General features: G+C 71.8%; 48 protein-coding genes (2 of these 48 only partly in view). 25 read left to right on the top strand and 23 right to left on the bottom strand.

What is annotated here, in order from left to right:
- The 5 genes from OV090_RS24535 to OV090_RS24515 form a co-directional block, all read right to left on the bottom strand.
- Positions 1-242: the 5' end (the start) of a hypothetical protein gene (locus tag OV090_RS24535; RefSeq protein WP_267706811.1), read on the bottom strand. It extends 466 nt beyond the left edge of the window; the window shows 242 of its 708 coding nt (coding positions 1-242); its start codon is at positions 240-242; its stop codon lies beyond the left edge, outside the window.
- 7 nt (positions 243-249) lie between these two features.
- Entirely contained in the window at positions 250-1,125 is an 876-nt protein-coding gene (locus OV090_RS24530) for a ChaN family lipoprotein (protein WP_267706810.1), read from the bottom strand.
- A 367-nt stretch (positions 1,126-1,492) separates the two neighbouring features.
- Positions 1,493-3,568, bottom strand: a complete 2,076-nt coding sequence (locus tag OV090_RS24525; protein ID WP_267706809.1) for a RecQ family ATP-dependent DNA helicase — start codon at positions 3,566-3,568, stop codon at positions 1,493-1,495.
- A 282-nt stretch (positions 3,569-3,850) separates the two neighbouring features.
- A complete protein-coding gene (locus OV090_RS24520) occupies positions 3,851-4,561 on the bottom strand; it encodes an NmrA family NAD(P)-binding protein (protein ID WP_267706807.1) in 711 nt (236 codons plus the stop codon).
- Positions 4,562-4,586: 25 nt separating this feature from the next.
- Complete coding sequence (locus tag OV090_RS24515; protein ID WP_267706805.1) at positions 4,587-5,471, bottom strand: oxidoreductase; 885 nt, start codon at positions 5,469-5,471, stop codon at positions 4,587-4,589.
- A gap of 97 nt (positions 5,472-5,568) precedes the next feature.
- Here OV090_RS24515 and OV090_RS24510 point away from each other — a divergent pair, with 97 nt between their 5' ends.
- Positions 5,569-6,171: a TetR/AcrR family transcriptional regulator gene (locus OV090_RS24510; RefSeq protein ID WP_267706803.1), complete on the top strand. Its 603-nt coding sequence runs from the start codon at positions 5,569-5,571 to the stop codon at positions 6,169-6,171.
- Between the two features lie 413 nt (positions 6,172-6,584).
- Complete coding sequence (locus tag OV090_RS24505) at positions 6,585-6,767, top strand: hypothetical protein (RefSeq protein WP_267706801.1); 183 nt, start codon at positions 6,585-6,587, stop codon at positions 6,765-6,767.
- Between the two features lie 174 nt (positions 6,768-6,941).
- Here OV090_RS24505 and OV090_RS24500 read toward each other — a convergent pair whose 3' ends face one another.
- Both OV090_RS24500 and OV090_RS24495 read right to left on the bottom strand, forming a co-directional pair.
- Positions 6,942-7,859 carry an ATP-binding protein gene (locus OV090_RS24500; RefSeq protein ID WP_267706799.1) on the bottom strand — a complete coding sequence of 306 codons (918 nt, stop codon included), beginning with the start codon at positions 7,857-7,859 and terminating at the stop codon, positions 6,942-6,944.
- Positions 7,856-8,410, bottom strand: coding sequence for a heme NO-binding domain-containing protein (locus OV090_RS24495; protein WP_267706797.1), 555 nt, complete (start codon positions 8,408-8,410; stop codon positions 7,856-7,858). The genes OV090_RS24500 and OV090_RS24495 overlap by 4 nt, the downstream gene beginning before the upstream one ends.
- A 131-nt stretch (positions 8,411-8,541) precedes the next feature.
- On the opposite strand from OV090_RS24495, the gene OV090_RS24490 reads away from it, so the two are divergent.
- The 8 genes from OV090_RS24490 to OV090_RS24455 all read left to right on the top strand — a co-directional run bounded on the left by OV090_RS24490 (position 8,542) and on the right by OV090_RS24455 (position 22,663).
- Positions 8,542-11,664, top strand: coding sequence for a VCBS repeat-containing protein (locus OV090_RS24490; protein WP_267706795.1), 3,123 nt, complete (start codon positions 8,542-8,544; stop codon positions 11,662-11,664).
- On the top strand, positions 11,661-12,749 hold the full coding sequence (locus tag OV090_RS24485; RefSeq protein ID WP_267706793.1) for a hypothetical protein: 1,089 nt from the start codon (positions 11,661-11,663) through the stop codon (positions 12,747-12,749). Before OV090_RS24490 ends, OV090_RS24485 begins: the two co-directional genes overlap by 4 nt.
- A gap of 176 nt (positions 12,750-12,925) precedes the next feature.
- Positions 12,926-14,095 (top strand): HlyD family efflux transporter periplasmic adaptor subunit, encoded by a 1,170-nt coding sequence (locus OV090_RS50875; RefSeq protein ID WP_267706791.1) that lies wholly within the window; start codon positions 12,926-12,928, stop codon positions 14,093-14,095.
- Positions 14,092-16,776, top strand: a complete 2,685-nt coding sequence (locus OV090_RS24475) for an ATP-binding cassette domain-containing protein (protein ID WP_267706789.1) — start codon at positions 14,092-14,094, stop codon at positions 16,774-16,776. The genes OV090_RS50875 and OV090_RS24475 overlap by 4 nt, the downstream gene beginning before the upstream one ends.
- 169 nt (positions 16,777-16,945) lie before the next feature.
- The gene (locus OV090_RS50870) at positions 16,946-19,066 is read left to right on the top strand and encodes an ABC transporter ATP-binding protein (RefSeq protein WP_267706787.1); all 2,121 of its coding nucleotides are present in this window, start codon (positions 16,946-16,948) and stop codon (positions 19,064-19,066) included.
- Positions 19,067-19,455: 389 nt separating this feature from the next.
- Positions 19,456-19,815 (top strand): PAS domain-containing protein, encoded by a 360-nt coding sequence (locus OV090_RS24465; protein ID WP_267706785.1) that lies wholly within the window; start codon positions 19,456-19,458, stop codon positions 19,813-19,815.
- Positions 19,816-19,823: 8 nt separating this feature from the next.
- Positions 19,824-21,071, top strand: coding sequence for an ATP-binding protein (locus OV090_RS24460; protein WP_267706783.1), 1,248 nt, complete (start codon positions 19,824-19,826; stop codon positions 21,069-21,071).
- Positions 21,068-22,663: a hybrid sensor histidine kinase/response regulator gene (locus OV090_RS24455; protein ID WP_267706782.1), complete on the top strand. Its 1,596-nt coding sequence runs from the start codon at positions 21,068-21,070 to the stop codon at positions 22,661-22,663. Before OV090_RS24460 ends, OV090_RS24455 begins: the two co-directional genes overlap by 4 nt.
- Positions 22,664-23,053: 390 nt before the next feature.
- Here OV090_RS24455 and OV090_RS24450 read toward each other — a convergent pair whose 3' ends face one another.
- From OV090_RS24450 to OV090_RS24440, 3 genes are all read right to left on the bottom strand, one after another.
- Positions 23,054-24,289, bottom strand: a complete 1,236-nt coding sequence (locus OV090_RS24450) for a S41 family peptidase (RefSeq protein ID WP_267706780.1) — start codon at positions 24,287-24,289, stop codon at positions 23,054-23,056.
- A 238-nt stretch (positions 24,290-24,527) separates the two neighbouring features.
- A complete protein-coding gene (locus OV090_RS24445) occupies positions 24,528-26,012 on the bottom strand; it encodes an FAD-dependent monooxygenase (RefSeq protein ID WP_267706778.1) in 1,485 nt (494 codons plus the stop codon).
- Between the two features lie 30 nt (positions 26,013-26,042).
- Positions 26,043-27,869, bottom strand: coding sequence for a prenyltransferase/squalene oxidase repeat-containing protein (locus OV090_RS24440; protein WP_267706776.1), 1,827 nt, complete (start codon positions 27,867-27,869; stop codon positions 26,043-26,045).
- Positions 27,870-28,150: 281 nt separating this feature from the next.
- On the opposite strand from OV090_RS24440, the gene OV090_RS24435 reads away from it, so the two are divergent.
- From OV090_RS24435 to OV090_RS24420, 4 genes are all read left to right on the top strand, one after another.
- Positions 28,151-28,783, top strand: coding sequence for a hypothetical protein (locus OV090_RS24435; protein WP_267706774.1), 633 nt, complete (start codon positions 28,151-28,153; stop codon positions 28,781-28,783).
- Positions 28,784-28,792: 9 nt separating this feature from the next.
- On the top strand, positions 28,793-29,665 hold the full coding sequence (locus OV090_RS24430; protein ID WP_267706771.1) for a hypothetical protein: 873 nt from the start codon (positions 28,793-28,795) through the stop codon (positions 29,663-29,665).
- A gap of 595 nt (positions 29,666-30,260) precedes the next feature.
- Positions 30,261-31,238, top strand: coding sequence for a hypothetical protein (locus OV090_RS24425; protein WP_267706770.1), 978 nt, complete (start codon positions 30,261-30,263; stop codon positions 31,236-31,238).
- Between the two features lie 46 nt (positions 31,239-31,284).
- A complete protein-coding gene (locus OV090_RS24420) occupies positions 31,285-31,812 on the top strand; it encodes a hypothetical protein (protein WP_267706768.1) in 528 nt (175 codons plus the stop codon).
- A 121-nt stretch (positions 31,813-31,933) separates the two neighbouring features.
- Here the strand turns inward: OV090_RS24420 and OV090_RS24415 are convergent, their stop codons facing one another.
- Positions 31,934-32,914, bottom strand: a complete 981-nt coding sequence (locus OV090_RS24415) for an RluA family pseudouridine synthase (RefSeq protein ID WP_267706765.1) — start codon at positions 32,912-32,914, stop codon at positions 31,934-31,936.
- Between the two features lie 26 nt (positions 32,915-32,940).
- On the opposite strand from OV090_RS24415, the gene OV090_RS24410 reads away from it, so the two are divergent.
- Positions 32,941-33,564, top strand: a complete 624-nt coding sequence (locus OV090_RS24410; protein ID WP_267706763.1) for a hypothetical protein — start codon at positions 32,941-32,943, stop codon at positions 33,562-33,564.
- 93 nt (positions 33,565-33,657) lie between these two features.
- On the opposite strand, the gene OV090_RS24405 is transcribed toward OV090_RS24410, so the two are convergent.
- Genes OV090_RS24405 through OV090_RS24395 form a run of 3 tightly spaced genes read right to left on the bottom strand, consistent with a single transcriptional unit; the run spans position 33,658 to position 36,431 of the window.
- The gene (locus OV090_RS24405) at positions 33,658-34,314 is read right to left on the bottom strand and encodes a ferrochelatase (RefSeq protein WP_267706760.1); all 657 of its coding nucleotides are present in this window, start codon (positions 34,312-34,314) and stop codon (positions 33,658-33,660) included.
- Entirely contained in the window at positions 34,311-35,264 is a 954-nt protein-coding gene (locus OV090_RS24400; protein ID WP_267706759.1) for a prenyltransferase, read from the bottom strand. Before OV090_RS24400 ends, OV090_RS24405 begins: the two co-directional genes overlap by 4 nt.
- Before the next feature lie 3 nt (positions 35,265-35,267).
- Complete coding sequence (locus OV090_RS24395) at positions 35,268-36,431, bottom strand: thioredoxin domain-containing protein (RefSeq protein WP_267706758.1); 1,164 nt, start codon at positions 36,429-36,431, stop codon at positions 35,268-35,270.
- A gap of 123 nt (positions 36,432-36,554) precedes the next feature.
- Between OV090_RS24395 and OV090_RS24390 the strand changes: the two genes are divergently transcribed.
- From OV090_RS24390 to OV090_RS24375, 4 genes are all read left to right on the top strand, one after another.
- Entirely contained in the window at positions 36,555-38,069 is a 1,515-nt protein-coding gene (locus OV090_RS24390) for an amidohydrolase family protein (RefSeq protein ID WP_267706757.1), read from the top strand.
- 17 nt (positions 38,070-38,086) lie between these two features.
- The gene (locus tag OV090_RS24385) at positions 38,087-39,493 is read left to right on the top strand and encodes an amidohydrolase family protein (RefSeq protein WP_267706756.1); all 1,407 of its coding nucleotides are present in this window, start codon (positions 38,087-38,089) and stop codon (positions 39,491-39,493) included.
- 38 nt (positions 39,494-39,531) lie between these two features.
- The gene (locus tag OV090_RS24380; RefSeq protein WP_267706755.1) at positions 39,532-39,912 is read left to right on the top strand and encodes a RidA family protein; all 381 of its coding nucleotides are present in this window, start codon (positions 39,532-39,534) and stop codon (positions 39,910-39,912) included.
- Positions 39,913-40,553: 641 nt separating this feature from the next.
- Positions 40,554-41,453: a hypothetical protein gene (locus OV090_RS24375; RefSeq protein WP_267706752.1), complete on the top strand. Its 900-nt coding sequence runs from the start codon at positions 40,554-40,556 to the stop codon at positions 41,451-41,453.
- A gap of 149 nt (positions 41,454-41,602) precedes the next feature.
- On the opposite strand, the gene OV090_RS24370 is transcribed toward OV090_RS24375, so the two are convergent.
- The 3 genes from OV090_RS24370 to OV090_RS24360 are packed head-to-tail and all read right to left on the bottom strand — an operon-like array spanning position 41,603 to position 43,520.
- Entirely contained in the window at positions 41,603-42,511 is a 909-nt protein-coding gene (locus OV090_RS24370; protein ID WP_267706750.1) for a pirin family protein, read from the bottom strand.
- A gap of 56 nt (positions 42,512-42,567) precedes the next feature.
- Positions 42,568-42,966, bottom strand: coding sequence for an OsmC family protein (locus OV090_RS24365; protein WP_267706748.1), 399 nt, complete (start codon positions 42,964-42,966; stop codon positions 42,568-42,570).
- Positions 42,967-42,971: 5 nt separating this feature from the next.
- Positions 42,972-43,520, bottom strand: coding sequence for a YceI family protein (locus tag OV090_RS24360; RefSeq protein WP_267706746.1), 549 nt, complete (start codon positions 43,518-43,520; stop codon positions 42,972-42,974).
- 316 nt (positions 43,521-43,836) lie between these two features.
- Between OV090_RS24360 and OV090_RS24355 the strand changes: the two genes are divergently transcribed.
- Positions 43,837-44,397: an RICIN domain-containing protein gene (locus OV090_RS24355; RefSeq protein ID WP_267706744.1), complete on the top strand. Its 561-nt coding sequence runs from the start codon at positions 43,837-43,839 to the stop codon at positions 44,395-44,397.
- A gap of 266 nt (positions 44,398-44,663) precedes the next feature.
- Positions 44,664-46,064, top strand: coding sequence for a serpin family protein (locus OV090_RS24350; protein ID WP_267706742.1), 1,401 nt, complete (start codon positions 44,664-44,666; stop codon positions 46,062-46,064).
- A 63-nt stretch (positions 46,065-46,127) separates the two neighbouring features.
- On the opposite strand, the gene OV090_RS24345 is transcribed toward OV090_RS24350, so the two are convergent.
- Together OV090_RS24345 and speA are read right to left on the bottom strand one after the other, a co-directional pair.
- The gene (locus OV090_RS24345) at positions 46,128-46,436 is read right to left on the bottom strand and encodes a hypothetical protein (RefSeq protein WP_267706740.1); all 309 of its coding nucleotides are present in this window, start codon (positions 46,434-46,436) and stop codon (positions 46,128-46,130) included.
- Positions 46,437-46,756: 320 nt separating this feature from the next.
- Positions 46,757-48,763: a biosynthetic arginine decarboxylase gene (speA, locus tag OV090_RS24340; RefSeq protein WP_267706738.1), complete on the bottom strand. Its 2,007-nt coding sequence runs from the start codon at positions 48,761-48,763 to the stop codon at positions 46,757-46,759.
- Between the two features lie 255 nt (positions 48,764-49,018).
- Between speA and ettA the strand changes: the two genes are divergently transcribed.
- The 3 genes from ettA to OV090_RS24325 all read left to right on the top strand — a co-directional run bounded on the left by ettA (position 49,019) and on the right by OV090_RS24325 (position 53,150).
- On the top strand, positions 49,019-50,698 hold the full coding sequence (gene ettA / locus OV090_RS24335; RefSeq protein WP_267706736.1) for an energy-dependent translational throttle protein EttA: 1,680 nt from the start codon (positions 49,019-49,021) through the stop codon (positions 50,696-50,698).
- Positions 50,699-50,835: 137 nt separating this feature from the next.
- On the top strand, positions 50,836-51,465 hold the full coding sequence (locus tag OV090_RS24330) for a TetR/AcrR family transcriptional regulator (RefSeq protein ID WP_267706734.1): 630 nt from the start codon (positions 50,836-50,838) through the stop codon (positions 51,463-51,465).
- Positions 51,462-53,150, top strand: coding sequence for a CocE/NonD family hydrolase (locus OV090_RS24325; protein WP_267706732.1), 1,689 nt, complete (start codon positions 51,462-51,464; stop codon positions 53,148-53,150). Before OV090_RS24330 ends, OV090_RS24325 begins: the two co-directional genes overlap by 4 nt.
- A gap of 19 nt (positions 53,151-53,169) precedes the next feature.
- On the opposite strand, the gene OV090_RS24320 is transcribed toward OV090_RS24325, so the two are convergent.
- From OV090_RS24320 to OV090_RS24310, 3 genes are all read right to left on the bottom strand, one after another.
- On the bottom strand, positions 53,170-54,789 hold the full coding sequence (locus OV090_RS24320; RefSeq protein WP_267706730.1) for a hypothetical protein: 1,620 nt from the start codon (positions 54,787-54,789) through the stop codon (positions 53,170-53,172).
- A gap of 408 nt (positions 54,790-55,197) precedes the next feature.
- The gene (locus OV090_RS24315; protein ID WP_267706727.1) at positions 55,198-55,443 is read right to left on the bottom strand and encodes a hypothetical protein; all 246 of its coding nucleotides are present in this window, start codon (positions 55,441-55,443) and stop codon (positions 55,198-55,200) included.
- A 130-nt stretch (positions 55,444-55,573) separates the two neighbouring features.
- A complete protein-coding gene (locus OV090_RS24310; protein WP_267706725.1) occupies positions 55,574-56,083 on the bottom strand; it encodes a hypothetical protein in 510 nt (169 codons plus the stop codon).
- Positions 56,084-56,126: 43 nt separating this feature from the next.
- On the opposite strand from OV090_RS24310, the gene OV090_RS50865 reads away from it, so the two are divergent.
- Positions 56,127-57,455: a transcription antitermination factor NusB gene (locus OV090_RS50865; protein ID WP_267706723.1), complete on the top strand. Its 1,329-nt coding sequence runs from the start codon at positions 56,127-56,129 to the stop codon at positions 57,453-57,455.
- Positions 57,456-57,606: 151 nt separating this feature from the next.
- Here OV090_RS50865 and OV090_RS24300 read toward each other — a convergent pair whose 3' ends face one another.
- Positions 57,607-57,671 carry the end of a tetratricopeptide repeat protein gene (locus tag OV090_RS24300; protein ID WP_267706721.1) on the bottom strand. It continues 532 nt past the right edge of the window, so only the last 65 of its 597 coding nucleotides appear in the window; the start codon falls outside the window, past its right edge — the gene reads right to left on this strand; its stop codon occupies positions 57,607-57,609.

The raw sequence follows: 57,671 nt of genomic DNA, 5'->3' as shown, positions 1-57,671 counted from the left end.
CCGTCCCGCCATAGCAGGTCGACCATCTCCTCCGCCGTGCACGAGCGCCGCTCGCGGAACCTCTCGGCATCCTCCGCGAACAACAGTTCCCCCGGACCGAGCGGCACGTGCTCGACCCACGGCCCCATCGCCAGCGAGTACGTCACCGCCTCCGGCAAGGCGTCGATCACGTACGTCCGCGTCAGCGCCAGCAACCGACCCGTCGCCTCGGCCAGGCGTCGCGCGAACTCGTCTCGCTCCATCGTCGCCTCACGCCGCGGCCAGCGGCCCGACGTACGCGACCACGTCGGCGCGCCCGCGATCTTCCGCCCGCAGCGCCTCTGCCACCTCCGCCACCACCGACAGGCGCCACACCTTCGCCGACTGATTCGCGGCCCGCACGCGCTGATACAGCCCGCCGGCCCCGTCCACGTGAAAGCCCCCGACCACCTGCACCACCGGCCTCGACCCCGCCGCCAGCGCGCGCCCGATCGACCCCGCCATCGTCGCGTCCCACACGTTCTGCGCCCGGTAGAAGCCCTCCAGCGTGGCCGCGTCGACGCCGGCGTGCTGGCCCATGAGCGCGACGAACTGCTCGCGGTATGTCCCTTCGGTCAGCTCCTCCGGCACCTCGACCAGCGCTTGCTCCTCGGGCCCCAGCGCCCGCAGCGGCTCCAGCCCCTCGAGCCGCGCCCGCTTCACCAGCGCCCGCGCAGCGTTGGCCGCGATCACCGGCCGCCCCTTCGCCTGCGCCGCCAGCACCATGCGGCGGTGCCCCGCGGGGAACTTGCGCTCGCCCTTGAGGTCGGCCGCCTTGCGGAACCCCGCCTCGTCGAGCTGCCCGCGCAGGAACGCGTCGAGCTCCGCCTGATGATCGCGCGTCACGCTCTCGAGGGCCAGCGCCGCCGCAGCCCCGGTCGCCAGCAACTGTTCGAACAGGTCCGCCGCCAGCTCGAGCCCGAGCGGGTGCCCGTGCTGCTCGCCGATCAGCACCACGTCGCTCGCCGCCATCGCCGCCACGATCTGCGCCTCTGCCACCTGCCCACCATTTTCACCGGAGAACAGCCGCGCCTCCGTCATCGTCGGCGCCTGCGTGGCCCGCCCGCGGCACGCCGGCAAGCTCATCGCGCCGCCCACGAGCTGCATCCACCGCCTCCGCGACTGCCCTCGCATCGCCGCGAGGCTCGCACAGCCCCGCCGGCGCCACAAGTCAGGGGATCTGCCCTGCATGACCTCAGCGACGACGCCGAGCTCCCCGCGACTCACTCGCCGATGCCGTCGCCCCGAATCAGTGGAGCTGCCCTGCCCAACCTCAGCGACGACGCCGAGCTCCCCGCCACTCACTCGCCGATGACGTCGCCCCGAAGTCAGTGGAGCTGCCCTGCCGAACCTCAGCGACGATGCCGAGCTCCCCGCGACTCACTCGCCGATGCCGTCGCCCCGAATCAGTGGATCCGCCCTGGCGAACCTCGGCGACGACGCCGAGCTCGCCGACGACGTCGTCCCGAACCGGTCAGTGGATCCGTCCCGCCGAGCCGAGCTTCCAGCGCACTCGTGCCAGAGTCAGCGGCACGATCGCCGACTTCAGCTTCGCGTCCTTTCGCAGCACTCGCGCCGCCTCCTTGATCGTCGCGCCCGAGCCGACGAAGTCGTCGAGCAGCAGCACCTCGCCGCGCACGCTGCCGCTCCCGAGCTTCATCGTGTTCTCGACGTTCTCGCGCCGCTGGTCGTTGTTGCGCAGCTCGCTCTGCCTCGCCCGCGGCTCCTCGCGCCAGACCACCAGTTCGGGCAGGGCCGGCACCCCGAGCGTCTCCGCCGCGATCTGCAGCGCCTCCTCGCGTTGACGCCAGTCGCGGCTCGGCACTGCAGCCACCGCCGCGAACGCGAACCGCTCGCCGAGCGCGCGCACCTGCGTCCGCAGCAGCTCGGCCAGCGCCGGCGGCAGCGACTCCGCAGTCTCGCGCCCCTGAAAAAACTTGCGGAACAGCGGCCCGGCGATCTCCCCGTCGAGCAGCGCCAGCCCCTCCGCCACCTCCGGCCGCGCGCTCGCGGCGATCGGCGACGGCCGCGACTCGAGCCAGCGCTGCGCCTCCGCAGTGGCCGCCTCGATGTCCACGCTCGACTGCTGCCCGCGGCACAGCGAGCAGCGCCCGCAAGCCGCCGCCTCGCGGTCGCCGAGCGCGCGCCGCAGCGTCGCCATCAGGCAGTCCGCCTCGCCGCGCCCGTACGCCTGCATCTCCTCGAGATCTCTCGTCCTCACCGCCTGCTGCGTGCGGTAGCGGCCGAGGTCCGGCGTGCCTGTCTTTTGGGTCAGCCCGTAGACCTGCTTGCCGCCCGCGCTCTGCTTGCGGACAAAGCCCTGCTCGACCAGCTCCGCGACCACCACCGTCACCCGCGTGGGGTGGAGCCCGGTGCGGACCTTGATCGCGGTCAGCCCGAGCGGCTCGTGCTCGATCGCCTCGACGATCGCCGCGAAGTCCTCCGGCTGCGGCTGCGCCGAGTCGATGAAGTGCTCCTGGATCCGCCTGTCCTCCGGGTCATACAGCAAGATCCCGCGGGCCGGTCGGCCGTCGCGTCCGGCCCGGCCGACCTCCTGATAATAGGCCGTCACCGAGCCCGGCACGTCGACGTGGATCACGTAGCGCAGGTCCGACTTGTCGATGCCCATCCCCAGCGCATTGGTCGCCGCGATCACCGGGCAATCGCCGTGCAGGAACGACGCCTGCAGCTCGCGCTTGCGCTCCGGCTCGAGCCCCGCGTGATACGCCGACGCCTCCAGCCCGCGCGCCTGCAGGTAACCTGCGACCAGCTCGGTGCGCTCGCGCGTCGCGCAGTACACAATCCCCGGCGACGGCAGCCGCGGCACGATCTGCGCCAGATAGGCCAGCTTGCTCGCCATCCCTTGCAGGCCGACCACCGCCAGCGACAGGTTGGGCCGATCCATGCTGCTGCGATGCACCACCAGCGGCGTCGCGCCGGGCCGCTGCAGCTGCCCGCGGATGTCCTCCTCCACTCGCTCGTCGGCGGTCGCGGTCAGCCCCAGCACCCGCAGCGACGGGTGGCGCTCCTGCAGCGCACGCAGCAGGTGGACGATCTGCCGGTACGCCGGCCGGAAGTCGTGGCCCCACGTCGAGATGCAGTGCGCCTCGTCGACCACGAGCAGGCGGATCGGCAGCGCCGCCAGGGCCTCGAAGCGATCGACGTGGTCGAGGTGCTCCGGCGACACGAACAGCAGGCGCACGCGCCCCTGGGCCGCGGCCGCCCGCGCCGCGTCGTTCTCCTCCTCGCTCTGGTCGCTGTTGATGCTGGCCGCCGCCAGCCCGAAGCGGTCGTTGAGGTGCTGCAGCTGGTCGCGCATCAGCGCCAGCAGCGGCGACACCACCAGCGTGATCCCGTCGAGCAGCGCCGCCGGCAATTGATACAAGAGGCTCTTGCCGTAGCCCGTCGGTTGGATGCACAGCAGCGACCCGCTGCCGAGCAACAATTCCTCGACGCTGCGCCGCTGCCCGGGCGGAACTCGGAAAACCCGAACCGCTCGAGGAGCACGCGGTCGAGCTCGGCCTGTTCGATCATCGCGCTTCTCTAGCACCAATTTCGGTCGGCGGCCGCAGCGACGTGCAATTTCGCACCCAGACCCCGCGCGGGCCGGAAACTCTGCCCGCGCCCGGCTCTTCGGTCACGTATTCGCCCAGCCGTCCAAAATCACCCGCGAGCCGCGCCCGCATGCTCGTCGAACTCGGGCGATCGATCGAGATATGCCACGACCGTCCGTTCTGACACGACGCCGCGGCGAACACGGCATCGCATGGCCCATTAGACATGTCCAAAGAAGCACATCACCCGCCGCTGGAACTTCTCATGACATGATCTTTCAGACATGTTCCGCGCGCCGTCCCCCTGCCCGCGCGGCCAGCTCGCGCTGACCTATCGCGTTGATGTCGCGGGTCTCGAGCACGTACTTGGCCGTCCCGTCGCGGGCCACCGCGATCATCGCCCGCGCCAGCTGCTCGGTGCTCGTCACCAGCCCCGGGAACAGCACCTTCCACAGCGGGTACAGCGGAGACAGCACCGCGTAGAGCGCGTTGTACAGCCGCGTGCGCGAGCGGATGCCGTGCATCGGCTGGATGAAGCCCGGGCGGACCACGAAGCTCGCGCGGAACGGCAGCTCGCGCAGCGCGTTCTCGGTCTTGCCCTTCACGCGGGCCCACATCACCCGCCCGCGCTCGCTGCTGTCCGCCCCGCTGCCCGACACATAAATGAACGTCATGTTCGGGCACAGCGCCGCCAGCGGGCGCGCCACCTTCAGAGTGAGGTCGTGCGTCACCCGCGTGTACTCGGCCTCGGACATCCCGGCCGAAGACACCCCGACGCAGAAGAAGCACGCGTCGTGGCCCGCCAGCTGCGGAATGATCGGCCCGAGGTCGTCCATGTTCGCGTGGACGACCTCGCGCAGCTTCGGGTGGCGCTGACCTGTCGGGTTGCGGCCGACCACCGTGACTTGCTCGATCTGCGGGTCGATCAGCGACTCGCGCAGCACCCCCTGACCGATCATCCCGGTCGCGCCGAAGATCAGCACCTTCATCGCCGCGCTCCTTGCTGCCTGTCCGTCAGGACAGGTCGAATTTCACCCCCGTCAGCTCCTCCGAGCGCTGCCACAGCCGCGCCGCGGTCTGCTCGTCGCGGGCTTGCGGGGGGATCCACGCGTGGATCGGGGCGCCGCGCATGAGGAAGAGCCACGGCCCGTAGTAATCGCCGCCCTGCACGTCCGGGGCAGTGGCCGCGCGCAGCGACGGCAGCGCCCCCGCCTGCGCCGGCTGCCCGAACCACTTGATGCTGCGGGCGAACGCGTGCTTCTGCAGCCCCGTCGATGCCCCGCCCGGGTGAGCCGCCACGCTGCGCAGGCCCGTCCCGCCGGCCCGCCGCTGCAGCTCGAGCATGAACAGCAGGTTGGCCAGCTTCGAGCGCCCGTAGGTGCCCATCGGCGTGTAGTGCCGCTCGCTCTGCAGGTCGTCGAGATCGAGCCGCGCCGGCCAGGCCACCGCGCTGCTGACGGTCACCACCCGCGGCGCCGCGCTGGCCCGCAGCGCCGGCAGGAGCAGCCCCGTCAGCGCGAAGTGCCCGAGGTGATTGGTGCCGAACTGCTTCTCGAACCCGTCGGCCGTGGTCTCGCGCCGTGGCAGCGCCATGATCCCCGCGTTGTTGACCAGCACGTCGAGGCTCGGGTGCCGCCGCCGCACCTCGTCCGCGAACGACCGCACCGACGCCAGCGACGACAGGTCGAGCGGCACCAGCTCGACCGCGCCCCCCGACTGCTGTCGCAGACCCTTCAACGCCTCCTCGCCGCGGCCCGCGTCGCGGCAGCCGATCACCACCTGCGCTCCTGCGCGCGCCAGCTCCAGCGCCGTGTAATAGCCGATCCCGCTGTTCGCGCCCGTGACTACCGCGGTCTTGCCGTCCAGTCGTGGGATGTCCTTCGTGCCCCAGCCGCTCATCGCCTGCTTCTCCTCGGTTTCGGTAAACGAACGTTTACTTGCGGGCAAGCTTGGACCGCCCGTGCTAGAAGTCAACAGGCGTTTACAAAAAACACCGATGGCCCAGCGCAAGAGCCCGACCCGCCCCCGTCCCGCCGCCCCGCCGCGCCCCCGCGACGCCGAGCAGACCCGGTCGGAGATCCTCCACGCCGCGCGCGTCCTGTTCGCCACGCGCGGCTACGCCAACGCGGGCATGCGAGAGATCGCCGCCGCCGCCGGCATCACCCCCGCGCTGGTGGTCCGCTACTTCGGCTCGAAGCGCGACCTCTTCATCGCCGCCATCGAGTCCGACATCGGCCTCGGCCCGTTCCTCGGCCCCGACCGCGCCACAGTCGGCCGACACATCGCCCGTTACTTCTTCAGCAAACCGGTGCGCGAGGCCGACACCCTGTCGATCCTGCTCCACGCCGCCGGCGAGCCGGAGGTGTGCGACCTCGCCACCGAGCTGCTGGCCGCGCGCGTGATCCAGCCGCTGGCCCGCTGGCTCGGCCCGCCGCGCGCCGAGGCCCGCGCATCCCTGCTCCTGGCCATCATCTCCGGCACCTGGCTGTTCCGCCAGGCGCTGCCGATGCGCGCCTTCACGGGCGGTCCGGACACCGCGCTGGCGTCGTGCATGGCCGCGCAGATCCAGCACGTCGTCGACGGCCTGCCGGAGGCCTGATCACAAACCTCGCGTCGTACTCACCCGTGCTCGCGATGCCGCGAGCCTCGCGGCCCGTCCACGTCATCACCGCAGTCAAGCGTCACAGTCGCGAATGGATCGACGTCACGAGCACGTGCTCGCGGCGCCGCAGGCCTCGCTGCCTGTCCCAAGTATCGCCGCTCGCTCGCCCCACAGTCGATCAGCACAGTCGCGGATGGATCGGTCAACACGCTGTGCGAGCACCGAGTGACGCGGCCGTCGCCCTCGATCTCGAGCACGAGGCCGCTGACTCCGCGTCGGGAGCGACGACCGGCGGCCGTGAGCCACACGCACCCACGAACAGCATCGCCGCCGTCCATCGCCCGCGAATACGGCCTTGCAGACCGTTGACCGCGGCGATTCGGGCCCCACGCTGATCGCATATGAAGCACATGTCCGGCTCGATCATGACACTGATCTTCCTCGGCGTGCCCTTCTTGTTCGTGATCGCGGTGCTGGTCCGCGGCGCCCTGCGAACCGTGCAGCAGTGGCGCTTCGATCGCCTGGCCCGGATCGACGCACCCCACCCTGTCGCCGCCGAAGCGCCGCTTCCCGCGGTCCGTCGCCCCGGCTGAAGCCGACGCATCACCACCCCGAGCTCGCGTGACATGGCGTTTCGCCGCTCGGCTGAAGCCGCCGACGCATCACCGCTCCAGCCGCGCTCGACCCAGCGTTTCGCCGCCCCACGACCCGCGCACCCACATCCGCTCGCGCGCACCTCCGACACGCACACGCGCCCGCTCGGGCGATCAAACGGCGGCGGGCAAGAACACGCGGAAGCACGAGCCCCGACCGGATTCGCTCTCGACCGCGATCTCGCCGCCGAGCAGCTGGCACAGTCGGCGCGTGAGCGCGAGCCCGAGCCCCGTGCCGCCGTGGCGGCGGGCCAGCACCTCGTCGACCTGCACGTAGGGCGTGAAGAGTCGCCCCAGCTGTTCCGGCGTCATCCCGGCGCCGGTGTCCTCGACCTCGAACACGATCCCGCGGCGGCCCGAGCGGAGCGCCGGGCGGGCGCGGACCGCCACCGTGCCCTCGCGGGTGAACTTGGCCGCGTTGCTGAGCAAATTGTAGAGCACCTGGCGCAGGCGCAGCTCGTCGGTGCGCAGCCTTCGGGCCCCGGGCTCGACCGTCACGCGCAGCGCGTTGGCCCCGTCCTGCAGCTTCGCCCCCAGCGCGTCGGTGACCTCGGTGACCACGCCCTCGACGTCGACGTCGGAGAACGTCAGCACCAGCTTGCCCGCCTCGACCTTCTGCAGGTCGAGCAGGTCGTTGACCAGCGCGTGCAGGTGGCGGGCCGCCTGCACGATCTTGTCGGCCTCGCTCACCAGCTCGCCGGCGCCCGCGAACTCCGTCAGCTCCTCGGCGAGCAGCTCGCCGTAGCCGATGATCGCGTTCAGCGGCGTGCGCAGCTCGTGGCTGACCGCGCCGACGAACAGCGACTTGGCCTCGCTGGCCGCGATCGCCTCCTCGGCGATCCGGCGCAGCTCGGCGGTGCGCTCGGCCACTTGCTCCTGCAGCGTCGCTGCCAGCCGCTGCAGCGCTTGATTGGTCTCGTAGAGCTCGCGCGTCTTCGTCTCGGCGAAGACCTCGGCCTCCTTGCGGGCCCGGCGCTCCCGGTCGTAGCGGCGGCGGAAGATCTCCAGCTCGTCCACGGCCCTCTCGCTCACTCCGGTGGTTGTAGCTTGCGCAGCCGAAAACGCACGTGCGTCCGCGCGCCGCCCGACAGATCCTCGACGTCGACCGCGATCGCGTCGCCGTAGTGCTCCGCGGTGGCCTCGATCAGCCCGTGCGCCAGGTCGGCGAACCCGCGACCTGACTTATAGACCATGTCCATACGGCCATCCACGACCGGCGAGCACTCGAACGTCGGCAGCTCCGCGTCCTCGTACAGCTTGCGCACCTCGGTGTGGACGTAGCCCTCGACCCGCCCCAGAAACCCGAACGTGTCGCGCGCGGCCGTGAAGAAGACGGGGAAGCCGGCGGTGAAGCGGCGCAGCAAATGGCGCCCGAACTCGTGGACCAGCGCGCTCGCCGGAGTACCTGTCTTTTCGGACAGCGCGCCGACGAGCGCGACCAGCTCGCGGTGGTCGTAGGTGCCGATCGACGTGTAGGCCCCGCCTGACGCCAGATCGCAGCTGCCGAGCAATTCTTCGACCATCTCCTCCGAGAACCGGGACTCGACCATCTCGAGGAACTCGGTGAACACGACGCCCTTCATCTGTGACCACGCTATCGCACCGCCCCCAGGCGTGTCATCTGGCGTCCCGCGCGCTCATGAATTCCCGGACAAGCGTCCAAATTGTGGCCACCGCTGCGCCGTTTGATTACTATCTCCGCTCCGGATCTTCGGTGACCCTCCCTCGCCTCGCGTGCACGCTCGCGGCAGTCCTGGTGCCAGCCGGCTGCTTCACGCCCGTCCCCTGCGATGGTTCGCTCTGCCTCTCGATCGCCGACGTCTCACGCGTGCAGGTCGGCGTCGCCCCTGACGCGCTCACGATCGTCGACGTCGACGGCGACGGCGTGCGCGACCTCGTCGGCGCCAGCGGCCCCGCCGGCACCCTCACCGTCCTGTGGGGCGGCGACGCCGGCTTCGCTGGCAGTGCAACGACCTGGTCGATCGACCAGGAGGTCGCGGGCATCGTCGTCGCCGACCTCGACGACGACGGTCACCTCGACCTCGCCACTGCGCTCCCGCGCGCCGACGCGGTCGCGGTCGTGCGCGGCCGAGGCGGCCGCTCCTTCGCCGAACCGGAGCGCTTCGCCGCCGGCGCGGTCCCGCGCGCCTTGATCGCCGCGGAGCTCGACGGCAAAGGCCCGCCCGAGCTCGTCACCGCCGACCTCGTCGACGGCACCGTCACCGTGCTGCATCGGCTCGTCGCCGCGCCGCCGCTGGTCGTGGGCCCCGGCCCGCGCGCGCTCGCGGCCGGCGACCTCGACGGCGACGGTGATGTCGACGTCGCGGTCGCCCTGGCCGACGCGGACGCCGTGCAGCTGCTCCACGGCGACGGTCGCGGCGCGCTGCAGCCCGCCGCCCTGCTCCCCGTCGGCGCCGCGCCCTACGCCCTCGTCGCCGCCGACTTCGACGGCGACGCGCGCCTCGACCTCGCCACCGCCGACAGCCTCGACGACACCGTCAGCGTGCTGATGAACGCCGGCGCCGGCGAGTTCAGCAATCGCGAGGCCTGGCCCACCGTGTCGCTGCCCGAGGGCCTCGTCGTCACCCGTCCGACCGACTCCTTACCTGTCCTCGGGGTCCTGTCCCCGACGACATCCACCGTCGAGCGCCTCGACCCGCGCACCGGCGCGGCCGTCCCTGGCGTGCTGGCGACCGACGCGCGCTCGCTGGCCGCCGACGGCGACCTCTTCGTCGGTGGCGGCGGCGCGCTCTCCTTTCTGAATCTCGGGACAGGTCTGATTTTCACCTCCGAGCGCGAGGATCCCGGCGCGCTCGACATCTGGCCCGTCGACCTCGACGGCGACGGCGTCGACGAGCTGCTGGTGCGCGATCTGGTGGAGACCGCCTCTGGCGAATTCCGCCTGCGACGCGGTGACGTCGAGCAGCGGGTCCACGTCGGCGCCGGCGACCCCGACCGCGTCCAGGCCGGCGATCTTACCGGCGACGGCCTGGGCGACCTATTCTTTCGCGACAAGAGCACGCTCTACATGGTGCCTCAGGAGCCGTCCGGCCAGTTGGGCGAGGCCATCGTCACTGCGTTCGACGATCTCGTCGACGCCGTGCTCGCCGACATCGACGTCGACGGAGTCGCCGAGGTCGTCGCGCTCGTCGGCGCCGACGGCGGCGGCCGTATCGAGGTCTACCGCAGCGACGCCGCCGGCGCGCTGACCCGCGCCCTCGCCACGACGCTCGACCTCGACCCTCCGCCCGACTCGCTCTCCGTGATCGACGGCGACGGCGACGCCGCCCCCGACCTCCTGCTCGGGCGCTACGGCTCGTTCTTCCTCGTCGAGGACGGTCACGGCCCGGTCCGCGCGCTCGACTTGGGCGAGCACTACCCCGACGATCCCGCGTTCGCCGACCTCGACCGCGACGGCCGGCTCGACGCCGTCTTCTGCTCGCGCGCCGGGGTCTTCCTCGCGCACGACGTCCTCGCGCCCGCGCCCGCCGAGCCGGTCCCGCTGAGCAGCGCGAGCTGCAGGGACGTCGCGCTCCTCGATCTCGACGGCGACGGCGAGCTCGAGATCTTGATCTCGGCGGTCTTCCCCTACAACGAGCAGGCCGTCGTGCGTCTGACGCCGCTGCGCCGCTCGGGGCAGTCGTACGTCGCCTCGGGCTCGCGGATCGTCAAGGGTTTTGGCGGCGCGCTGCTCCTCGCGGAGCTCGACGGAGCCGGCCCGCCCGAGCTCGTGTTCTCCACCTACCAGCGCACCGCAGTGTTCAGGGCGGAGCTCGGACTCTCGCTCCTCGAGACCGAGCACCTGCGCTTCGACAACAAGCCACGACTGCGCTTCGGCGACGTCGACGGCGACGGCGCTGCGGAGCTGCTCGCGCTGGGCGGCTCGCTCGCGGTCGCGGCGGCCGACGAGCGCGGCGGCTTCGGTCCGCTCACTCGGCTCTGGAGCGGTCGGGAGGAGGGGCCGCAGGTCCAGGACGCACTGCTGGCCGACTTCGATCGCGACGGCCGCGCTCAACTGTTGTGGACCGCCACGCGGGGGGACTTCGGCGCGATCGAGCTCGCCAGCGTGGGCCTCGAGGGCCTGAGCCAGCACACGCAGCTCGGGGTCACCTTCCAGGAGCTCGCCTCGCGGCTGTTCGTGGCCGACCTCGACGGCGACCACGAGCTCGACGTCCTGAACCTCACCACCACCTTCGGCACGCTGCGCGGCTTCCTGGCCCGGGGTCGCGGCCAGGGGCGCTTCGACGCGCTCGAACAGCTCTCGATCGACGACCAGTTCGCCGTCGAAGACGTCACCCTCGCCGACGTGGACCGCGACGGCCGAGCCGACCTGATCATCACCGCCATCGGCCCCAGCGGCAGCGAGGGCGTCTACGTCCTTCCCGGACAGGGCGACGTCAGCTTCGGGCCGCCCCGTCGATGGAGTCACGTCTCGACCCCGAGCATCGATCCCCCGCCGCTCCGGTTCGCCGATCTCGACCGTGACGGCGCCGTCGAGCTGATCATGGGCGGCGTCCAGGGCTCGCTCTTGTGGATCGCCGACGGCGGTCGTGCCCCGCGCGTCCTTCTCGAGGACGTCGACGCCTACGAGATCGCCGACCTCGACCGCGACGGCCGCCCCGAGCTGCTCGCCGCCGCTCCCGCTCCCTATTCCTCCGAGACCACGCGCCTGCACCTCGGCCGCAGCCGCAGCGACGGCAGCTTCGGGTTCGAACACCACGACCTCGACGTCGCGGACGTGCGGCAAATACAGACCGCCGACGTCGACGGCGACGGCGAGCTCGACATCGTCCTCGTCGACGACCGGGGCGCCACCATCCTGAGGCGCGCGCCATGACGATCTCTCGCCGCGCACCCATCCTCGCGCTGGTCTTCGCGGCCTGCTTCGACCTGCCCGAGCCGACCCATCACGGCGCGCACGTCGTCATCGCCGCCGACCCCGGATACGAGCTGTGCGGCGGCACGGTCGCGCACATGGACGCCTTCGTGGCCGCGCTGTCGGCCGCGTTCTCGCTCGCGCCACCGACCGCCGACGAGCGCTTCACCTTCTACTTGCTCGACGCCGACGAGATCCACGAGCGCCACCTCTGCCCGGTCGAGGCGACCGCCTGCGCGTCCGGGGGCAACAGCTACAACCCGTACGCCCCTCTGAACCACGAGATCGTGCACAACGTCGCCGCGGCGCTCGGCGACCCGTTGCCGCTGTTCTCCGAAGGCCTCGCGGAGGCCTTCGAGGGCCTCGGGGACGCCGCTCCCGAGGCAGGGAGGCGCAGCTTCCTGCCCATCCGCGACCTCGTCGGCTTGATCACGGGCGTGCAGCTCGCCCGCGCCGGCGGTTACTCCACCGCCGGCGCCTTCACGACCTACCTCGTCCGCCGTCACGGGCTCGACGCCTACCTGCGCCTTTACTCCGCCGTCGGTCCGCTCGAGACGGCGCGCGGCGTCGACGAGCTGTTCCGCGAGGAGTTCGGCGTCTCGCTCGACGACAGCATCGCCGCGTTCGAATTCAGCATGGCCAATTGCACTCGCCAGGGTGGCGACGCCAAGCTGCTCGAGTGCGCCGCTCCCGAGCTCGAATGGAGCGGCCCACGCCTACAGCACCATCGATCGATCGGCTGCGATCAGGACGACACAGTCGGCCCCTATTCGCGCGACAGCGCCGTGGTCTTCTACACCGTGGACGTCCCCGCCGACGGCGACTACGTCGTCACCGTCCTCGGCGACGATCCCCGCGGCCGCGTCAGCGTGCAGCCGTGCTCGATCTGCGGCGGTGAGGGAGTGGGCGTCGCCGTCGACGAACCGCCGCGCACCGTCGCGCTCGCGGCCGGGCGCCACTCGTTGCGTCTACACGGCCCGGCCAGCATTCGCACCAGCCTCGGTCTGCGCATCGAGCCCGTGGACGCGCCCGTGCATATGCCGTGATCGCGCGCTCGCGTGCACGTCGGCCTCCGCGTCCGCAGTGCAGGTGCCGGCGCACGCACCTCGCTCCGCGGTCCGCGGCAGCTTCGCACTCGTGTCGTCGGCGTCTTCGTGATCGCGCGGCCGCGCGCGCGTGCGGCCGGCTTTACCCCTCGCAGCGATTGCGGTACCCACGGGGCGTGCCGATCGCCTTCTCGCGCTCGTTGCGGGCTCTGGGGGCCGAGAGCGCTCGCGGCACCGCCCTCGGCGTCGCGCTCGCCGTCGGCTTCCTCGCGGCCTGGGCGGTGTGGCTGGTGCTCGCGCGGGTCAGCCTGATCGCCACCAGCGAACAGGCGCGCCTCGAGGTCGCGCGGGCCGCCGTGCCGCTCGCCCCGGTCGTCGACGGACGTGTCCTTTCGGCCAGCCTCGCCCTCGGCCGTCGCGTCGCCGCTGGCGAGCTCTTGCTCGAGCTCGACAGTCGCGGCCTGCAGCTCGCGCGCGCCGAGGTCGACGCCGAGCGCCAGGGCCTGCTCACCGAGCTCGGCGCTTTGGCCGGCGAGCACGCCGCGCTGGCGGCCGCGATCGAGGCCTTCGAGGCCGGCGGTCGCACGCGCCAGAGCGAGGCCAGCGCCAGCGCCCAGGAGGCCCAGATCGCCGCTGCTTTTGCCCGCACCATGTCCGAGCGCAGCGAGAGCCTGCGCGGACTCGGCGTCGAGTCGAGCGAGGCCGCCGAGCTGCTGCAGGCGCGCGAGCGGGGCAGCGCCGCGGTGGCGACGATCCGCCGCCTGCAGGTCGCGCGCACCCGGGCCGAGCTCGGCGAGCGGCTGGCGACGATGCGCATCGATCTCGCCCGCACCAGCCGCGAGGAGGCCGAGCTGCAGCGCGTGCTGGCGGCGAAGATCGCGGCGCTGGCGACGCTCGACCACCAGATCGATCAACACTCGCTGCGCGCGCCGATCGCCGGCCGGCTCGGCGGGGTGGTGCCGCTGCAGGCCGGGGCCGTGCTCGCGCGCGGGGCCGTGGTCGCGGTCGTGATCCCCGACGACCCGCTGCGGATCGTCGGCCGCTTCACCCCCGCCGGGGTCGGACGGATCCGCCCCGGCCAGCCCGCGCGCATGCGCCTCGACGGCTTCCCGTGGACCGAGTTCGGCAGCCTCCACGGCCGCGTCGCGGCGGTCGCCAGCGAGGCCGAGGACGGCCTCGTCCGCGTCGAGTGCGACATGTCCGAACAGACATCTGACGTGTCCGCGGGGACAGGCAGCAAGATCCCCGCCGAGCACGGCCTCACCGGCGTGCTCGAGATCGAGGTCGAGTCCGTCTCGCCCGCCGCCCTGCTCCTGCGCACGATCGGCCAGGCGCTCGCCCCATGACCGCCACGCTGCCGCGTCGCCGTCGCCTCGTCGCCGAGGTCATCCAGAGCTCGGCCATGGACTGTGGCCCGGCCACGCTCAAGTGCCTGCTCGACAGCCACGGCCTCGCGGTCAGCTACGGCCGCCTGCGCGAGGCCTGTCAGACCGACGTCGACGGCACCTCGATCGACACCATGGAGGACGTCGCGGTCCAGCTCGGCCTCGAGGCCGAACAGATCATGTGCCCGCCCGACCACGTGTTCGTCGCCGAGTCCGCGGCGCTGCCGGCGATCGCCGTCGTGCTCTCGCCGGGCGGCCTGACCCACTTCGTCGTCGTGTGGTCGTGCTTCGCCGGCCTGGTCCAGATCATGGACCCCGCCGTCGGCCGCCGCTTCGTCCCGCGCGAGCAGCTGCAGCGCGAGCTGTTCGTCCACCGCATGCCGGTCCCGGCCGAGGACCTGCGCGAGTGGCTCGGCAGCGACGAGTTCACCGGCCCGCTGCGGACCCGCGCCCGCGCGCTGAAGCTCGCCCGCGCCCGCGTCGAGGCCTGGCTCGCCGCCGGCGCGGGTGACCCCGGCATCCTCGGCCTCGCGCGCCTCGACGCCGCAGTCCGCCTCGCCGAGTCGCTCGCCCGCGCCGGCGCCCTCGCGCGCGGCGGCGAGGCCGAGCGCTTCGTCGCCCGCCTGCTCGAGGCCAGCGAGGGCCTCGGCGGCGACGCGCTGTACGCCGTCCTGCCCGAGCAGTTCTTCACCGCCGCGCCGAGTCCGGACGACGAAGACACCGCCCTGCTGCGCGGCGCAGTGCTCGTGCGGGTCCGCGGCGTGCGGCCCGACGCGCCGGCCCTGCATCCTCACGACCTGTCCCAAAGTACACTCTCGCCCGACCTGGTCGCCGCCCTCACGGAGCCGCAGATCTCGCCGCTGCGCCAGCTGTTCGCGCTGGTGCGCGCCGACGGCCTCGCGCTCCCGGCGGTGCTCACGGTCGGCCTCGTCACCGCCGCCGCGGTGGTCGTCGCCGAGGCGCTGGTGCTGCGCGCGCTGCTCGACGTCGGCGAGCGGATCGGCGTCGGCGAGCAGCGGCTCGGCGCGGCCGCGGCGATCCTCGCCTTCTTCGTCGCCGTCCTCGCGCTCGAGCTCCCGCTCGCCGCCGGCGTGCGTCGGGTCGGCCGCCGCCTCAGCGCCCGCCTGCGCGTCGCCTTCCTGACCCAGGTCCCGCGCCTCGGCGACCGCTACCTCGCCAGCCGACCGATCTCCGACATGGCCGAGAGATGTCACCGAGGACATGTCCTTCGGCACCTGCCCGAGGTCGCCGCTCGCCTCTTGCGCGGCGGCTTCGAGCTGATCTTCACCGCGCTCGCGCTGATCTGGCTCGACCCCGGCGGCGCGCCGTGGATCGTCCTCACCGCGGTCCTCGTGCTGGCGCTGCCGCTGGCGCTGCAGCCATTGATGACGGAGCGCGACCTCAAGGTCCGCAGCCACGGCGGCGCGCTCGGCCGCTTCTACCTCGACGCCCTGCTCGGCCTCACCGCGATCCGCACCCACGCCGCCGAGCGCTCACTGCTGCGCGAGCACGAGGCTTTGCTCGTCGAGTGGTCGCGCGCCCAGCGGTCGCTGTTCCGCGTGCAGGTCGTCGCAGTCGGCCTCAGCGCCGCGCTGGGGATGATCCTCGCGGCTGTCCTTTGGGGCACCTACGTCACCCGCCACCCCGAGCCGGCCGGCGCGCTGCTGCTGCTCTACTGGGCGCTGTCGCTGCCGGCGATCGGCGACCAGGTCGCAGCCGCGGCGTTCGAGATCCCCGCGCTGCGGGCCGCCGCGCTGCGTCTGCTGGAGCCGCTCCACCTGGCGGCCGACGCCGCCGATCTCGCGGCCCACACCGAGCCGTGGCCGGGCAGCGGCGGCGTCGCGCTGACGTTCGAGCAGGTCAGCGCGGTCGCCGGTGGTCACCCGATCTTGCAGGAGCTCGATCTACGGATCGAGCCCGGCGAGCACGTGGCGGTGGTGGGCGCCTCGGGGGCCGGCAAGTCGAGCCTGCTCGGCCTGCTGCTCGGCTGGCACCGGCCGGCGAGCGGTCGCCTCGCGGTCGACGGCAAACCGCTCGACGAGCCCGCCCTGGCCGCCCTGCGCCGCGTCACCGCATGGGTCGACCCGGCCGTGCAGCTATGGAACGAGTCTCTTTTAAAGAATCTGCACTACGGCGGCGACCCTCAGCACCACCAGCTACCACAGGCGCTCGAGCTCGCCGACCTCAGCCCCGTGCTCGAGCGGCTTCCTGACGGCCTGCAGTCGATCCTCGGCGAGGGAGGCGGCCTCGTGTCCGGCGGCGAGGGTCAGCGCGTCCGCCTCGGCCGCGCCCTCCTGCGCGGCGAGCCGCGCCTCGTCCTCCTCGACGAGCCGTTCCGCGGCCTCGACCGCCACGCGCGCGCGGCCCTGCTGACCCGCGCGCGCGAACACTGGCGCGGCAGCACCCTGCTGTGCGTCACCCACGACATCGACGCCGCCCTCGGCTTCGACCGCGTGCTGGTGATCGACGGCGGCCGCCTGGTCGAGGAAGGTTCTCCGAAGGACCTGGCCGATCGGCCAGATTCTCAATACGCGGCCCTGCTGCGCGCCGAGGCCGAGCTGCGCGCCGAGGGCTGGAGCGACTCGCGCTGGCGCAAGCTCCGACTCGACGGCGGCCAGCTCCGCGCCGAGGAGTCTTTTTAAATATGACGCGCCTACCCTCGGCGACGCGCCTCGCTTCGGACATGTCCCCGGGGACACCTCGCTCCGCAGCATCTCGCGTGCGACTCGTCGTCGCAGACCTGGCCTCGCGCGCGATTCCCCATTGGATGTCCCTATGGACATGTCCTCATGATCATGTCTCGGAGGACACGTGTTAGACGCGCTCGCATGGCCGCTGGAGCGCGCTGGCGAGGCCCTCACCGCGCTGGCAGTGCAGTCCGGCCTGCAGCCGAGCCTGCGCGAGCTGGGCGCCCCCGGGCCGGCCGTGCTCGCCGATCCGGACGACGCATCGATCGAGCGCTGGCTCGCGGGCGCCGCCGCGGGGCTGGGCCTCGAGGCGGAGGCCGTCGACAGCGACATCGCCGGCATCGACGACCTCCTGCGGGCGGCGGCGCCCGCGGTCCTGCGCGTCGGCGAGGGCGGGCGCGGCTTGCTGCTCCTGCTGCGCGGCGGTCGGCGCCACCTCGTGCTCCTCGCCCCCGACCTCCGCCCGCGCCGCGTCGCGATGGCGGAAGTCCGCCGCCTCGTCTGCGAGCCCGTCCTCGCCCCCCTGCGCGGCCGCGCCGAGGCCCTGGTCGATCGCACGGGCATCCCATCGGGGCCGCGGCGCGAGCGGGCCGTCGAGCTGCTGCTGCGCGAGCGCCTCGGCGTCCTGCGGGTCGGCCGGGCCTTCGTCCTGCGGCCCTCGCCGGCAGCCCCGCTGCTCCGCCTGCTGCGCGCCGAGGGCCTCGTGCGCCGCACCGCCGCGCTCGCCGGTCTGCACGCCGCCGAGCTCCTGTTGATGATCGCCGCCTGGGCGCTCATCGGCGACCTCGTGTTCGCCGGCCGCACCGACGCCGGTTGGTCGCAGGCGTGGCTGCTCCTGCTCCTGTCCATCGTGCCATGTCGCATGGGACAGGCGGCGATCGCCGGCGACATCCTCCAGCGGGCCGGCGCGCTGCTGAAGCGCCGGCTGCTGGTCGGCGCGCTGGCGCTGCCCGGCGACCTCACGCGGCGCGAGGGCGCGGGCCTGCTGCTCGGGCGCGTGCTCGAGACCGCCGCAGTCGAGTCGCTCGGCCTGCGCGGCGGCCTGGTCTCGCTCGTGGCCGTGCTCGAGTTCGCCGCGGCCGTGCCGATCCTCTCGCTCGGCCCCGCGCCCGCGCTGCACCTCGCCCTGCTGGCCGGCTGGGCCGCGCTCAGCGTCGTCCTCGTGCGCCGCACCGGCCGCCACCTCGCCGCCTGGACCGATGCGCGCGGCGAGCTCACGCATCACCTCGTCGAGGCCATGGTCGGCCACCGCACGCGCCTCGCCCAGGAGGCGCCCGAGCGCTGGCACGACGACGACGACGCTCGCCTCGTCCGCGTGCTCGCCCGCGAGGCGCAGCTGAACCGCAGCGAGTCGCTGCTGGTCGCCCTGCTGCCGCGCGGCTGGCTGGTGCTCGGCCTGGCCGCCCTGCTGCCCGCCTTCGTCACCGGCACGGCTCCGGCCGCCACCGTCGCCGCGGCCATCGGCGGGGTGCTGCTGGCCCAGCGCGGCCTCTCGACCTTCGTCGTCGGCGCCACCGCCCTGCTCGGCTGCGGCGTCGCGGTGCGCCAGGCGCTGCCGATGCTGCGCGCCGCCGAGACCGCCGACGCCGGCGCGCATGGCCTGATGCTGTCCTTTCCGCCAGTACCCGAAGGACAGCTGATCGTCGTGGCCCGCGGCCTCGGCTTCCGCTACCCGGGGCGCGAGCGGCCGGTCCTGCGCGACGTCGACCTCGCCATCGCCGCCGGCGACCGCCTCCTGCTCGAGGGCGGCTCCGGCGGCGGCAAGTCGACCCTCGGGGCGCTGGTGGCCGGCCTGCGCGAGCCCACCAGCGGCCTCGTCCTGCTCGCCGGCCTCGACCGCCCGACTCTCGGCCTGGTCGGCTGGCGCCGGCGGATCGCCGCCGCGCCGCAGTTCCACGAGAACCACGTGATCACGGCGCCGCTCGCCTTCAACCTGCTCATGGGCCGCGGCTGGCCGCCCACCCAGGCCCAGCTCGCCGAGGCTGACGCAGTCTGCCGCGAGCTCGGCCTCGGCGACCTGCTGGAGCGCATGCCCAGCGGCCTGCAGCAGATGGTCGGAGAGACGGGTTGGCAGCTGTCGCACGGCGAGCGCAGCCGCCTGTTCATCGCCCGCGCGCTGCTGCAGGGGGTCGACCTGGTGGTCCTCGACGAGAGCTTCGCGGCCCTCGACCCCGCCACCTTGCAGCAAGCCCTGCGCTGCGTGCTGAACCGGGCGCGGGCGGTCCTCGTGATCGCGCACCCGTGAGGGGCTCGCTCGATGCGACATGGGGGGCAGTGGGGCGCTTCGCGGACGGCGCAGGGTGGCGCTTCGCGAAGCGCCGACTATGACTTTCCCTCGATGCCGGCGGCTCGCGCGAGTTCACGCGCCGGCGTCGACGAAGCCGCGCCCGCACGAGTGGCGGAGGCCGGCGGCTCGCGCCGCGGTCGCAGAGCTCGCCGTCACGCTGCTCGCCGCGAGGTCCGCGGGAGCGCCCATTCACCGCATGGCGCCTTGCGCGGGGCGACCGGCCGAGCATGTGGACTCCCGGGGATGGTATGCACTACCTCGTGCGAAATGGCGCGCCCGGTGCAGAGCCCCGGGCGCTGCACCGGGCGGCGAGGCGACGCCTGCTCCTCGCCGAGACTGGAGACCCGATGAACTTCGACAGTCCGACTCTCCTCGCCGACCTGGAACAGGCCTCCGCCAGCGAGCTCGATGACGTCGCGCTCGGCGTCGTCCGCATGGACCGCGACGGCGTCGTCCTGAGCTTCTCCCGCCGCGAATCCCAGCTCTCCGGACTCTCACCGCAGAGCGTCGTCGGCAGGAACTTCTTCATCGAGGTCGCGCCCTGCACCAACAACTTCATGGTCGCCGAGCGCTACGCCGAGTCCGGCGAGCTCGACGAGCGCATCGACTATGTGTTCACCTACCGCATGAAGCCCAGGCCGGTGCGCCTGCGCATGCTCAAGCGCGCCGACGGGGGCGAGCAGTACCTCGTCGTGACCGAGCGCTGAGGATGAGCATGGACGAGCTGCGGCCGTCCGCCGAGGAGTCCGAACGACTGCTTCGGTTCCTCTACCTCTGCCCGGTCGGGCTCGCCGACTTCGGCCCCGACGGCGAGGTGCGGATGCTGAACGCCGTCGCCGCCCAGCTGTTGATGCCGATCGCCCGCCGCGGACAGCTCGACAACTTGTTCCACGCGCTCGCCGACGTCGCGCCCGACCTGCGGCAGGCCGTCGCGACCTACTCGCCGCTGTCCGGGCCCGTCGTGCGCGGCCGGGTGCTGCACGTCACCGCCGGCGCGGCCCGCCGGCACTACTCGCTCGACGTGATCCGCATCGACCGCGACACGTACATGGCGGCGCTCGGCGACGTCACCGAGGCCGTGGACAACGAGACGCTCGCCCGTGAGGCGCTGCAGCTCACCGCCGTGCAGGAGGGTCGCTTCGAGGTGCTCACCAGCGTCCTCCACGACATCGGCAACGGCATCACCGGGCTCGGCACGCGCACCGCCATGCTGGCCGCGGCGCCGGGGTGGGAGGAGATCGAACAGCTCGACCGGCTCGCCGAGTTCGTGCGCAAGCAACGGGCCGCGCTCGAGCCCGCGCTCGGCGCGGACAAGACCGGCGCGCTGGTCGGCTTCGTCGACGCGGTGACGGCCCGCCTGCGCGAGCGCATGAGGCATTGGCGCGAGACGCTCACCTTCTTCGTCGCTTCGATCGCGCACGTCCAGGAGATCATGAACATCCAGCGCCAGTTCATCCGCGGCGGCGAGGTTCGCCGACCGCTCGCGGTGACCGAGCTGCTGGACGACGCGCTCGCGCTCCAGCGCGCGGCGCTGCACAAGCGCACCGTGGCGGTGAGCCTCGACGTCCCGCCCCACGTGCCGCGCATCGAGGCCGACCGCACCCGGATGATGCAGGTCTTCGTCAACGTCCTGAAGAACGTGGTCGAAGCGTTCGACGCGGCCCTGCCCGCCGGGGCCGCGGGCCGCACGCTGCGGCTGTCCGTTCGGACAGTCGCGGACGATCGCCTCGAGATCGCGTTCACCGACAACGCCTGCGGCTTCGCTGCGCAGGGCGGCGAGTTTCCGATCGCGCGGGGCGCCACGACCAAGCCCGGCGGGACCGGGCTCGGCCTGTACGCCTCGGCGCAGATCGTCGCCTCGCACCACGGCAGCCTCACCCTGCGCAGCCCCGGCCCCGGCCTGGGCGCGACCTGCACCGTCACCCTGCCGCTCCGCCAGCCGCCCGAGGCCGCACCGCCATGAACTCCGCATACAACACCCGCATCCTTATCGTGGACGACGAGGAGGTCGTGCGTGACAGCATCCGTGAGTCGCTCCTCCCGCCGCCGCGCAAGGACCCCGTGCTCACGTCCGCGGCCGCAGCGCTGTTCGGCGACGACCCCGCCGCGACCCGGTCGGACACGGCCTCCGCCGAGCTCCTGGTGTTCGAGGTCGACGAGGCGGCGACCGGCCCCGAGGCCCTGGCGAAGGTCGAGGCTGCCATCGCGGCGGGCCGCCCGTACGCCGTGATCTTCCTCGACATGCGCATGCCCGGCTGGGACGGCCTGCGCACCGCGCAGCGGATCCGCGAGCGCGACACCCGGGCCGAGCTGATCTTCGTCACGGCCTACAGCGATGCGTCGCTCGACGAGGTGATCGCCAAGGCGGGCGCCAACGTCGGCTACCACTGCAAGCCGTTCGCTCCCGAGGAGATCCGCCAGATCGCCACCAAGGGCGTGCATGACTGGCACAAGGTCCGCGGCCTCGAGGCGCTGATCGACGTCATCGGCGGGCTGCGCGGCGGCGAGCGCGAGGTCAACACCCTGCTCCACAACATCCTCGGCCAGGTCGTGGCCATGGTCGGCTCGGATGCGGCGCTGCTCGGGCGCACCGGGCCCGACGGCGGCTTCGACCCGCTGTTCGGCGTCGGCGCGTGGCAAGACCCCAGGCGCGCGGGGCCCGTGCTCGGGATCGTCGGCTCGCTGACCCACCGCGGCCCCGCCGGCGCCGTCACGCTGCGCGACGACCTGGCGATCATGCACCTCGAGTCGTACCGCATCGCCGCGGCGCTGCGCGAGACGAGCTCCTTCGACGCCGAGAAGATCTACCTTTTGGAGCTGTTCCTCGCCAGCGCCGGCCAGGCGCTGGAGAACGCCCGCTTGCAGGAGCGGGTGGTGCGGACCGAGCGGCTCTCGGCGCTGGGGGGCGCGCTGGCGATGATCGTGCACGACCTGCGCACCCCGCTGGGCAACATCCAGGGGCTGTGCGACATGATCGACGAAGCGGTCGCCATCGGCCGCACGGACGAGGTGCGGGAGTACGTCCCGTACGTGCGCGAGTCGAGCCACGAGGCGATGAGCATCGTCAATGACGTCCTCGACTTCACGCGCGAGGCCGCGATCGAGCGCGTGTCGGTACGCCTCGGCGAGCTCGGGCGCCAGCTCCGCGACAAGACGCGCCACCTGTTCACGTCCGACGCGCTGGAGCTGGAGGTGCTCGTGCCGACCGACGAGGTGGTCTCGGTCGATGCGCCCCGGCTCCAGCGCGGGCTCGTCAACCTGATCAAGAACGCCTGCGAGGCGCTGGCGAAGCAGCGCACGCCCGCGCCGCGGGTGACGGCGACGCTCCGCCTCGACGGCGACGACGCCGTATTCATCGTCGCCGACAACGGACCGGGCATCGCGGCCGAGCTGACGTCCCGGCTGTTCGAGCCGTTCGCTACCCACGGCAAGAGCGGCGGCACGGGCCTGGGCCTGGCGATCGTCCAGCGGATCGCAGAGTCCCACGGCGGGACGCTGACGGTCGCCAGCTCGCCGGGCGGCGCGACGTTCATGGTGCGCGTGCCGAGGGCCTGACGCGACAGGTGACTCCGCTGCCCTTCGCAGATTGGGTCGTCGCCGACGTCGTGGCGCACGGAACCAGTGTTCCCGGCGTGGGTGACCTCCTCACCTCTCGAATGAGTCGAGGCTTGCAGCGAGCGGGCAATTGTCCCGAGCCGGGCAATCACATTTAAAATGTCCGGCGAGCAGAGGTCCCGAAAAAACGGGCCGCGGTCGCTCGCGGGACAGAAAGCAGGACTGTCATGAAGGCCAAGACGGGACACAAGGCGGGCTTCAACCCGCAGCCGGATCCTCCGTAAACCGGAGCGCGAGAGGCGAGCCGACGTGCTCGCCTCTCGTGTCTTCGCGGCGCCTCGCGCCGACCGAAATTTCGGAAAAAACGCTGCGCCGACGCGCCCCACCGATTCACTGCTGCGCGGCCAGCCAGGCCAGCGCTGCTGCCATTGCTGGATCTGCGCCCTCCGCGTCGCGATCCGCCGAGGCCAGCGGCACGTCGGCGACGTAGTCTCCGCGCGGCGTGCCGTCGACGTGGAACAGCGACTCCCCGCCGAGCTCGAGCGTCGCGCCCACGGCCGGCAACTCGAACGAGTACACCGCCCCGAGCAGGTCGCCGAGGTCCGAGGCGAACGTGCGCGCCCCCGCGGCTGCGTGCAGCCCCATCAACAACCCTTCGCCCATGCTCCCGGTCCACCGGCTGCCGAGCACTGCGACTTTCCCTTCAAAGAACGGCGCGCGCGGCAGCACGTACTCGACGAAGCGGCGCGGGACGGTGGTGCTGCGCACGACCGCGGGGATCTCGTGGACCTGATACGGCCGCGCTTCGCGGACGAAGTGGCCGATGATCCCGCGAGCCACGTCCGTGTTGCCGCCGCTCGGCGTGTTGCGCAGGTCGAGGATCATCGCGTCGAGCTCTGCGTGCTCGCGGATCGCCGCGTCGAACGCAGCGATCGTCTCCTGCCGGTCCAGCGCATTATTGAAGCGGACGATCGCCACCCGCTCGCGCACCTCGACGCTCAGCGGCTCCATCTTCGCCACCGTGCGCGCCAGCTCGCGCGGGTTCGCCAGCTCGACAGTCCGCCGCGCGCCGTCGACCTCGAACTCGATCACGCGGTCGCCGGTGCGCTTGCCGTTGGCCACCAAGATCGCCGCGTAGCTGCGCTGCAGCGCGGTGGGTGCCGGGAGCAGGCCCTCGAACAGCTCCGTCACCCGCGCCTCGATGTCGACCCCGTCGACCTTGCGCACGGTCCACCCCGGGCGCACCCCCGCCGCGTCCGCGGCCGAGCCCGCGCGCACGTCGGTCACGACGAAGCGATCGTCTCGCAGCGCCACTGCCAGGTCCGCGCTGGTCGGCCACACGTTCGGGTCGTCGTCGTCGAGCGGCGCGACCAGCAGGTGCGGGTCGGTGAACGCGAACGCCGAGCGGTGCAGCACCCGCCGCAACTGGCCCGCGCTGGTCGTCCGCAGCGCCGCCTCGCGCGTGCGCTGCAGGTGCGCCTCGACGTCGAAGTCTTCGCGCTCGAGGTACGCGTAGCTGGCTCGCAGCTCTTTTTCGAATTCGGCGAACGCCGCCGCCGCGTCGAACGGCGCCGCGGTCTTCAAGGCCGGGTCTGCCGGCGGCGCGCTCACGAGTGGCGCGCTCATCGACGGCGATTTCGCCAGCGACGGTGACTCCACCGGCGCCTCGCAAGCCCAGACCGACAGCAGAAGCGCCACGCCTGCGAGCCCCCTTCCGGGACGCAAGCCGGACATCCTCACGGGGGCTCTTATAAAATTTTTCGTGGCCAAGCGGATGGCCGCGTATAGCACGAGCGCTCCGCACGATCCGCGCAGGTCGAGCGCACACGCGAGCCACGACCGCGGAGCCTCGTCCTGTCTTTTCTTACGCCCGCTCTTCGTCGCGGTGCGGCAACCACGACGGCCGGACCTGCGCCCACATCACCTGCGCCACCAGCCCGAGCTTGTTGCTCGCCAGCATCGCCGCTCCGGTCACCTGGCGCAGGCGGTCGCGGGCCGGCAGCGCGCGGGCGTGGCGGGGCACCAGGCTCGTCTCGAGCGCGTGGCGGGCCGTCTTGAGGTACTCGGTGAGGAACACCGACGGTCGGCCTTCTGCGCACGACAGCAGCGCCATCGAGCGCACCCGCGACTCGTGGCTCGCCTCCCAGTAGTCGAACAGCGCCCGCTGGATCGCCCGCGCACCCTCGTTGCCGCCGCGGAACACCTCATAAATCGCGTCGGCCAGCGCCTGGCGGGTCGGCACGTAGCGGTCGTGGATCGCCCGGTAGCGGCGGACCGCCGCGTCGTCGAGCCACGCCTCGTGCAGCGACGCCCCGGCCCGCAGGCGCGCCTGCTCGCCGAGCACCTCCGCGTCGCGCAGGCCCATCGTCATCCCGCTCGCGGTGATCGGGTGCGAGCAGCCCGCCGCGTCGCCGACCAGCACCAGCCCGGGGAAGCTCGCGCGTGGGGCCGGCAGGTTGACCGTCGGCGCCATCTCGAACGGCCCCTTGTGATTGCTGATCGCCGCCGCCAGCTGCTCGCCGAGCGCGGTCGGCAGGTACGGGATGAACGTCTCGAGCAGGAACTCCGCCAGCTTCGCGCCCTTGGCCGGCAGCTGGGCCGGCAGGTCGAGCGTCACCCGGTACGTCAGGCCCTCCGCGTCGCGGTGGATCGGGTAGACCAGCACCGGCCCCCACGCCCCGAGCACGATGTTGCCCCACGTCGCCGCCGACACCGCCGCGTTGCGCAGCTCGAGCCCCGCGGTGAAGCCGATCGTCTGGCGGTCGTCGGGCAGGCCGGCGAGGCGGCGGACCTGGCTCGCCTTGCCGTCGGCCGCCACCACCAGGTCGGCGCGCACCTCGACCTCTTCGCCGTCGGGCCCGCTGAGCACCGCCCCGAGCACGCGCTCGCCGAACCCGCGGACCAGCGACTTGATCGTCCAGCCCTCGTGCAGGTCGACCTGCGGCCGGCGCGAGATCACCTGCCGCATCACCTTCACCAGCGTCTTGTGGTGGACCGCGATCCCCTGCGGCCGCTGCCCGGCCACGTCGGCGTACGGCAGCTCGACGTAGCGGCCCTCGGCCCGCTCGCGCACCGTGAAGCCGTCGACGTCGACCGCGCCGGCCGCCTTGAGCGGGCCGTAGAAGCCGAGGTCCTCGAGCACCTGGGCCCCGCGCGGGTGGATGAACTCGCCGGCGAACCGCGGCGCCGAGCCCTTGTGGCGGTCGATCACCAGGATCTTGCGCCGCCGCCCCTTGTCGGCCAGCGCCAGCGCCTGGGCCACCGCGCAGCCGGCCATGCCCGCGCCGATGATCACGACGTCGTAGCGCGCCCCCGGCCTCGCTCCCGCTTCGTTCTTGTCTGGCTGCATGGTCATGTCCTTTCGCGCATGTTCTGAGGGTCAGTCTCGAAGGTTGCCGCCGAGCGCCACGAACTGGTCGAGGGCCAGCGCCGCCTCGCGCACCCCGGCGGTCGGGTCGTGGCACACCGGCGACAGCCCGAAGCCGTCCGACCACGCCCCGCCGAGGTCCTCCTTGTCGGCCTCGATCGCCTGGACCAGCGCACGCACGGCCCGCTGCGTCTGCACGCACGCCGCGCCCTCGAGCGCCATCAGGGCCTGGGCCGCCAGCGCCGTCAGCACCGGCGCGCCGAAGCTGCCGTCCTCGCGCTGGCGCCCGCGGAGCTGGCGCTCGACCGTCTGCCGCAGCGGGTGGGTCGGCGGGCACAGGGCCGCCGCGCACAGGCCGACCTCGGCGAGCGTCGCCACGTCGATGTAATCGGATGTCCGCGAGGACATGTCAGATGTCTTCGAGGACAGGTCCATCGTCACCCGGCGCCACAGGAACTCGAGCCCGCGGGCCACGCGATCGTCGTCGGCCTGGAACCCGAGGCGGGCCAGCTGGCGCAGCGCCGCCGCGGTCACGCGCACGCGCCCCGGCCCGTGCGGGTCGCCGGCCGTCAGCAGGGCGACGTCGCGGATCGGGAAGCGGGTCATGAACACGTCGGACTCGCCGCGCTCGAACCGGCAGAACCCGCCGTCGAGCTCCTGCATCGCCAGCAGCACCTCGACCGCTCGCCGGGCTGCCGCGCGGATCCGCGTCTGCAGCGGCGACGTCTTCGGCGCCGCCGCCAGCGCCTCGAGCACCGCGCAGGTCGAGAGCGTGTCGACGTAGCGGTCGGCCCCGGGCTCGTACGGCCAGCCGCCTGCGGGCGCGTTGACCCGCAGCTGCCACTCGCCGGGCGCAGTGACCTCCTGGTCCAAGAGCCAGGTCAGCATCGCGTCGGCGTCGGCGTCGCCGGCGGCCTGGGCCACCCGCACCAGCCGGGCCGTGGTCGCCAGCGGCTCGCTCACCTGCCCCTGGGCCAGGTGCACCGCCTGGCCGATGGTCCCGCCGGCGAAGCGGGTGCGGCCGCGCGCGCGTCGGAGGTAGTCGAGGCCCTCGCGGATCCGCGGGTCGTCGAAGCTGGCTCCGAGCACCCGCAGCGCCATCAGGCTGAGGAGCGTCGGCTGGGCCGAGAACCACCCGCCGTGGCGCTGCTGCGCGTCGACCAGCCAGCGCTGCACGCGGGCGAGCGCCGTGGTCAGCACCGGCCCGCGCGGCAGCTTGCGGATCACCTTGACCGCCTGGTCGAAGCTCTGCAGCAGATCTCCCGCCAGCCCCGGCTGCGTCAAGCGCGGCAGGATCGGCTCGCCGTCGGGCCGCGTGAGCAGCAGCGCCCGCGGGTCCGACAGGTGGACCCGCGCCGGCGCGCGCGACAGCAGCAGGTACGGCGTCATCACCCCGCGACCCCACGGCGCCACCCGGCTCGGCGACAGGATCGCCCACGCCGGCAGCAGCCACAGCTCGGCCGGGAAGGTCGGCACCCAGCTCCACGGGATCGCGTCGGCCATCGCCAGCCACATGCGCACCGCCGCATTGGCGCGCTGGGCCCCGCCGAGCTCGTGGACCACGCGTCGCGCCCGCACCAGGTGCTCGGCCGACGGGTCGTCGCCCGCCTCGACCAGGGCCCACCAGCCGAACACGGTCAGGGACAGGTCGGGCCCGCCGCCTGGCACGTGCCAGGCCCCCGAGGGCTGCTGGTCGGCGCGGATCCACCGGGCCAGGCCTGCTGCTTCTTCGGGAGTGAGGTCGTGGAACAGGCGATCGGCCAGCAGCACCTCGCAGGCGAGGCTGATGTCCGGGACACCCAGGGACCAGCGCGGCTCGCTCCCGGCGCGCCCGCTCACCGCCGCCCGCTGCCGCCAGACGGCCGCGCGAGCGAACACTCGGGTCTGCGCCGCTGCCAGCCGCTCGTGAAGCGTCGATTTCGCCGCCGTAGCCGTCATGAGGCGCCGGCGACGCTAGCACGCGAGCCCCAGCGGCCTGGTGATGCCCGTCACAGTCAAACCGCCGATCGGACACCGTCCAGGCTCATGCGCAGCCGGCGCCGCGCACCCGTGAAACCGTCCGCGCGGCCCGCGGCGAACGTGCTTGCGACCCGGCGCTCGGGTTTGCAACACTGGCGGCGATGTCCCGCCTCTCGCTCATCGCCGCTCTCGGCCTCTGCTCTACCAGCGCTCTCTTCGTGTCCGCCTGCAAGGAGGAAGCGGAGGAGCCGTTCGGCTTCACGTGTGTGGAGCTGATCCAGGCCGAGAACCAGGACGAGAACCCGTTCGCCGGCACCGCCAAGATCAAGGTCACCCTCAAGTACGAGCCGTGCCTGATCGACTACTACACCAAGACCAACGTCGACCAGGCGATGAACGGCAAGGAGGGCGAGGCCGTGTTCAGCGAGTGGGCCGAGCGCCTGTGTACCGAGGGCGTCGCCGACCCCCTGGTCGCCTGCGAGGTCGAGAGCTTCGCGCAGACCCTGCAGCCCTCCGAGACCAACCCGATCTACCAGATGACGGTGACCTACCGCGTCACCGACCCGAGCAAGATCAGCGGCCGCACCCTGCTGTGGGGACCCGGCCCGGTCGAGGCCTACGCCGATTGCGCCACCGGCCAGCGCCCCTTCGTCAGGCTCACCTTGCCCTCCGACGTGATCGGCATCGACAAGGACAACAAGACCTTGTGGAACGCGCAGTCGTGGGCCAACCCGCGCGGCATCATGCAGCGCAACACCGCCGGTTGCATCCAGGCCTCGATCGCCCGCCAATGAGCCGCCGACATGACGCTCCGGCGCGTGGCCTTCGCGGCCGCCCTGGCGTGTAACCCTCCGGCGAGCAGCGAACCGGCCCCCGTCGCGCCGGTCGAAGCTGCCCCGCCGGAGCCGACCTGCGAGGAGCCGCCGCTCGGCACCCTCGCCTGGCTCCCCGAGCTCCCCGACCCGGCTCGCCGCCCCGACGCGCTCGCCTCCGCCGAGCCGCGCCCTGGGGTGTCGGCGACTGGCTCGCCGAGTCGCGCCGACGCGACCCCTCCCGGAGCGCCGCGCAGCCCTGCCGGGCCGTCGACCGACGTCGCCGCGCGCGAATCATCTGCCCGTTCGGACATGCCCGTCCAGACATGTCCCTGGGTACTCTTCGAAAAGGACGGCGAGCTCGCCGTGCGCCCGCTCGGCCGCGGCGAGGCTGCGCCGCCGCACGTGCGAGCCCCGGTGCCCGTCATCCCGCCGGCCGGGTGCCGCCCCTGTCGCTGGTCCGGCGTGGCCACCCCCGCGGGACCGATCTTGCTCGCAGTGCGCCCGTCCGCCGACAGCGAGCTCGCCGCCGAGGCCTGGCTCGGCGCCGGCATGCCGCCCTCCCCGCGCATCGACGTCGAGCCCGCCCCGGTGGTGTTCACATCCTTGTGGTTCGGCCAACATGGCTTTGGGGACAGCACGCTCCAGGGCCCCCCCTGGGCCCTCGCCCCGCGCCTGTGCGGCCGCTCCCTGGTCCTCCTCCCGACCCCGCGCCTGCCCGGCGCCGGCGTCGAGGAGCCCCCACCCGCCCTCGTCCGCGCCGCCGGCGTCTACGCAGCCGCCGGCGGCGAGCTCCTGCGTCAAGACACCCCTGTCCCTTCGGACATGTCGATCTGCACCGCCGTCCCGCTCGAGCTCCCCTGACCTCGAGCGAGCCGAGGCGCAACAAAATATCAGGCGATGTCCATTCGGCCCCGCATCGAGCAGTCGCCTTCCGGAGCCGAGGCAGTCGCCCCAGGGCAGAGATCGTCCGGCGCCCCCAAAACGCCTCGCGCTCGATCGCTCACCGCGGACAGAGCCACGCCGTCATTGAAGCGAGACAGCGGCTGTTCGGCGGCCAGCCCTGGCCGTCGAACAGCCGCGCCATGATCTGTCCCCAAAGACATCCGCCATCGAAGCCCACGACGGCGAGGCGGCCACTCACGGCTGCAGCCGTGCCAGGGGTCCGGGGAAGCGGTGGCCGCGAATTAGAGGCGAGATGGGCGCGAGGAACGAGTGTCCATCCCGCCGGTTAACTCGCGGCCGCCGCTTCCCCGGACCCCCCGCGAGGCGCAGTCGGCAATTCGCGAACCGACACTCCAGCAAGCCGCCCACGGACCCGCTTCGGACCTCCAAGCCGCGCAAGCGCCTGCTCCAGCGCCACTGGAGCCCCTGGGGTCTACAAGCCCGCGCGCCGCCGCCCATGTCCCAAAGGACATCCTCAACCGCTCGCCCACCCGAGCCGCGTATACTTCCTCGCATGAAGTATCGCTTGTGGTCCGCTCTATTTTTCATCGTCGCTTGCAGCCCCAAGTCCGAGCCCGGCGAGACCGACTCGCAGACCGGCACCGACGGCACCACCCTCGGCTCGACCAGCGAAGCCTCCGTCACCATGGGCCACAGCCAGACCTCGGCCAACCCGAGCGAGCCCCTCACCACCACCGTCGGTCAGACCGTCACCACCTTCCCCACCAGCGAAGGCACCACCCTCGTCCCGATCACCGAGGGCTCCGCTACCGACGGCGACCCCAGCGACACTCACTCGAGCACCGTCACCACCGACGTCATCTCGACCTCGCTCGTCCCCGAAACCACCGACTTCAGCACCGGCATCTTCTGCAACGACATCCCCGCCCAGCCGCAGAACGCCCCCTGCACCGACGCCAGCGGCTGCGGCTGCGAGTCCGGCAAGTGCTTCGTCGTCCCCGCCCTCGGCGGTTTCTGCGGCGAGTGCTTCGGCGACGACGACTGCCCCGACGGCGGCTGCACGATTCCCAACCCGGTCGCCGGCGTCGGCTCCGTGTGCAACCTCGGCAAGGCCGGCGACGGCTGCGAGAGCGACGCCGCGTGCACCGACCCGACCGCGCAGGACTGCAGCCCCGTGCTCGAGGTCCCAGGCATCATCACGGTCGCCACCTGCGGCGAGTGCAAGACCGACGTCGACTGTCCCCCGCAGGCGCCTCACTGCACGCCCGACTACGACTTCGCCGACTTCAGCGGCCAGAAGAAGTGCAAGCCCACCGACTCGGTGCCCAACAACGCCGGCTGCGACTTCGAGGGCACGGGCAACCAGGCGTGCGCCTCGGGCTTCTGCGGCGAGGCCAACATCATGGGCCTGGTGAAGCTGGGCATCTGCGGCCAGTGCAACAGCGACGCCGACTGTCCGGTCAACCAGTTCTGCACCGACCCGGTGGTCGACCTCGACACGAACCTCCTGATCGGCTCGGTGTGTCAGTGAGCCCCGCGCGAGCGCGCTCCTCGCCGACCCGCGCTATCCTCCGGGCATGACCCGCGACGACCTCGACCCGCCGTCCTCCGACGTGGCCAGCGAGTGGCGCCCGGTCGAGGCTCCGCCCGCCAGCGACCGCGACGACGAGCTCATGCGTAACCCGCCGCCCGGCGAGCACCATCTCGGCCGATTCGCCGGTTACGCAGCCGCCCGGCGCATCCGCCGCGTCCTGATCGCCTGCCTCGCAGTGCTCGTCGCCGGCACCGTGTTCGCCTGGTACCGCTGGGCCCGCCGCGGCGACGCCCCCACGACCCTGCGCCAGTTCGAGCTCCCCGCCGGCACCGACACCTCCGAGCGTCCGCGCGTGCTCGCCTGGTCGCAAGGCAAGGCGCGCCTCGGCCTCACCCGCGAGCCGCCCGGCGTCGACACCATCGAGCTGCCCGACCGCACCCTGAAGCTCAAGGACGGCTCGGACATGGCCCAGTTCAAGGTGGTGGTGGAGGACGGCAAGACCACCGCGATCGAGCCGGTGTCCGGCGAGATCGTGGAGATCTTGCACCCCGGCGCCTCGCCGCTCCTGTAACGCGCAGCCACATGTCCCTCGAGACATGTGCTCGCAACATCCTGGCCCCATGAGCGCGCTCGGCAGCCCCATGTCCCTCGAGACATGTCGCCCCTCACCCGCGCCCTCGGTCGCTCCCGCCTCACGGCGCCAGGATCGCAGCGAGCTCGGCCGGCCACGGGGCGGTGAATTGCACCTCCGCGCCGGTCTTCGGGTGCGGCAGCGTCAGCGCCGCAGCGTGCAGCGCGTGGCGTTGCAGCCCGAGCTGGGCCCCGAGCTCGTGCAGCTTCCGTCCGCCCTCGACCACTTTTAAAAATTCTTCTTCGGGCAGCCCGTACAGCTTGTCGCCGACCACTGCATGGCCGATCTCCGCCAGATGGACGCGGATCTGGTGCTGCCGCCCCGTCTCCGGCAGCGCCTCCACCAGAGTCACCGGCATTTTATTGAATTCTCCGTGCCGCAGCGGGCGCACCGTCGTCGCCGCCGGCAGACCGCCGTCGGCCACCGGCACCGGCCCCATCTTGATCCGGATCTTCGAGCCGATCGCGAACCCGAGGGACATGTCGATACGGACATGCTCTTTATCAAAAGAGCCGTGGACCAGCGCCAGGTACGTCTTGCGCACCTCGCGGCCGAGGAACGCCTTCTTGAGCGCCGTCGCCGAGCCGGCGCGGCGGCCGAACACCATCACGCCGGACGTCTCGCGGTCGAGGCGGTGGGCCATGTCCCAGCCGTGACCGGGGCCGAGGCGATCGCGCAGCACCTGGGTCAGCGTGTGGCGGTGGTAGCTGGCCGACGGGTGGACCGGCAGACCGGCAGGCTTGTCGATGACCAGCAGGGCCTCGTCCCTGTAGATCTCCCGGTAATCGAGCACCACCTCCGGCTCACGCGGCGCGGGCCTGCGGATCACCAGCGCCTCGCCGGCGCGCACGCGCTGGGACGCGCGCAGCAGCACCTCACCGGTGTCTGCGCGGCGCACCTGGCCGTTGTCGACGATCGTTTGCACGCGGGTCCGCGACAGCCGTGCGATCCGGCTCGAGAGGAAGCGATCGAGGCGAAAGCCGTCGCGGGCCGGGTCCACGACCAGCGGGATCTCGATGAACTCCTCCGGGGGCTCGCTCACCGCGGACATGCTATTCTCGCCCGCGTATGTCCGAACCTGGTCCCAAGCCGACGACCGCGACCCAGCCCGAGCCTGCCCAGGGTGGCGCGCTGTGGGCGCTGATCGTGGGCGGCGCGATCCTCGTGGTCGCCGCGCTCCTCATCTTCTGGCCCGGGGGTGACGCCGCCTCGGGTGCGGCCGGGGCCGGCAAGAGCAAGGGCAGCGCCGGCCAGCAGGCCAGCCTCGCCCAGAGCGGCGGCGGCCCGGAGTCGCAGGCGCTCGGCGTCGGCGCCCGCGAGTACGACCCCAACCGCGGCAACGGCAAGGCCCGCATCAACCCGTCCATCCTCCCGGTCGGCCCCAAGTCCGACTCCCTGGCCCCGCCGAAGAAGCCCAAGCCCGAGCCGACCAGCTTCGCCAGCGCCGACGCCGAGATCGCCTACTGGGAGAAGAAACTCGACATCGCGCGCAAGGACCTGGCCCAGCGCACGATCTTCTTCGAGCGCATGAAGAAGGTGAAGGAGAACGCCCGCACCTCCGAGCAGATCGAGCTCGCCGAGCGCCGCGGCGTCGTCGTCGAGAAGAACTACACCGACCAGAAGCAGCTCGTCGAGGAGCTCGAGCAGAAGGTCGCCCGCCTCAAGGAGAAGCAGCGCCAATCCGGCCTGTGACCGGTTCGGGCGCCCTGTCCCTCGTGACAGGTCCGAAGGGGCATGCTCTCGCGAGCATGCCCCTTTGTGCATGTCCGAACAACCAGCCATCGCTCACTCGGGCAGCGAGAGCCCCAGCGCGGCCGCTCGCTCGATCCGCAGGTCCGCGTAGGGCCGGTCCCACAGCGGCGACGCGGCCGCGTCCCAGGCCTCGACCGGCAGCAGCCCCGCGGCGGCCAGCTCGGCCAGCAGCAGCGACTCGGCCTCGGGCTCGCGCGAGAACGGGAACGGGTTGCGCACCTGTCCTTCGGGCAAGCTGGGATAGACCGCGTCGTCGTCGGCGATCAGCTGCTCGAGCTCGCGGGCGCGGCGCTCCTGGTGGTCGATGAAGGCCGGCGCGAACGGCCCGACCCCCGCGCGCTCCTCCGGCTCGCGCTGGACCCACTTGGCCCAGTCGTAGCCGTACAGGAAGTCGTGGACGTAGCGGAACCGGATCACCGTGTTGTGGCCGTAGAGCGCCTGCAGGCCGGCGATCTGGCGCCCCAGGGCCGCGAGCTCGCCCGGGCCCGCGCGCAGCAGCTCGACCGCCAGCAGCTCGGTGTCCCAGTAGATGTTGCCCGGGAACGCGGCGGCGGCCGCCGCCTCGATCTCCCGCAGCGCCGCCGTCAGCTCGGCCGCCGCGGGCGAGCCGTCGGCCACGTGGGCCACGACCTCCTCCACGCTGCGGCTGCGGCTGCGCCCCGGCGCCAGTGACCGCCCCGGCCAGCTCATGCCCACCCCACCGCGCGCAGCACCACCAGCGCCAGCGCCAGCGTCAGCGACGAGCCCCAGATCAGGCGGTGCAGCGCGGTCTTGTAGCGGCCCTGGGCCTTGAAGCAGTTGGTCAGCGCGTGCGGGCTCTCGCGGGTCAGCGCGCGCCACGGCAGCGCCGCCGCGAGCACGGCGATCTGCACCGGGATCAGCGGGAACTCGCCGCCGCTGGCGCGCACTGCGAACATCCAGGCGATGAGCCCGGCGAACGCCGAGTACTCGGCGGCCCGGCGCGCGGCCCGGTTGCCGTACAGCGTCGTCAGCGTCGCCTTGCCGCCGCGGCGGTCGCTCTCCTCGTCGGACAGCCCGCTCGCCGCCGCCGACGCGAACGCCAGCAGCGCCAGCCCCGGCAACGCCCACACGTACCACGGCGAGCTGAGCTGCCCGCTCTGGGCGTACGCGCTCCACCACGGCACGAGCACCCCGACCCCGAGCGCCTCGACGAACTCGCCCGCCCCGCGGTCGTTGAGCCGCAGCGGCGGCGCCGAGTAGATCAGCAGCAGCCCGAGCCCGATCACCGCGCCGAGCATCAGCCCCGGCCGCCCGGGCAGGAACAGCTCGCCGCACATCGCCACCGCCAGCGCCATCACCCCGAAGCCCACGCCGGCCAGCAGCACGCTCTCGGCCGGCAGGATGGCGTCGGGGATCGTCTTCGGCGAGCCGGCCTCGGGGAACATGCGCCGCTTCAGCGCGTCGACGTCGGCGTCGAACCAGTCGTTGAGCAGCACCACGTAGATCGTGGCGAACACCGCGAACGCCAGGCCGACGACCGCGGCGCCGACGCTGAATGTCCCCGAGGACATGACCCCGAGGACCTGTCCCAAGAGCGCGGGCGCCAGCACCTTCGGCCAGCTGGCCGGCTTGAACGCGTGGAGCCACCGGCGCAGCGGCGAGGCGAAGGCCGGGTGCATCCGTCAGCCCTTCGCGCGGGCCAGCTCGGCGTCGATCGCCTCCGACAGGCCGGCGACCGAGGGGTTGCCGTCGAAGGTCTGGCCGTTGATGTAGAAGCTCGGCGTGCCGCCGACCCCCGCCTCGCCGGCGACCTTCATGTCGGCCTCGACGAGCGCACCGACGCGGGTCAGGCACTCGTCGAGCTTGCCCTGGTCGAGCCCGACCTTGGTCGCCAGCTCCTTGAGCTTGTCGGTCGACAGCTCGCGCTGGACCGCGAAGATCTCGTCGTGCAGCGGCCAGAACTTCTCCTGCTCGTGCGCGCACTGGGCGTACTCGGCGGCCGGGCGAGCGTTCGGGTGGAAGCTCAGCGGGAAGTGGCGGAACACGAACTGCACCGGCTTGCCGGCGTACTTGTCCTTGAGCTGCTTGAGCGTGTCGGCCGCGCGCGAGCAGTACGGGCACTCGAAGTCGGAGAACTCGACCACCTGCACCTGCGCGTCGGCGCTGCCGAGCCACGGCGAGTGGGTCGCCGCCAGCTCGAGCGCCGGCGGGCGCACGTCGGGCAGGCGCTTGTCGATCGAGGCGGTCGCCCGCAGCTCGTTCAACATCGACATGAACACTTCTTCCGACTTCTCGGCCTTGATCGCCTGGACCACCTGGTCGCGGACCTGGTCGAGCGGCGGCGCGTCGGGCGACTTGCGAGCGGTGTAGAACGCCTCGATGTCGGCGTCGCTCGGGGTCGGCACCGCCGCCTCCATGCGCTCCTGCACGAACTCGTTGATCGGCTTGCCGGCCTTGTCGGCCGCGGCGGTCAGCACCTTCTGCTGCACGAGGTTCTCGAGCGCGGCCTCGCGCGCACGCGCTACCTCGCTGCAGTACGTCCGCAGCGCCTTGTTCTCGGCCTGGGCCAGCTGCTCGCCGAGGTCCTCGAGCTTCACGTCGGCGCCGTCGACCTGCGCGACCACCGAGCCGGGGGCCAGCTTGAGCGAGGCCTGCTCGCACAGCGACGAGCCGGGAGCGGTCGCGGCGCGCATCGCCGGCGGACCCGACGGCGCCTTCGTCGTCGCGGTGGAAGCCGGGGCGCCCGCCGCGGCGACCTGCTTGTTGGCGGGCGGCTTGCCGCGCTCGGACAGACAACCAGCCGCGAACACGAGCGCCGCGGCACCGATCAGGGTGCGAACATGCATGAGCGGCGCGAAGGATATCCGCGGCCGGCTCGCGCCGCCACCGCCGTGGACCGGGCTCAAACACACGTCCGGGCCGCCGCACGGCGATTGCCCGGTCTGCCGCGTCCGGCGTAGGTTCGGCGCGTGAGCTCGCGTCGCCCTCGCTCGCCTGTCATCTCGGGCTTCGTCCTGTTCCTCGCGTGCAACCGCGGCGCTCCGCCGCAGCCGCCGAGCGACGTCGCCGCGCCCGCACCCGACGTCGCAGGTCGCACCGCGGCGCCCGCGGTCGTCAGCGACGGCCCGCCGCGCCTGTTCCGCAACGCCCGGATCATGACCGCCGCCGGCGACATCTTCGAGCGCGCCGACCTCCTCGTCGTCGGCGGCCGGATCTCCGCCGTCGGTCCCGATCTCAAGGCCCCCGACGGCGCGGTCGTCGTCGACGCCACCGGCAAGACCATCACCCCCGGCGTCATCGACACCCACTCGCACCTCGGCGTCTACGCGGCGCCCGGCCTCAACGGTCACAGCGACGGCAACGAGGCCAGCGCGCCCAACACCGCCCACGTGCGCGCGGAGGACGGCTACTGGCCGCAGGACCCGCAGATCGATCGGGCCCGCGCGGGCGGGGTGACGACGGCGCAGATCCTGCCCGGCTCGGCCAACCTGATCGGCGGGCGCAGCGTGACCGTGCGGTTCTTGCCCGACGCGCGCAGCGTCGACGACGTCAAGTTCCCCGGCGCGCCCTACGGCCTCAAGATGGCCTGCGGCGAGAACCCCAAGCGCGTCTACGGCGACAAGGCGGGGCCCAAGACGCGCATGGGCAACATCGCCGGCTTCCGCGACGCCTTCCAGAAGGCCAAAGAGTACGAACGGACCGTGTCCAAGTACCACAAGGACCACGCCGACTGGGAGAAGAACAAGGACAAGCCGCAGCCCGCCGGCAAGGACGGCCAGCCCGGCAAGCCGCCGGACGAGCCGCAGCCGCCGACCCGCGACTTCGGCCTCGAGACCCTCGGCCTCGTGTTGAAGGGCGAGATCCTGGTCCACAACCACTGCTACCGGGCCGACGAGATGTCGCAGATGCTCGACCTCGCCGCCACCTACGGCTTCAAGATCCGCAGCTTCCACCACGCGGTCGAGGCCTACAAGATCGCCGACCGCCTGGCCGCCGCCGACACCGCCGCCTCGATCTGGGCCGACTGGTGGGGCTTCAAGGCCGAGGCCTTCGACGGCATCCTCGAGAACGCCGCCCTGCTGCACGCCGCCGGCGGCCGCTCGATCATCCACTCCGACAGCCCCACCGGCATCCAGCGCCTCAACCAGGAGGCCGCCAAGGCCATGCACGCCGGCCGCCGTGCCGGCATCGACATCAGCGAGAACGACGCCCTGCGCTGGTTCACCGCCAACGCCGCGTGGGCCCTCGGCATCGACCACGAGGTCGGCACCCTCACCCCCGGCAAGCGCGCCGACGTCGTCGTCTGGTCCGGCAGCCCGTTCAGCGTCTACACCCGCGCCGAGCAGGTCTACATCGACGGCGAGCCGGTCTACGTCCGCGGCCAGCTCGAGCCCGGCACCGACTTCGAGCTCGGCTACAACCCGGGCGCCGCCCCGCCGGCCCCGGTCGCACCTGTCCCTTCCAACATGTCCGCTGCGCACTGACCGCGAGGACCTGTCCCATGAGCCACATCCTCCTCGCCGCCCTCACCTTGCTCGCCCCGGCCCCGGCGGCCCGCTCCGCGACCGCTCCGGCCCGCCCCGCGACCGCACCGGCCCGCCCCGCGACCGCACCGGCCCGCCCCGCCGCCCCTGTCGTGGTCGTCAGCGGCGGCGACCTCCACGTCGGCGACGGCACCGTCGTCAAGAACGCGACCATCGTCGTCCGCGACGGCAAGTTCGCCGGCGTCGGCGGCCCCGAGCTGGCCGCGAGCGCCCCGGCCGACGCGCTGCGCATCGACGCCGCCGGCAAGGTCGTCACGCCGGGCCTGATCGCCTGCGACAACCAGCTCGGCCTGGTGGAGATCGATCTCGAGGGCAGCACGCACGACGACGCCCGGGCCGGCGACCACCCGATCCGCGCCGCCTACGACGCCAGCCGGGCCTTCCACGCCGAGTCGAGCCTGATCCAGGTGCAGGCGCTCGGCGGCGTCACCACGGCCGCGGTCGCCCCCGCGGGCGGCTTGCTCTCGGGACAGGTCGCATGGGTCGACCTCGTCCACGGCGACCACCGCGGCGCCCTCACCAAGGCCGGCGTGGCGCTCGACGGCAACCTCGGCCACAGCTTCGGGGGCTCCCGCGCGGCCGCGCTGGCCAAGCTGCACGAGGTCCTCAGCGACGCGCAGGTGTTCCGCGGCCGCAAGGACGCCTACGAGCGGGCCCAGACCCGGCCGTTCGCCGCCCACGCGCTCGACCTGCAGGCGCTGCAGCCCACGCTGGCCGGCCAGATCCCGCTGACCCTGTCCGCCGACCGCGCGAGCGACATCCTCGCCGCGCTCGACCTGGCCAGGGAGTACAAGCTGCGGCTCGTCGTCGTCGGCGGCGCCGAGGCGTGGAAGGTCGCGCCGGAGCTGGCCGCCGCCAAGGTGCCGGTGATCGTGCAGCCGTCGCGCAACTTGCCGAGCAGCTTCGACACTCTCGGCGCGCGCCTCGACAGCGCCGCCCTGCTGGCCGCCGCCGGCGTGCCCGTCGTCATCGCCTGGCTCGACGACTCGCACAACCTCCGCAACGTCACGCAGGAGGCCGGCATCGCGGTCGCCAACGGCCTGCCGTGGGCCACTGCGCTGCGCGCGATCACCCTCGAGCCGGCCCTCGCCTACGGCCAGGGCGCGACGCACGGCAGCGTCGCCGTCGGCAAGGTCGCCAACCTCGTCGTCTGGAGCGGCGACCCGCTCGAGCTCAGCAGTCGTCCCACCGACGTGCTCGTCCGCGGCCGCGCGATCCCGATGGTCTCGCGCCAGACCCTCTTGCGCGACCGCTATCGCAGCCTCGACAAGTTCGGCGGCGGCAAGTCCACGAAGTCGACCGACGCGCGTCCTCGCCCCGACACCGGCGCCGCTGCGACCACCGCGGCACCCCCGCAAAAGTGACGCCCCCGCCCACGTCGCGGTATAGATCGCTGGACCCAATGACGAGTCACCACCGAAGCCCCCACCAGCTCGAGCACGGCCCGATCTTCTCGTGGCACCGCGACCACAACGGCTTCATCTTCACCTCCGGGCACGCCGCCGTCGACGTCGAGACGCTGGGCATCACTCTCGGTGACCTGGTGGCCGAGACCCACGCCACCCTCACCAACCTCCGGCGCACGCTCGAGAAGGCCGGCTCCAGCCTCGAGAAGGTGCTGAAGATCACCGCCTTCATCACCGACATGGGCCAGTTCGCCGCCTTCAACAAGGTCTACGCCAAGTTCTTCCCGGGCCCCCAGATCCCCGCCCGCACCTGCATCGAAGTGGCGCGCCTGCCCTTCAACTTCAAGGTCGAGATCGAAGCCATCGCCCACCTCTGAGCGAGGCCGAGCTCTCACTGCCGCGCGACCGTGAGAGCCGAGCCGGCGACGATACAGTCATGCGCGCGCTCGCGGTCGCTGGCGAGCCGACCGACCGACCGAAGAAGCACTGCGCCCCGCTGACCTACGAGTCCAGCCGCGGCTGACCGCCGACGTCGCGCCGCTCGGTCATCGCCCAGTCCGCGCGTCCACGAGCGACGCCGCGTGATCGCGCCGTACCGACCTTCAAAATTTTCCATCGCCGTCGCCGATCGAGAGGTCGCGCTCGAGCAGCCGGGGCGAAGCTCTCCGCGGGGCTCCTGGACAGCGACTCCCCGCGAGGCAGTCCCGGCCCACGACCGACTCGCGCCGAGATTCCCGGGCGAGCTGCGGTCACGCCCAAAGAGCGAGCGTGACAGCAGTTCGCCTCGGACCAGCGTTCCATGCGGATACGAGTTCGGGCCACGGCTCGCTCCATCCGTTCGCCTGGATGTAGTTCACCCTGCGCTCACGCCATTCCTTCCACTCACCCGCCTCCGCGCGGCCCCGCGGCCCGGGCACCCAAACGGGGATTTGCGACATCTTCAGCGTCCATTGCCTCCATTCGGAATCGTACGTCCATGCATTGACCTTTTGGAGGCGGCTCGTATAACGTCCGCCGCATGCCGACATTTCGCGCGTATTCGTTCTCAATCGCCGCATTTTTATTGGTCGCCTGTAGCGACTCCGAGAGCCCGTTGACGGCCGGGGCAATGGCAGGTCAGGTCACCGGCCCGTGTATCGAGGGCCAGTGTCTGCCGGGGCTCATGTGCTTCGTCGACAAGTGTCAGCCGGGCGGCAACAACACCCAGGGCAACAGCAGTCAGCCCGACGACAACGACGACGGAGACACGTCCAGCACGGGCGGCACCGACCCCACCGACGGCACCACCGGCAACATCACCACTGCGGCGACGAACCCGACGACGAACAGCACGCACGCCACGAATGCCAGCACGACCGACGACGAGGGCACGACCACCACCGGCCCCGGCACCACCGGCGTCGACCGAACCACCGGCCCCTCGACCTCGGACTGGCCGAGCAGCGACACCGAGACCGACAGCGCCAGCTTCATCACCACGGACTCGGGCGACGACAGCGGCACCTTCATCCGGCCGCCCGAAGATCCGTGCGACGGATGCGCCGCCAACCAGGTGTGCGTCGTCATCGACGACATCGGGCAATGCGTCGCCAAGTGCGACCCGCTGAACCAGGCGTTCTGCGGCGCGGACAACGAGTGCGTCGGCGTGGAGAACGAGTTCGCCTGCGTCCCGGACGCCTCCGGCAACACCGGCAAGGTCGGCGACGGCTGCATCTACGCCAACGGCTGCGACCCGGGCAACACCTGCCTCAGCGGCGAGTACGTGGCCAACTGCAACGGTCAGGCCTGCTGCTCGGCGTACTGCGACACCGACCTCGCCGACCCGTGCGGCCAGTACGGGATGGTGTGCGTCGCGTGGTACGGCGAGGGCGAGGCCCCCACCGGCCTCGAAGACGTCGGGGTATGCGTCATCCCGTGACGCATCGCCTGTGAGAGCGAGCCGCGCCTCGGGGCTCGCCCGGAACATGTCCTTCGGGACATGCTGGGCGAGGCGCAGCCCCGCTACTTCCTCGTGTTCGATCCGTCCTTCGGGACATGCTCTTTGGAGCATGCCCCGAAGGCCGGGCCTCACGGGGGCGCGAACTTCGGCTCGTCGACGAGCGGGATCCACTCCTTCTCGTCGCCGGGGACCCGCGGGAAGCGCTGCTCCTTCCACTCGTGGGCGGCCTGGACGATCCGCTCCTGCGAGCTCGACACGAAGTTCCACCAGATGAAGCGCGGCTCGCTCAGCGGCTCGCCCCCGATCAGCACCATCCGCGTCGGCGCCGTCGCCGTCAGCGCCCCGGCCTTGCCGCTGCGCAGCACCGCCATCGTGCGCGGCGGCACCGTCCGGTCGCCGCTGCGCAGCTCGCCCTCGATCACGTAGACCGCCCGCTCGGTCGCCGGCGGCAGCTCGAACGTCGCGCCCGCCTCGAGGTGGGCCTCGACGTAGACCAGCGGCGACGCGATCGGCGTCGGCGCCGTCACCCCGTAGGCCGAACCCGCGAGCACGCGCACGCGCACGCCCGGGCTCGACAGCTCGGGGATCGTGTCGGTCGGGTGGTGCGAAAAAGCCGGCTCGGACTCCTCCGCCTCGCGCGGCAGCGCGACCCACAGCTGCAGCCCGTGCAGCTTCGGCCCCTGCGCGCGCGCCTCGGCGGGCGAGCGCTCCGAGTGGACGATCCCGCGGCCCGCGGTCATCCAGTTGATCGCGCCGGGGCGGATCGGCTGCAGCGAGCCCAGGCTGTCGCGGTGGAGGATCTCGCCCTCGAACAGGTACGTCACCGTCGCCAGGCCGATGTGCGGGTGCGGCCGCACGTCCATCCCCAGCCCCGGCTCGAGGTGCGCCGGGCCCATGTGATCGAAGAACGCGAACGGGCCGACCATGCGCCGGACCGGCGCTGGCAGCACGCGGCCGACCTCGAACGCGTCGAGCCGCCGCGGCCGCGCCGCGATCTCGAGCTCGATCGCCGTCTCCGCTGAATCATCTGCTTGCATGGCTGTGCTCCCTGGCGGTGTGATTCTCTTGAGAAGAATAGCGGGTGTCCCAAGGGTCAGGCGAGCGTCTGACGGATCTCCACCGTCGAGGTCGTCATCAGCTTGTGGATCGGGCAGCGCAACACGGTCTCGTGCAGCTTGTGCTTGTCGGCCTCGGACAGCGCGCCCTCGAAGGCGAGCTTGACGCTGAGCACGTAGGTGCCCTGGCGCTCCTGCGAGTCGTCGCGTTCGACCTCGACCGTCACGCGCTCGAGGGCGATGCCGCGCGACTTGGCGAACACGCAGGCGGTGAGCGCCTTGCAGGTGGCCAGCGAGGCGTCGAACAGTTCGTGCGGGCCGGGCGCCGAGGCCGCGCCGCCGAGCGCGCTGCTCACGTCGGCGTGGAGCGTGTGCGCGTCGATCGTCACGACCTGGCGGAATTGCGGGGGGCTCTCGTTCGTCGAGCGGATCGTCATGGGACTTACTTCTGTTTTACCAGAGAGACCTCGATGTTGATCGTCACCTCGTCGCCGACCATCGCCCCGCCCAGCTCGAGCAGCGCGTTCCAGGTGATCCCGAACTCCGAGCGGCGAATCTTGGTCTTCGCAGATGCGCCGATGCGGGTGTTGCCCCACGGGTCGGCAGTCTCGCCGGTCACGTCCTCGACCTTGAGCACCACCTCGCGCGTCTGGTCGCGGATCGTCAGGTCGCCCACGACATCGTAGCCGTCGTCCGTGCGGGCCAAGCGCTTCGACTGGAACGTCATCGTCGGGTACTTCTCCGCGTCGAAGAAGTCGGCGCCGCGCAGGTGCGCGTCGCGCTGCTCCTCGCGGGTGTGGATCGACCCGATCTCGACGGTCGCCTGCACGCCCGAGGCGCCGGGGTTCTGCGGGTCGAGCACGACCTCGCCGGCGAACTTCTTGAACTCGCCGCGGACGTTGGTAATCATCATGTGGCGCACGCTGAAGCCGACGCTCGAGTGCGAGGTGTCGATGGTCCAGCGGGTCGGGGTATTCGTCGCAGTCGTCATGGAGCCCAACGATGACCCCCGACCGCGCTCTCAACTAGCCCTCGCCCGGCGAACCGATTGTTGCTCTCGGGCGAACAATCTCGCGGGGCTTTTCCGCGCCTCGCCGCGCCCGATACTCGCCTGTGACACCGGGAGCCCGAACCCCCCCGCGACTGCGTGAGGCGTACTGCCGAATCGGTCGCAGCGAATGCTGCTCGCTCGCATGCCTGCGCCGCCGACGCGAGCGACGAAAAAACTACGCGCCTGCTCGCTGGCGAAATAGCGGAAGCCTTTCATCGTTCGAGCGTCATCGACAACCCCTCGAAAGGTGAAACGTATGCTGGTTCTCGACGCGGTGCTCTCCCTCTCCTTCGCTATGTTCGCCACGCACGCCTCGGCCGCCGACCCCCCCGTCGCGCCAGCGGAGCTCGCTGCTCCCACGGCGACAGATGCGGTCGGCGAGCTGCCTGGCGCGTCGGGGGACGTCGCGTCCGAGCCGCGCCCGAATGCTGCCGATCCGGGGGAGATCCGCAGCGTGTTGAACAACAAGTGCATGGACATCCTCGGCGTCGACCCCCAAAACGGCGCCCACGTCGTCACGTGGGACTGCTGGGGCGGCGCCAATCAGCGCTGGTACTGGGACGGGCAGCAGATCCGCAGCGCATTGAACAACAAGTGCCTGGACATCCTCGGCGTCGACCCCAACAACGGCGCCCACGTCGTCATGTGGGACTGCTGGGGCGGCGCCAATCAGAAATGGTACTGGGACGGGCGGCAGATCCGCAGCGTGTTGAACAACAAGTGCCTGGACATCCTCGGCGTCGACCCCAACAACGGCGCTCACCTCGTCATGTGGGACTGCTGGAACGGCGCCAACCAGCAATGGCTCATGCCGTGAGGCCATGACGCGCCGGGCGGCGTACGCCGCCCGTCCAAGGTCGCGCGCATCCATTCGCGGACGGTCTCTTTCGCGGGCACGTCGAGGTGTCGCGGGCGAGCAGGACACCCTCCGACCTTCGCAAAGACGGTCGAAGTCGAGTTCGCGCGAGGTCGCCGTGACCCCGGTGTCAGGGTCTTTGGCCTCGGTGTCATGGAAAGGCGCGCGGCGCCTCGGGGCAGTTGTTTTCTTTGCCTGGCACGAGGCTTGCCATCCTCCCGATCCGCATGCCGCTCATCGCCCTGAACCGCATCTCCGTCCTACCCACTCTGGCCCTGCTTCTGGGCGCTCCCGCATGCACCGGGACAAACCCCGGCGAGACCGAGGGTGCGAGCGAGACCGAGGGCGCGAGCGAGACCCAGGGGACCACGAACGAGCCGACCACCGAGACCACGGGCGAGGCGAACGAGCCGCCGGGCGAGCCTGTCGGCTCGGACAAGCCGCGGGACCTCGCGCCGGATCTGTCCGCGGAGGAGCTCGCCGCGATGGCCGCCGACGAGCGCAGCTTCGCCGTCGAGCTCTTCAAGGCCCTGCCGGCCGGCGAGGACAACCGCGCCATCTCGCCGGCCAGCCTGCGGATCGCGTTCGGGATGCTCTACGAGGGCGCCCGCACGATCAGCGAGGCCGAGATCGCCGACGTGCTCCACTTCACGCTCGCCAAGCCGCGCCTGCACGCGGCGTTCAACCACCTCGACCTCGACCTCGCCAAGCGCGCGCTGCCGAAGTCCGGCGAGGTCGAGGGCGACGATTCGGTCCGGCTCGAGCTCGTCAATCAGATGTTCGGGCGCCTCGACATCGACTGGCTCGCGCCCTTCCTCGACGTGCTCGCCGTCCACTACGGCAGCGACGTGTACGCGCTCGACATCGCCGGCGACCCCGAGGGTTCTCGCCTGGCCATCAACGAGTGGGTCGCGGGCGAGACCGCCGGCCGGATCACCGAGCTCTTGCCGCCGAAGTCGATCATCCCCGAGGTCACCGGCGTCCTCGTCAACGCGCTCTTCCTCAAGGCCCCCTGGGAGCAGCCCTTCGAGGAGGTCGTGGACGGCGTGAAGTTCACGCGCAAGGACGCCAGCGAGGTCTCGGTGGCGATGATGCGCGGCGTGTTCGACACGACCTCTCACTTCAGGGGCGCCGGCGTCGCCGCAGCCGAGCTGCCGCTGCGGGGCAGCGAGCTGTCGATGGTCTTCATCCTCCCCGAGCCGGGCACGTTCGACGCGTACGTCGAGGGTCTCGACGGCGCCAAGCTGGGCGAAGTGCTCGCCGGCCTGGCCCCGACCAACCTCGAGCTCGCGGTCCCCCGCTTCAGCTTCGACAGCGCCTTCGGGCTCAAGCCGACCCTGGAAGCGCTCGGCATGCCGCAGTCCTTCCAGCTCTTCGGCGCCGACTTCTCGGGCCTCGCGGGGGAGGATCAGCCGATGGCGATCCACAACGTCTATCACAACACCTTCATCGGCGTGGACGAGAAGGGCGTCGAGGCCGCGGCCGCCACCGCGATCGTGATCCACGACAGCGACGGAGGCCTCTTCGCCGAGGAGAGCTTCGCCGCGGACCGCCCCTTCCTGTTCGCGATCCGCGACCGTGGCACCAACACCCTGCTCTGGCTCGGCCGCGTGCTCGACCCGAGCTGAATCACGCGACCGCGAGGGGACGCAGCGCGAACCGATGCCTCGCCCGACGTCCTCGCGCTCGCGTCACGTCGGCGGGCGCGCGGAGCCGGGCTTCACCTCGCCGCAGCTCGCCTCGAGCATCCCGCCGTCGACGATGTCGAGGACCTCGCACGCCGTCGACGGCGGCCGATCTCGATACGCGCAATGCACCCACTGGCCCGGCCGGGCCCCGCCCTCCTCCGCCGGCGTGATGTACACGATCGTCCGCCCGTCCTCCTCGCGCGACGCGATCGCGCGCTCGCAGCCGATCGGCAGCGAGTCGTACTCGTCGCGGCCCGTCCCCGAAGGCGTCTCGCAGGCCGCCCCGGCATCCTCCTCGACCCTCACCTTCACGGCCGCCGCAGCCCGCTCGCCTTCGGCTTGCGCCCCGCGCCCTGCGTCTTCGCCCTGCCGATCGCTCATGGCCACCGCCGAAGCGCGCGCCGCATTCTCCTCGTTCGGGGCCGCCGCGCACCCGAGCACCACCGCGGCGATCATCGCCGCGCACCCGCCTCGCACCCGCTTGCTGTGATGACTCATCGCCCCTCGCGCCCGGGACGGTAGCATCGCAGCTGGCCGGGCGGCCGACTTGACGCACGACTCGTTCGGATTCATCCCGCGACGACGAACGCCGCGCCTCGCGAGCGCGGCGTTCGTCTTTTAAAGACGAGGCCTCAGCGCGACAGGTACGGGTAGCTCTGCAGCACCCCGAGCAGCCACGACTCGCCGAGCGTCGTCTCGACCGCGAGGTGGCGGTCGCGGAGCCAGCGGATCATGCGTTCGACGTCGAAGTCCATCGACGACAGCACGTCCTCGCAGGTCGCGCCCATCTTGATCTCGAACGTCAAGTTCTCGCCGAGCTCGACGCGCTCGCTGCCCGGCAGCACCATGTCGTCGTCCGGGTTGCGGAGGATCACCTCGTGGCAGCGGGCGAACAGGTTGTGCACGTTCGCCAGGCTGTCCTGATAGGCGCCCGTCATGAAGAACCCGAGGTAGTACTTCTCGTCTGGCGTGCGGCGCTCGTGCAGCGGCAGGTACGGCATGTTCTCGTCGGGGTGGGCGAACGTCTCGACGCAGCCGTCGGAGTCGCAGGTGATGTCGACGATCTGCGCGTTGATGGTCGGCTTCTCGCCGTGGCGGGACAGCGGCGCCGCCGGGAACACCTGGTCGATGCTCCACGCGTCGGGGATGCTCTGGAAGATCGAGAAGTTCACCAGGTACTTCTGGTGGGCCTTGCCGAGGAAGTCGACGATCTCCTCAGGCGGGTGCGGCATCGACTCGACGATCTGCTTGACCTTGTTGCGGATCCGTCCGAACAGGCCCTCGGCGCTGGCGCGGTCCTGCAGGCTCAGGTAGCCGCGCGAGAACAGCTGCAGGCACTCGTCGCGGTAGTCGATCGCGTCGTGGAAGTACTCCTCGACGTTCTTGATGTTGAGGCTCTCGAGCGTGCTGCGCAGCTCGTGGACCAGGCGGTGCTCCTCCTCGCTGGGCTCGGGCACCGGCATCAGCTCGCCCTGGACCTCGCGGAGGTCGGCGATCGTCACCGCGTGGTTGGCCACCACCACGCGGCCCGACTCGGTGAGCAGCGTCGGCTGGCGCGCGCCCACCTCGCGGCAGGCCTCGATCACCTCGAACACCACCTGCGACGCGTACTCCTCGAGCGAGTAGTTGGCCGACGACGGGTACGACGTGCGCGAGCCGTCGTAGTCGACGCCGATGCCGCCGCCGAGGTCGAGGTAGCGCAGCTGCGGCGCCAGCTGCTGCAGCTCGGCGTAGATGCGGGCGCCCTCGCGGACGGCCGTCTTGATGCGCTTGATCTGGGTGATCTGCGAGCCGATGTGGAAGTGCAGCAGCGACAGCTGCTCGACCATCCCCGCGGCCGTCAGCTCGCGCACCACCGCCAGCAGCTCGTTGGTCGTCAGGCCGAACTTGCTGCTCTCGCCGCCGGAGCTCTGCCAGCGGCCGCTGCCGCGGCTGTACAGCTTGGCGCGCATGCCGACCTCGGGCTTCGCGGTCCAGTCCTGCTCCTGATAGACGTCGAGGTAGCGCCGGACCTCGCGGGTCGACTCGAGCACGATGATCACGTGGTGCCCGAGCTCGGCCGCGTGGAACGCCATGCGCATGAACTCGCGGTCCTTGTAGCCGTTGCAGACCAGCAGCGAGCCCTTGAGCGGCGGCTGGGCCATCGCCAGCAGCAGCTCCGGCTTCGAGCCGGCCTCGAGGCCGTAGTTGAACTTCTCGCGGGCCTTGACCACCGTGTCGACCACGCTGCGGCGCTGGTTGACCTTGAGCGGGTACACGCCGATGTGCTTGCCCTGGTAGCTGTTGTCGGCGATCGCCTTGGCGAAGCCGTCCTTCAGCGTGCCCATCTGGTTCTCGATCATCGTCGGGAAGCGCACCACGTAGGGCGTGCGGATGCCGCGGCGGGCCAGCTCTTGCGACAGCGCGTAGAGGTCGACCGCCGGCGAGTTGGGCGCCGCGAACACCAGGTGGCCCTCGTTGCTGGCGCGGATGAACGCGCTGCCCCAGCGGTTGATGCCGTAGCGCTTGAACGACGTCTCGACCGCGAGCGCCTGCGCCTGCGCGGAGCGCTTGCTCGCGTCGGGCTCGACGCCCACCGGCACCTCGACCGCCACCGGCGCCGCCGGCTTGACCACTTCTGCTTCCGTCGTCTGGCTCATCTCGCCGGGGATGATGGGTGCGCATCGGCCCCGGCCGCAAGCCCTCCCGGCGATCTCCCGCGCCCAGCGCCGGCGGTCCGCCGCGCCGGCCCGGGAAATGCCCCGGCGGGGGCCGGAGCGGCGAGGGCCTGCGCTCGCGCCGGTCGCGGCCGGCCGGACCTCGCACCTGCCGCCGCTCACGGCCGCGGTTGCTCGCCCGCGCCTCTGCTATCCTCCCGCCCCGCGCCCGCAGGGCGCTCCAGGAGTCGTCACGGCATGGCCTCGTATCAGTACATCTACAGCATGAAGGACCTGCGCAAGGTCTACCCCGGCGGCAAGGAGGTGCTGAAGGGCATCTGGCTCAGCTTCCTCCCCGGCGCGAAGATCGGCGTGCTCGGCCTCAACGGCTCCGGCAAGTCGACCCTCCTCAAGATCATGGCCGGCGTCGACAAGGAGTTCATCGGCGAGGCGTGGAGCGCCGAGGGCGTCTCGGTCGGCTATCTGCCGCAGGAGCCCGCGCTCGACCCCAAGAAGGACGTCAAGGCCAACATCGAGGAGGCCGTCATCGGCATGAAGACGACGCTGGCCCGCTTCGAGGAGGTCAGCAACAAGCTCGGCGAGCCGATGAGCGACGACGAGATGAACCGGCTGCTGGCCGAGCAGGCCGAGCTGCAGGACAAGATCGACGCCGGCAACGGCTGGGAGCTCGACCGCACCCTGGAGATCGCCATGGACGCGCTGCGCTGCCCGCCCGGCGACTCCGACGTCACCAAGCTGTCGGGCGGCGAGAAGCGCCGGGTCGCCCTGTGCCGCCTGCTGCTGCAGCGCCCCGACCTCCTGCTGCTCGACGAGCCGACCAACCATCTCGACGCCGAGAGCGTCGCCTGGCTCGAGCGCCACCTGCAGGACTACCCGGGCACCGTCGTCGCGGTCACCCACGACCGCTACTTCCTCGACAACGTGGCCGGCTGGATCTTGGAGCTCGACCGCGGCTCCGGCATCCCGTGGAAGGGCAACTACTCGTCCTGGCTCGACCAGAAGAAGAAGCGCCTGGCCCAGGAGGAGAAGGCCGAGTCCAACCGCCAGCGCACCCTGCAGCGCGAGCTCGAGTGGGTGCAGATGAGCCCGCGCGCCCGCCAGGCCAAGAGCAAGGCCCGCGTCAAGGCGTACGAAGAGCTGCTGGCGCAGGCGAGCGACAAGAAGGTCGACACCACCGACCTCGTCATCCCCTTCACCAAGCGCCTCGGCACCACCGTGGTCGAGTGCAAGGGCATCAGCAAGGCCTACGGCGACCACCTGCTGTTCGAGGACCTGACCTTCACCCTCCCGCGCGGCGGCATCGTCGGCGTCATCGGCCCCAACGGCGCCGGCAAGACCACCCTGTTCCGCATGATCACCGGCCAGGAGAAGCCGGACGGCGGCAACATCAAGGTCGGCGAGACCGTCGACGTCGCCTACGTCGACCAGTCGCGCGACGCGCTCGACCCCAACAAGACCGTGTGGCAGGAGATCTCCGGCGGCCAGGAGGTCCTCAGCATCGCCGGCCGCGACGTCAACTCGCGCGCCTACGTCAGCAAGTTCAACTTCAACGGCGCCGACCAGCAGAAGAAGGTCGGCGTGCTGTCGGGCGGCGAGCGCAACCGCGTCCACCTGGCCAAGCTGCTCAAGCGCGGCGGCAACCTGCTGCTGCTCGACGAGCCGACCAACGACCTCGACGTCGACACCCTCCGCCACCTCGAGGAGGCCCTGCTGGCCTTCCCCGGCTGCGCCGTCGTCATCAGCCACGACCGCTGGTTCCTCGACCGCATCGCCACCAACATCCTCACCTTCGAGGGCGACTCCAAGGTCAGCTGGTTCGAGGGCAACTTCGCCGACTACGAGGCCGACAAGAAGAAGCGCCTCGGCGACGACGCCCTCCAGCCGCACCGGATCCGCTACAAGAAGCTGACCCACTGAGCGAGGGCCTGTAAGAAAGCGCGCGAGGACGGGTCCTCGCGCGCTTTTCTTTTGAGTCCGAACGTGGTTGCCGGCGCGGATGCCTTGTGACTTACTTGCCAAGTAAGTCACACTTACTTCCGGTAGTATCGCGCACCATGCCGGCCAAGGCTCGCCTCAAGAAGAAGTCCGCGGACGCCTACCACCACGGCGATCTGCGGCGCGCCCTCATCGACGCCGCCGCCGCCGCCGTGGCCAGGGGCGGCCTCGACTCGTTGAAAATTTCCGCGCTGGCCCAGCGCCTCGGCGTGACCGGGGGCGCGCCGTTTCGCCACTTCGAGAGCCGCCTAGCGCTCCTGGTCGCGGTCGCCGAGGAGGGCGCGCGGCGCCTGCTGGAGCGCATGGACGCCGCGGCGGCCTGCGTCGCCGACCCGCTCGAGCAGCAGCGCGCGCGCGGCGTCGCCTACGTGCGCTTCGCGGTCGAGGAGCCCGGCTACTTCCGCGCCCTCACCCACGCCGAGGTCGTCGCCGCCTCGCCGCTCCTGCAGCAGATGGCAGCAGTCTCGCAGAAGACCATGGACGACGTGCTCGGCCGCGACCACCAGGGCTCGTCGAGCCCCGCGCTCGTCGCCCGCAGCGCCGGCATGCTGGCCGCGCAGGCCCTCACCTACGGGCTCGCGCGCATGATCATCGACGGCCTGCTCGGCGACCTCGGCGTCGACGAGGCCGAGCGCCTGACCCACGAAATCACCGGCGTCCTCGGCGTCGGCCTGGGAGCGTCGGCATGAAGCGCGTCCTCAAGATCGTCGGCCTCGTCCTCGGCGTGCTCGTGGCGCTCGTCGCGATCGCCGCGGGCGTGCTGATCGCCATGCAGCCCGAGCGGCCGCCGGCCCGCGTCATTCGTCCGCAGGTCGTCATGCGCGACGGCGTGCCGCTCGCAGTCGACGTCATCCTCCCCGAGCCGATGCCGGCCGAGCGCGTCCCCGTCGTCCTGTTTCAGACGCGTTACTGGCGGAGCTTCGCCACGATCTTCCCCGATCAGCCCGGCGTGCCGCCGATCGGCCCCCGCGACGCCTCCGTGGATGCGCTCGTCGCCGCCGGCTACGGGGTCGTCGTCGCCGACGTCCGGGGCACGGGCGCGTCGGGCGGGACCTGGCCGCGCCCGTGGTCGGGCGACGAGGTCGCCGACGCGAGCGAGCTGATCGCGTGGATCGCCGCGCAGCCGTTCTGCGACGGGCGCGTCGGCGCGGCGGGCGTCTCGTACGAGGGGACCACCGCGCTGCTGTCGGCGACGACCACGAACCCCGCGCTCCGGGCGGTGCTCGCCCGCGAGGTCGAGTGGGACTTGCTCGACGAGCTGCTCGCGCCCGGCGGCGTGCGCAACACCTCGTTCATCGCCGCGTGGGGCGAGGACGTGGCCAGCCTCGACAAGAACCGCGTGGCGGCCTTCTTCCCCGCGCCCGCGAAGTACATCGTGACCGGGGTCCACCCCGTCGACGGCGACGAAGACGGTGTGGCCCTCGCCGAGCTCGTCGAGGCGCGACGCGTCGCCGACGTCGCGGGCGCGGTGGTCGACGTGCGCGGCCCGACCGACCTGTTCGCCGGCGTGCCGGTCACCGAGGTCGGTCCCGCCGCGCACGCGAACAGGCTCGCGCAGACGAAGGCCGCCGTGGGGCTGTGGGGCGGCTTCTGGGACGCCGCCACGGCCGACGCGGTCTTGCGGGCCGATCAGTCGATGCCCCTCGCGGAGGCGGTGATCGGCCCGTGGACGCACGAGGGCGACGCATCCGCGAGCCCCTTCGGCCCGCGCGAGGGCGCCGCGGTGGACCTCGCCGAGGTCGTCGCGTTCTTCGACCGCCACCTGAAGGGAACCGCCCCGCCCGCGCCGAAGCGGCGCTACTGGGTCGCCGGCGCGGAGGTGTGGCGCGTGGCGGACGCGTGGCCCGCGACGCGGCCCACGACCTATTCTCTGGCCTCGGGCGGCCAGCTCGTCCGCGGCGAGGCGTCGCTCGACGCACGGCTCGACGTCGACTTCGCGGCGACCACGGGCACCATGAACCGCTGGGTCACCGGCCTGTTGCGCCCCGTCGACACGGGCGACCGCGCCAAGGCCCGCGGCCTGTTGTCCTTCGACCACGCGCCGCTCACCGAGACGTTGTCGGTGTTCGGCGCGCCGGTGCTGCGCTGCCAGGTCACCGCGGACGGCGATGACTCCGCGCTGTTCGCCTACCTCGAGGCCAGGCTCGCCGATGGACCGACAAGCCTGCTCACCGAGGGCGTCGCGCGCCTCCGCGGCGGCGCAGTCGAGGTGCGACTGCGACCGATCGCCTTCGAGCTGCCGGCCGGATCGTCGCTGCGAGTCTCGCTCGCCGGCGCCGACGCCGACACCTTCGAGCGCGTCCCCGCCGAGGGACCGCGCTCTCTGGCCTTCTCCGCCCCCTGCACGCTCGAGCTCCCCGTCGCGGTGCAGTGAGACGTGCCCGAACTACCGCTCAGTAGTTCCACGCGACGCAGTCGGTCGTCGTGCGCACGACGAACTCGGCCAGAGTGCGCATGTTCTTGACGAACGTCTTGGTGTCGAGATAGTCGCCAGGGGTGGCGCCGCTGCGCGGGCCGCCCGGGCTGTACGTCGTGATCCACCGCTCGTTGTTCACCGTCGTGTCGACGGCCTGCGCAGTGTCGGCGCGCAGCTGCTGGCACGAACGCTTCATCACCGTCGTGTCGCTCGCCAATCGGTCGTACTCGGCGTGGATCGCCGCCAGCTGAGATGGGACCTCCCACCCGTAGTTCTGGTACGTCGGCGGTGCAGGCGAGAACTGGACCGGATACCCGCCGGGGTTGACCGTGTAGAAGCCGATGTTCGACGGCGAGGTGTCGTCGAGCTCGATGTAGCGGTGGATCAGAGTGTTGTTCGCGTAGTCGACGGTCTCGAGGTACGCGAGCGCCGTGCCGACCGCGGCGCGGTTGGCCGGCACGCTCGGGTCGAGCTGGTAGAGGCGAAGCAGCGCCCACATGGCGTCCTGGCTCTCCTGGCCCGCGATGGCCGGAGTCTCCCAGCTGCGCGCCCACCGGGGCTGCATCTGGATGTCGTACTGCTGCGCCCACGCCGGCTGCGGCTGAGGCATCTGCGCGCGGCGGAGGAAGTCGCCGTAAGCGCCGAGCATGCTCTGATAGGTCGAGGCCTGCGCCGGGTAGACCTCCTTCGCCCAGTACAGCATCTCCACGAAGGCCGACGCGAGGTTGTCGTTCAGGGTCGGGTCGTCCCAGTATTCATTGGAGTACGAGTTGGCGTAGCAATTGGCGAGGCCGCACGAGGTCCCGATCGAGGGCGGATAGCTGGCCTGCAGCGCCGGCCGGGCGACGACGGGACCGGCGAACCCTTGCGGGAAGCCGCCGTTCGTCGGGTATTGCGAGGTCTCGACCCGCGCGCGGGCGTAGGCGGAGGAGCCCGAGATCGCCGCGTCTGCGAAGCCGAGGAGCTGGTCGGTGCGCATCATGGCGATGAGCGCGAGCTGGGTGACCTGGTCGTCGTAGACCGTGAACTTGCAGCCGCCGCAGCTACAGTTCGCAGTGGTGTTGAGGTAGCAGGCCTTGAGCACCGGCGTCGGCTTGAAGTCCGCGTACAGGCGCCAGCCGCCCGACTTGACCTGCCCGTGACGCAACGCCATCGCCGCGTCCTTCGCGTAGGTCTTGAGCGCCGGGGTCGCCGGGTCGGCGAGCGCGGCCTCCACGAACGCGATCGTCACGTCCGCGGTGCCGGGCGACTGGATCATGATCTGATCGTCGTCGAGCTGGATGTCGCCCCAGCGCTCGCTCAGGTTGGTGGCGTTGTGGTGCCACGCGTACCCGCCGTGGCGGGCGACGTTGTCGTGGAAGTACTTCGCCGCGTTCCGCATGCGCCCCAGCGCCTTGGCGCGCAGCGGCGTCGCGGCGGCCGGCTCCGCCTCGCCGATCGCGAGGGTCGGTCGTGAGCCGTCGCGCCCCGGCTCGGCGCCCGTCGAGTCACTCTCCAGCGCGGTGTCCGTCGAGTCGCTCTCCAGCTCGGTGCCCGGCGAGTCGCAGGCGAGCGTCGAGAGGGCCGGGAAGAGAGCGAGCGTAAGAATTCTTTTCATGAACGAGATTCCCCTGGTGTCAGCGGTCTTGACCGAGCGGTCGTCACGAGTGCGGCCTCGGCTCGGATTGCTGCCGATACGCGCCGGAGCGGCGCATCGGAGCGCGCCTGAGCGCGCAGCAATCGGAGCGGAGAACCCACGCGGGGGCACAGTGCCCGGTCGCCCGGCAAAGTTACAGGTCGCCGCCTCGGCGGTGCGAGCCCGTCCCGCGACGAGCGCGAGCGAGCTCGAGTCCGTCCTCGACCACGACTGGAGCCGCACTCTCTCGGCGAGAGGACTACTCGAAATGCCCGGCTGAGGCCCCAGGTCCTGGCGCCCCTTCACCTCGGGCGCTCGTCGAATTACTTACTGTCCGAAGGGACATGTCCTTCAGACCAGAATCACTCGCTGTCCGATGGGACATGCCCTTCAGACCAGCCGCGGCATCCGCTCCTGCGCGGCCTGTCGCTCGAGCAGCACCGCCGTCAGCACCGCCCGCACCCCCGGCGCATCGAGCCCGCGCATGTGGCCGAGCAGCGCGTCCATGTGGATCTGGAAGCCGCACCGCGTCACCTCGACCGGCGTCAGCGGGCACTGCAGCTCTCCGCGGTGGAGCAGCGCCAGCAGCCGCTTGAGGTCCTCGGTGGGCACGCGGACGAGTGCGTTGTGCAGCATCGCCGGGGGGCATAGCCCCTCGTCTGCCCGCGAGCAAGCGCATGCGCCTCGCGCCCCTCGCTCGCCCGGCTTTTCGCGGCGCGTCGGGGTGCTCACGCGCGCGAGCCATCGGTCGCGCGCCGCCCTCGCCTCACGCCTCGGGCGGCGGGTCCGGCAGGCGAAACGACCTCACGAAATCCTCGCCGGCGCTGTGACAGCCGACGCACACGTCGGGCCGGCCGGAGAAGCGGGGCTCGTCGCTGGAGCCGTCGTACTGCTCCCAGGCCCACACCCCGTCGCGCTTCTGCATCACCGCCACCTGCACCAGCGACCCGCCCTCCATCGCGTCGTAACCGGCCAGGACCACCATCGCCTCGTCGGACCACGCGGGCAGCCCCTCCGGCAGCACCATCGCCTGGTCGGCGACCACCACGTCGTTGATGTAGATGTCGACGAACCCGCCGTGGGGCGCGACCACCGGCTGACGCTCCGCGCGGTTCTTCGGCCGGGCCCACATCGTGTAATCGCCGGCCTCGGCCAGCAGGGTCGGCGGCTCGGACACCGGCTGCAGCGGCTCCTCACAGCCCGCGGGGAGGGTCCCCAAGACGAGGGCGGCGGGGGCGGCGAGGGCGGCGATCGCGGCGCGTCGGCGCGTCGACATCGCCGACACCATAACACCCTTTGCGGCTACGATCCGCGCCCCCGTGCCGAGAAACCCCATCACCGCCCGCGCGCTCGCCGTCCAGACCCTCCGGCAGATCGATCAACGCCGCGGCTTCAGCAACCGGATCCTGGCCGAGCACTTCGAGCGCCACCCCGACCTCGAGCGGCGCGAGCGCGGCCTCACCACCACCCTCGTGTACGGCGTGCTGCGCCACCGCGGCCGCCTCGACGCCCTGATCGACGCCGCCGCCGCGCGCCCCAAGGCCCTCAGCGCCCGCGCGCGAGAGATCGCCCGCGTCGCGGTGTTCGAGCTGCGCGAGCTGCAGCACCCCCCGCACGCCGCGATCTCCCAGGCCCTCGGCCTCGCCACCGCCCTCGACCCCAGCGGCGGCCTGGCCCGCCCGCTGCACGCGATCCTCGCCGCCATCGACCGCGAGGGCGCCGGCCTCGACGCCCGCCTCGCCACCGGCAAGCCGCTCGACGTCCTCGCCAATCGCTGGTCGATCCCCCGCTGGCTCGCCGGCCGCTGGATCGCCACTCTCGGCCCCGACCTCGCCCTCGCCCGCGCCCGCGCCCTCGCCGAGCCGCCGGCGGTCGAGCTGCGCGTCGACCTGTCCCGAACGACAGCCGAGGCCGTGGCCGCCGCCCTGCGCGAGGCCGACCCCAAGGCCTTCGTCGAGCCGCTCCCCGACCAGCCGCAGGCCCTGCGCGTGCGCGGCGGCGGCGAGCTGGTCCGCCACCCGCTGCACGAGCGCGGCCTGTTCTCGATCCAGGCCCTCGGCGCGCAGCGGGCGGCCCTGGCCCTCGCGCCATGTCCTGAAGAACATGTCCTCGACGCCTGCGCCGGCATGGGCACCAAGTCGCTGCAGCTCGCCGAGCTGATGCGCCGCCGCGGCCGCCTGGTCGCCGCCGACGCCAGCGAGGTCCGCCTCGGCGAGCACGCCGGCCTGCGCCGCCGCGGCGAGCTCGACGGCCCCGACTTCACCTTCACCACCGTGGTCGCCGACCTCGCCGCCCCCGAGCTGCAGCCGGGCGTCGACGACACGACCTACGACGCAGTCCTGCTCGACGCCCCCTGCACCGGCCTCGGCAACCTCGCCCGCCACCCCGAGCTGCGCGCCACGGTGCAGTTCGACGACATCGCCGCCTGCGCCGACCTGCAGCGCCGCCTGCTCGACCGCTGCCGCGCCCGCGTGCGCCCCGGCGGCCGCCTGGTCTACGCCGTGTGCAGCCTCGAGCCCGAGGAGGGCCCGCGCCTGGTCCGCGCCGCCTGTGACGCCGGCGGCTTCACCCTCGAGCACGAGGAGACCTGGACGCCCGAGGCCCACCACACCGACGGCTTTTATCTGGCCCGCCTCCGCCCGACCTGATCGCCCCTGCGACCGGCCGGTCGTCCAGATCATGTTTCGCGGCCCGGTCTGCTGACCTTTCCGCCAGGTCCGGATCGACCTCTCGATCCCCCGCGGCCCGGTCTGCTGACCTTTCCGCCAGGTCCGGGTCGACCTCTCGATCCCCCGCGGCTCAGGGCTGCGCGACCGGCGACGCCGGGGCCGGCGGGACCCCGCCCATCATCTGCTGCAGCTTGG

It is taken from the genome of Nannocystis sp. RBIL2, from assembly GCF_026626745.1.
Taxonomy (GTDB): domain Bacteria; phylum Myxococcota_A; class Polyangia; order Nannocystales; family Nannocystaceae; genus Nannocystis.
This window is presented reverse-complemented; position numbering and strand designations above follow the sequence as displayed.

Bases quoted from the DNA above. Each gene is read 5' to 3' on its own strand.
- OV090_RS24320 (WP_267706730.1), bottom strand. From the start codon at position 54,789: ATGAAAAGAATTCTTACGCTCGCTCTCTTCCCGGCCCTCTCGACGCTC.
- OV090_RS24450 (WP_267706780.1), bottom strand. From the start codon at position 24,289: ATGAGCGCGCCACTCGTGAGCGCGCCGCCGGCAGACCCGGCCTTGAAG.
- OV090_RS24330 (WP_267706734.1), top strand. From the start codon at position 50,836: ATGCCGGCCAAGGCTCGCCTCAAGAAGAAGTCCGCGGACGCCTACCAC.
- OV090_RS24325 (WP_267706732.1), top strand. From the start codon at position 51,462: ATGAAGCGCGTCCTCAAGATCGTCGGCCTCGTCCTCGGCGTGCTCGTG.
- OV090_RS24495 (WP_267706797.1), bottom strand. From the start codon at position 8,410: ATGAAGGGCGTCGTGTTCACCGAGTTCCTCGAGATGGTCGAGTCCCGG.
- OV090_RS24375 (WP_267706752.1), top strand. From the start codon at position 40,554: ATGCCGACATTTCGCGCGTATTCGTTCTCAATCGCCGCATTTTTATTG.
- OV090_RS24315 (WP_267706727.1), bottom strand. From the start codon at position 55,443: ATGCTGCACAACGCACTCGTCCGCGTGCCCACCGAGGACCTCAAGCGG.
- OV090_RS24360 (WP_267706746.1), bottom strand. From the start codon at position 43,520: ATGACGACTGCGACGAATACCCCGACCCGCTGGACCATCGACACCTCG.
- OV090_RS24515 (WP_267706805.1), bottom strand. From the start codon at position 5,471: ATGAGCGGCTGGGGCACGAAGGACATCCCACGACTGGACGGCAAGACC.
- OV090_RS24420 (WP_267706768.1), top strand. From the start codon at position 31,285: ATGACCCGCGACGACCTCGACCCGCCGTCCTCCGACGTGGCCAGCGAG.
- OV090_RS24460 (WP_267706783.1), top strand. From the start codon at position 19,824: ATGGACGAGCTGCGGCCGTCCGCCGAGGAGTCCGAACGACTGCTTCGG.
- OV090_RS24510 (WP_267706803.1), top strand. From the start codon at position 5,569: ATGGCCCAGCGCAAGAGCCCGACCCGCCCCCGTCCCGCCGCCCCGCCG.
- OV090_RS24430 (WP_267706771.1), top strand. From the start codon at position 28,793: ATGACGCTCCGGCGCGTGGCCTTCGCGGCCGCCCTGGCGTGTAACCCT.
- OV090_RS24395 (WP_267706758.1), bottom strand. From the start codon at position 36,431: ATGCATGTTCGCACCCTGATCGGTGCCGCGGCGCTCGTGTTCGCGGCT.
- OV090_RS24310 (WP_267706725.1), bottom strand. From the start codon at position 56,083: ATGTCGACGCGCCGACGCGCCGCGATCGCCGCCCTCGCCGCCCCCGCC.
- OV090_RS24385 (WP_267706756.1), top strand. From the start codon at position 38,087: ATGAGCCACATCCTCCTCGCCGCCCTCACCTTGCTCGCCCCGGCCCCG.
- OV090_RS24400 (WP_267706759.1), bottom strand. From the start codon at position 35,264: ATGCACCCGGCCTTCGCCTCGCCGCTGCGCCGGTGGCTCCACGCGTTC.
- OV090_RS24455 (WP_267706782.1), top strand. From the start codon at position 21,068: ATGAACTCCGCATACAACACCCGCATCCTTATCGTGGACGACGAGGAG.
- OV090_RS24365 (WP_267706748.1), bottom strand. From the start codon at position 42,966: ATGACGATCCGCTCGACGAACGAGAGCCCCCCGCAATTCCGCCAGGTC.
- ettA (WP_267706736.1), top strand. From the start codon at position 49,019: ATGGCCTCGTATCAGTACATCTACAGCATGAAGGACCTGCGCAAGGTC.
- OV090_RS24425 (WP_267706770.1), top strand. From the start codon at position 30,261: ATGAAGTATCGCTTGTGGTCCGCTCTATTTTTCATCGTCGCTTGCAGC.
- OV090_RS24410 (WP_267706763.1), top strand. From the start codon at position 32,941: ATGTCCGAACCTGGTCCCAAGCCGACGACCGCGACCCAGCCCGAGCCT.
- OV090_RS24405 (WP_267706760.1), bottom strand. From the start codon at position 34,314: ATGAGCTGGCCGGGGCGGTCACTGGCGCCGGGGCGCAGCCGCAGCCGC.
- OV090_RS24355 (WP_267706744.1), top strand. From the start codon at position 43,837: ATGCTGGTTCTCGACGCGGTGCTCTCCCTCTCCTTCGCTATGTTCGCC.
- OV090_RS24350 (WP_267706742.1), top strand. From the start codon at position 44,664: ATGCCGCTCATCGCCCTGAACCGCATCTCCGTCCTACCCACTCTGGCC.
- OV090_RS24445 (WP_267706778.1), bottom strand. From the start codon at position 26,012: ATGCAGCCAGACAAGAACGAAGCGGGAGCGAGGCCGGGGGCGCGCTAC.
- OV090_RS24520 (WP_267706807.1), bottom strand. From the start codon at position 4,561: ATGAAGGTGCTGATCTTCGGCGCGACCGGGATGATCGGTCAGGGGGTG.
- speA (WP_267706738.1), bottom strand. From the start codon at position 48,763: ATGAGCCAGACGACGGAAGCAGAAGTGGTCAAGCCGGCGGCGCCGGTG.
- OV090_RS24485 (WP_267706793.1), top strand. From the start codon at position 11,661: ATGACGATCTCTCGCCGCGCACCCATCCTCGCGCTGGTCTTCGCGGCC.
- OV090_RS24505 (WP_267706801.1), top strand. From the start codon at position 6,585: ATGTCCGGCTCGATCATGACACTGATCTTCCTCGGCGTGCCCTTCTTG.
- OV090_RS24465 (WP_267706785.1), top strand. From the start codon at position 19,456: ATGAACTTCGACAGTCCGACTCTCCTCGCCGACCTGGAACAGGCCTCC.
- OV090_RS24530 (WP_267706810.1), bottom strand. From the start codon at position 1,125: ATGCAGCTCGTGGGCGGCGCGATGAGCTTGCCGGCGTGCCGCGGGCGG.
- OV090_RS24475 (WP_267706789.1), top strand. From the start codon at position 14,092: ATGACCGCCACGCTGCCGCGTCGCCGTCGCCTCGTCGCCGAGGTCATC.
- OV090_RS24380 (WP_267706755.1), top strand. From the start codon at position 39,532: ATGACGAGTCACCACCGAAGCCCCCACCAGCTCGAGCACGGCCCGATC.
- OV090_RS24435 (WP_267706774.1), top strand. From the start codon at position 28,151: ATGTCCCGCCTCTCGCTCATCGCCGCTCTCGGCCTCTGCTCTACCAGC.
- OV090_RS24370 (WP_267706750.1), bottom strand. From the start codon at position 42,511: ATGCAAGCAGATGATTCAGCGGAGACGGCGATCGAGCTCGAGATCGCG.